Here is a 56,701-nt window from a genome sequence, read left to right on the forward strand (position 1 = left end):
GTCGTGGTCTTGCCAACTCGCGGCCATGACGGCGACTGTGACAAGCAGGCCGGTGTCGGTGATGATGAACCGCTTGCGGCCGTTGACCTTCTTGCCCGCGTCCGTAGCCGCGACTGTCGCGGCCCACGGTGTCGGCGCTTTTGAAACTCTGGGAGTCGATGATGCCCGCCGCCCGGCTCGTCCTCGCGTCCGACCTGGCGGCAGGCCTTGATGCGCAGCTCGGTCAGAGGCGCCTCGGTGACGCTGGCCTGTTCCCCCACTGCTGGAAGTACCACTACACGGTCTGCCAGGGCGGCAGGTCGGTGGGCAGATACCGCCACGGGTAGCCCGAGCGCACCACGTACAAGATGGCGTTGACGATCTCCCTACGCTGATGCTTCTCGGGACGCCCGCCGGTGTTCGGCTCGGGCAGTAAGGGCTCGATCAGCTCCCACTGCGCGTCGGTCAGATCTGAAGGGTAGCGATCAGCGGGCATCCGCCTACCCTGACGACGCTTCAGCGCTCGTCGTCACACCGCCACGCCGAACATGAACGATCTTCTCAAACACGCACTTAGAAAGTGGTCATGAGCATGCCCCACCGCACCGTGCCGATCGACGGACTCGACGTCTTCTACCGCGAGGCCGGCGACCCGTCCGCCCCCACCCTCGTGCTCCTGCACGGCTTCCCCACCTCGCCGGCGGCCTACCAGGAGCTGATGGCCGCGCTGTCCGGCGAGTTCCACCTCGCCGCGCCCGGCTACCCGAGCTTCGGTCACAGCTCCGCCCGACGCCGACGCGTGGGAGTACACCTTCGACCAGCGCGCCGACGTGGTGGACCGACTGCTCGACGCCATCGGCGTCACCAGGTACGCGATCTCCGTGCACGACTACGGCGCACCGGTCGACTTCCGCCTCGCACTGCGCCACCCTGAACGGAGCACCGGCATCGTCAGCCGGAACGGCAACGCCTACGAAAAGGACCTGACCGCGTTCTGGGAGCCGTTCAAGACGGCATGGGCCGACCCACCGCAGGCCAACACCGACGCCCTGCTCGGTTACTACACCCGGGAGGCCACCCATTGGCAGTACATGCACGACGTGCGCGACACCACGCTCGTCAACCCGGACAAGGCGGCCCTGGATCAGGCCGTGGTCGACCGGCCGGCAGCCACGCCATCCAGCTGGCCCTCTTCCTCCACTACGCCACCAACCCGCCGTAGTACCCGCGCCGGCAGGAGTACCTGCGCACCCACCAGCCGCCGCTGCTGGCCGTCTGAGGCCGCCACGACGAGACCTTCGGACCGGACGGGGCGCTGGCCTTCACCCGCGACGCGAAGAACGCCCGCGTTCAACTCCTGGACACCGGCCACTTCGCCCTGGAGACACGTGGCCCGCAGATCGCGGCCCTGGTCCGCGACTTTCTCCGCCGCCTGCCGGATTGGTCCCGCCAAGCTTGGCAGGGCGATCGGATTCGGCGATAACCCGGTTTTCCCGGCGCTGACGGTGATGCCTCCGGCGCCGTTGTGGAGGGCTTACTCACCGGACAGGTCCGGCTGCCGTCCGGTAATAGGGATGAAACCCGCCCGACGCCTCCCTGCTCACGGCGTTTTTGTGAATGGGCCATGCCGCTTCGTCGTTTTCGGCGGCGGCACTGAGCAGGGAAAAGGACCGGGCCGCGAATTCGGACCGGCCATTTGATCACCCTCCCCGGCGACATTACAGTTCCATGACTGTCGGGATATCCGAGCAGTAAGGGAGTCGCCATGCTGGCGTACACAGAGCCGAAAGTTGAGGTCCTGGGGGCGGTTGAGGAGCTGACGCACCTGGGCTTCATCCTGCTCAGTGACAATCCGGCCCACCGCACACTGCTGATCTGATTCCTTCTCGATCCTCTTCCCGGAAAACCGATTTCCGGGAAGAGGATCGAAACGGCTCGGCGCATTCCGGAAAACTGAAGAGGAGAGGTCGCGGCAGTGGCTGTGGTGCTGACAGGAGATTATCCGGGGTGTTACGGCGACGTGCGGCTGGGCCGGCCCGTCACGTACGAGTGCCGCCCCTACGGGGAACGCCTTTCCCGCCCCGGAGGCGTCGCCGTCCAGTGGACCAGGGCCGGCGCGAGCGGCGTGCCGGCGCCACCGGCGGACGGCGCCGGCCGCCATCTCACGCTGTCCGGTGTCCTGCACGGGCCGGTGACCCGGTCGTGGTCGCGGCGCGTCATCGAGGCGCTGGAAGGCGGCCACGACACCGAGCTGGCCGCCGTCCCCGGGCCGCTCGCCGGCTGCCTGGTCACTGCGGACAAGGTCTTCCTGTTCCGCAACGCGGTGGCCCCCGAAGGGCTGCTGTACCGGCGGGAAGGCTCACGCGTGCGCTGGTCGACCGATCCGCTGGACCTGCTCGACGGAACGCCGGATGACCTGGACGAGCAGGCACTGTGGCGCTGCTGCCGGGGCGACGACGTCTTCGTCTACCGGCATCCGCAGCCCGTAGGCCCCGGCGAGCTGGTCGTCATGGACGCCCGCAGCACCACCCGCCGCGTCTTCGACCGCATCACCCCGCTGGAGCTGCCGCGGCGCACGCCCATGGCGGAGTACGCCGACCTGGCCCACCGCATGCTTCTGGACGCGGTCCGCCCCTACGCCGGGCGCGGCAGGATCGGCATCATGCTCAGCGGCGGCCTCGACTCCTCCGCCGTCCTCACCGCACTGGTCGAGGTGGGCGCCGACGTCGTCGCCTACCACATGCACACGGACGACCCGCTCGCCGACGAGTCCGCGTACGCCCGTACCGTCTGCGACCACCTGGGCGTGCCTTTCGTGGCGGTGCCCACGGAGTCGGGCGAGGGTTACCTGTCGCGGGCTCGGCCGTTCCCCCATCCTTTCGTCGGCTTCGCCTACCGCTGGGTCGAGCAGCTCGCCGAACGCGTCCACGAGGACGGCATCACCTTCCTCACCTGGGGCGCCGACGGCGACCTGTGTTTCGGGCCGTACCGCTACGGCCTGCACGACGTGCTCTTCGGCGACATCGCGCCGCACGAGAAGGCGGCGCTGTGCCGCGGCCTGATCGCCTCCCGATGGGAGCTGTCGCGGGTGCTCAGGAGCGTGCGCAGGTCGTCATCGCTGCTGGACGAGTATCTTCCGGTCGGCGCCAACGCCCGCCCGACCGAGTTCACGGCCCCGGCGCCCGGGGTGCCGGACGACAGGTACGACAGCGACTACTCGGCCAAGGAACACACCATGGACCTCATGCTGTGGTGGCCACGGGGCATCCTGCGCTGCTCGCCCCTGGGCGACCGGCAGATCAAGCGGCTCACCGCGCGCATGCCGCACGCCTACCGGCTGCTGGTGCACCAGGGACGGATGATCCCCAAGCCCGTGCTGCGACTCCTGCTGTCCACCCGCCTGCCGGCCACCGTGTGGCGCAGGTACGGGCGGCTCTGGCAGGACTCGCCGCACAAGCGGTACGCCATCGCCCACCCCCACGTGTTCGCCGGCCTGATCGGCACCCCGCAGTCTCAGCTCGTGACCAGGGGCATCGTCGATCGGAGCCGGCTGGCCGCGGTTCTGGCCGAGCCCGCCTCGCTGCGCCGCCACAGCGAGACCCTGATCTGCGCCGCCATGACCGAGTTGTTCCTGCGCGATCACGCCGCCCTGACCAGAGAAGGTGGGACATATGCCGATACTGCGACTGGCTGAGCACGCGGTCTTCGACGACACCGACGACGCGGGCGTCATCCTCGACAACCGGCAGGGGGTGTACCTGAGCCTGAACGGCGTCGCCACGGTCATGCTCAGGGCCGCCCTGCGCCACGAGACGCTCGACGAGCTGATCGCTGAGCTGCAGGGCCGGATCGACGCGCCCGAGACCACCCTCAGGGCCGGGTACGCCAAGCTGGTCTCCCAGCTCGGCGACCAAGCCCTGCTGGCCGGAGCGGAGGAACGGCGATGAAGGACCGCCGGCTGGAATGGGAGTTCTTCCTCGGCGACCTCGACCCGTCCACGCTGCCTCCGCGCACCCCGCCGCGGCTGCGCGGCCACGCCATGGCCCGGACCGCCGCGGCCCTGTGGACCTATAACCGCCACGGCTGGCCGGCGGCCCAGCGGTACCTGCGCGAGCTGGCCCCCGCCCGCGGCTCGGCCCGCATCGCCCGGCTTCCCGAAGCCACCGCGGTCCGACTGGCCCGCCGCGAGGTCCTGTTCTGCCAGATGGTGACGCGCGTGCTCGCCCCCGACGGGCAGTGCCTGCCCCGCTCCTTCGCCCTGGCCGTCCACCTCAACGCGCTCGGGCTGCCCGCCCAGGTCATCGTGGCCAGGGGGCGCACCGTCTCCGTTCCTCGCAACGCCTTCCACTCCTGGACCGAGTTGTACGGCCACGTGCTCAACGACAACCCGGACGTGCAGCTCGGGTACGCCGTGTTGCAACGGGTGCGGTCCGGCCGCCTCGGCGAGGCGCGCCGGCCGGTCCGTACGTGAAGGCGGACGCACCCGTAAGTGTCCTACGGCGGGCAGTTACCTCGCGCCTGCTCCGGGAGCAGCATCGGTGGGCGCGGCACTCGACCCGACGACGATCGCAAGGGAGCGCCCATGAGCATCACCTCGAGAAGATCGGCTCTGGCGGGCCTGGCGGCCGTGCTGCTCTGGGCGGTGCTCCCGTCCGGTGCGGGTGCGCAGAGCGGCGCGGCGTACGGCTGAACTCCGGTCGGCACCGTGGACCCGCAGTGCGGGTGCCCGACGGTAACCCGCACACCTGCCGACTGCGCTTCCACCTCAACACCACCAACGCCGCCGCCACGCAGTACCAGCTCATCACCCCGAACGGCGGCGGCACGCAGAGCGCGAACGTCTCCGGGGGCGCCATCACGCTCGACTTCACCGTCAGCGTCGACCTGACCGGGACCGGGTGGATGTACTGGTCGCTGAAGAACAGCGGCGGCCACCAGTGGGTCTTCACCTCGTGCGAGATCGACGAGCAGACGCCCTGAGCCGGCGGACGGCCTCGTACGCGATCGACCGCTCGCCACGCGGCCGACGACGGGCTCGTACGGCGGCGATCCGCCGGCCGCCGGGCGCTGATCACGGCGGCGTTCACCGCTCACCCGCGCCCGTCACGTCCGCGGCGGCGTCGCGGAGTGCCTCCAGCACGAGCCCGACTCGTGGCAGGCGGGCGTCGCCGGTGCGGGTGTAGGGCCGCCACCGTGCGGCCGACGCGTTCCGCCAGCGGGTGCAGGCTGATCCCCTCGGTGTCGCGGGGCAGGGCCATGCGAGGGGATGAGCACCGTCCCGGCCTCCGCGGCCACCAGGGCGCTCAGCACGGAGCAGTCGTTGGCGGTCACGATCGGGCGCGGCATGAAACCGGCGGCGCCGCAGGCCCGGCGGGTCATCTCGTGGCAGGAGGTGTCGGCACCGGGCATCAGCCAGCGTTCGTGCGCGAAGTCGGCCAGGTGGACGCTGTCCCTGGCTCAGCCCGCGACAAGCGGCCAGGGCGGCGGGCATGGCGAGCAGCACGGGCTCGTCCATGAGGTGGTGCTGCCGGCATCCGGGGCGGCGGCTCGCTCGGCAGCAGGCTGTAGGCGTGGACGATGGCGATGTCGGCCTCCCGTCGGCGCAGCGCCTCGGCGGCCGGGCCGGGCTCGCACTCGCGGACGCGCCGAGGCCGGCCTGCTCGACGGGCGCCGCGCCACGACAGCCTGGCTCCTCGCCGGCGAGCTGGCCCGCCGCTACCCGGGCATCGACGTGCGTCCCGAGCTCCTGGTCGTCACCGACACCGGGGTGACGACGGCGGCCTTCAGCGCCATGTACGACTTCGCGCTGAATCTCATCCGCCGGCACAGCGGCGCCGGCGTGGCCCGTACGACCGCGCGCGTGGCGCTCGTCGACGACGCGCGCTCCTCCCAGGCCCCCTACATCGACGGGCGCCTGCTGCCCCGGCCCGGCAACGCCTTCTCCCAGCAGGTCATGCGCCGACTCGACCAGAACCTCGCCGCCCGCTACGACCTCGCCGCGCTGTCGGCCGCGTTCCAGGTCAGCACCCGTACGCTGCTGCGCCGCTTCGCCGAGGAGACCGGGCAGAGCCCGCTGGCGTACCTGCAGGCGGCGCGGGTCCGCCGTGCCCGCCACCTTCTGGAGACCACTGACCGCACCGTGGCCGGCATCTCGGCCGCCGTCGGATACGCCGATCCCGGCGCGTTCGCCGCGCTGTTCGCCAGGCACACCGGGCGCCGCCCCAGGGATTACCGCGCGGCCTTCCGCCGCACCAGCCCTGGCTGACGCGTCACGTCACGGCCACAGCTCCTGCCGCCCAGGCGGAACCTTCCTTGAAAGGGTCTTTGCCGTGACTTCAGAGAGCCGCCGGGAACCCGTACTGCGTGATCCACAGGCCGGGGATCACCTCGCGCTCACCGCGCGCACCGAACCCCAGCCGTTCGTACAGCGCCCGAGCCGGTACGTTGTCCCGCCCCGTGGACACCACGATCCGGCGCTCCCCCGCCCTGGCCATGACCTCCTTGACCAGGCTCCGGCCGATCCCTCGCCGCAGCACGTCGGGATGGACGATCAGGCGGTTGATGTCCACCTCGGCGGGCGTCTCCTCCCACGCCACCGCACCCGCCAGCCGGTCGCCCTCGATCCTCGCGACCAGCCACGAGAGGGGCTGGCCGCGCAGGTCGTCCAGGCTCTCGTGCAGGGGCGGAATCCGGTCGTCGCCGATGAGCTCGGCCTCGACGGCGTAGGAGGCATGTTGCAGGGCGAGCAACTGCGCGCCAAGCGGATCGTCGGCCGGGGACACTTCGGTGATGAGCATCGCATCAGTATGACGCCGCCTCCGCCCCCAAGCGGGCCGGTAGTCTCGCGACCCTGGTAGCGCCGGCGACTGGCCGGGAACCGCTGAGGGTCGTCGGCCCGGTGTTACTGGAAGCTTCGTTCGAGGCTCCTGCTCCGCCTGCGCCGCGGGACGCGCCTCGGACAGGCGCCGGCGGCTGAGGGTTCCCTACGTCATGCGATCACCTGGTACCCGAACTGCACGACCAGCCCCTCGGCGCCGGAGCTGCCGAGGACGCGTACCTGGAGGCGTTTGGCGGCCGAGGTGCCATCCACCACGTACGGCGAGGTGAGGGTCGTGCTCTGGAAGGTGGTGGTGGCGGCGATCGCCGGTCCTCCGGCGCTGTCGCCGTCGGCGTCCAGCCGCACCTGGCAGGTTCCCGCGCCGAGTTTTCTGCCGACGCGGACGATGCGGAGCCGCTGGCCGTCGGCGTACAGCAGGTTGGACAGGTCGTGCGGGCCGTCGGTGACGGCGCCGTCGATGCGCGCGGTCAGCCAGCCGTCGATCTGCTGGATGCCCTTGTTGCCGGTGGCGCGGGTCTGGGCGGTCTGCTCGCCGGTCAGGGCGTACGGGCCGGCGTGGTTGCCGTTGAGGTCGTTGGCGCTGATGAGGACGTCGGGTGAGGCGCTGACGATGCCGTAGTCCTGCCGGTTGACGCCGTCGCCGACGAAGCCGCCGATGGCGTTGCCGGTGACGACCACGCGGGTCGCCTGCGCGCGGATGTTGATGCCGGCGCCGTGCCGGTAGACCTGGCCGCTGCCCGTGTAGGTGCCGGGTTTCGCGCCCTTCAGGTCGAAGGCCGTGTCGCTGACCACCTGGATCGTCCAGGCGCCGTCCAGGCCGGTGATCCCGGTGACGGTGACGCGGTCGTCGCTCTCCCAGCCGTGCGGGGCGGAGGTGGTGACGCGGACGCCGCCCGAGCCGTTGCCGGTCACGGCGCTGATCCGGCGGGCGAAGTCGGCGTGGGCCATCCGGCCGTTGTTGCCGATGAGGCAGCCGCTCACGGTGGTCCTGGCGGAGGCGACGTCGATGCCGTTGCGGCCGGCGCCGCGGATGACGCAGCCGGTGAAGGTGACTCCGCCGACGAAGCCGGGCCCGACGCGGACGTTGTCGAACTCGCCGTCGGCGGAGATGTAGGTGTTGGCGAACTGGGCCTGCGCCCCGGCTTCCAGCAGGACGGGCACGCCGTGGCCGTTCTCGAAGCCGCCGCCCTCGAAGTAGACGAACTTCGGCAGCGCCTTGCTGCCGGTGGTGTTGCGCATCCAGAGCCCGTGCCGCCCGAACAGGATGGCGGTCGCGATGAACTTGATCGATCCGCCGAGCCCGTCGATGACCACGTTGTCGGTGACCTTGTTGCCGCTGCCCGCGGCGATGCCGCACTGCACGAACTCGACGGGGTCGGCGCGCTGGTCGTCGGCGGCGCCGTTGAGCAGGATGACCTGGTCGCCGGTGAAGGTGTTCCAGACGCAGTTCTGGAACCTGACCGTGTTGCAGGCGCGCAGCACGAGCCCGTTGTGGCCGTCGCGGAAGCGGGCGTTGGTGAAGGCCAGCATGTAGTTGCCGTCCTCCTTGGCCGCCCCGGCCCGCTCGGTGCGGATCATCGCGCCGCCCTTCAGGTCGAGGCCGCGGATCTGCAGGTTGCGGAAGCCGCCGCCGTGCACGCCGGTCAGCAGGAAGCCGTCGGCGGTTCCGGTCTGGAGCAGGATCTGGGTGCCGTGGTCAGGGCTGTCGGTGTGGCCGGCGCCGTCGAAGGTGATGGGCACGCGCTTGACCGAGATCGTCTTCTTGATGAGCACCTTGCCGGGGCCGATCTCGATCGTGCCGCCGGCGGGCAGGGCGTTGACGGCGTTCTGGAGGCGCCGGCTGTCGTCGTCGGCGCCGGTGCCGCGCCATCCGTACCAGGCCAGGTCCACGGTGGTGGCGACGGGCCGCTTCCACCGGCCGGTGGCCACGCCGGCGACGGCGAAGACGGTGCCGTCGTCGTCGGGCTCGGTGCTGGTCTCGTCCCAGTACAGGTCGCCGCCGCCGCGTCCGGGCGTGGCCGTCACGCCGGGCTCGGCCTGGTGGTAGCCGAGCAGGTGGATCTGCTCGCCCGGCTGGCCAGGGGTGTTGCGCAGGTCCTTGACCCCGGCGATCTGCCGGACGTCGCGTTCGGCGGCCTGCGCGGGTGCGGCGCTCAGCGCCATGGCGGCCGCGCCGCCCGCGCCTAACGCCGACAGGATGCGACGGCGGTCTTCGTTGATCTTCATGTGTCAGCCTTTCACCGCGCCGATGAGGATGCCCTTGGCAAAGTGCTTTTGGAGGAACGGGTAGACGATCGCGATGGGGATCAGGCTCAGCACCAGGATCGCCATCTGCATGGACTGGGGAGGGGGCAGGAAGCCGCCCGACAGGTCCGCCGCGTCGACGCCGAGCGCGCTGTTGTCGATGACGTACGTGCGCAGGACGAGCTGCAACGGCCACTTCTCGGTGTCGTTGAGGTAGAGCATGGCGTTGAAGAACGCGTTCCAGTACGCGACCGCGCTGAAGAGCCCGACGACGGCGATGACGGCCTTGGACAGCGGCAGCACGACGCGCAGCAGGATGCGCAGCTCGCCGGCGCCGTCGATGCGGGCCGCGTCGATCAGCTCGCCCGGGATCTCCTGGAAGAAGGCGCGCATGATGATGATCTGGAACCCGCTGGCCAGCCCCGGCAGGATGAGCGACCAGTAGGAGTCCAGCAGGCCGAGCTGCTTGATCGTCAGGTACATCGGGATCATGCCGGGCGCGAACAGCAGCGTGAACAGCACGGTGAGCAGGATCGGGCGGTGCAGCAGCGAGCCCGGCCGGCTCAGCGAGTACGCCAGCAGCGTGACGCAGGTCAGTGAGAGCAGCGTGCCCGCCACGGTGACGCCGATGGAGACGAGCAGCGCCCGGGTGACGACCCCGCCGGCCAGGATGGCCCGGTAGGCGTCGAGGTTGGGCCGATCGGGCCACAGGACGTAGCCGCCGGTGGCGGTGACCTGTGCCTGGTCGGCCAGGCTGGTGGACAGGACGGCGAGGAACGGCAGGATCACCAGGGCGCAGCAGGCGGCCACGACCACGCCCTTGACGGCACGAACGATCATTTGGTGTAGAGCCCTCTCTCGCCCAGCAGGTGCGCGACCTTGTTGGCGCCGAGCACGAGCACCAGCCCGACCAGGCCCTTGACCAGGCCGACCGCGGCGGCCACGCCCCAGTTGCCGCCGACGACGCCGTAGGTGTAGACGTAGGTGTCCAGCACTTCCGACACCTCCGTGCCGACCATGCCCTGTTGCAGGATGATCTGCTCGAACCCGACGGTGAGCACGTCGCCGAGCTTGAGGATGAGCATCAGCACGATCACGCCGCGGATGCCGGGCAGCGTCACGTGCCAGAGCTGGCGGGTCTTGGAGGCGCCGTCCATGGCGCTGGCCTCGTACAGCTCGGGGTCGACGCGGGAGAGCGCGGCCAGGAAGATGATCGTGCCCCAGCCGGCGTCCTTCCAGATGACCTGCGAGGTGATCAGGGCCAGGAACAGGTCGGGGTTGCCGAGGAGCGGCAGCGTGGCCAGGTCGTGCCCGCGCAGGAACGTGTTCAGCAGGCCGGCGTTGCCCAGCATGTGCTGGAAGATCGCGACGACGACCACCCACGACATGAAGTGCGGCAGGTAGAGGATCGACTGGGCCAGCCGCTTGACCCGCGGCCCGGCCAGCGAGTTGAGCAGCAGCGCCAGCGCGATCGGCACGGGGAAGACGAAGACGATCTGCACGAGCGAGATGACGAGCGTGTTGACCAGCGCGTTGAGGAACGCCGGGTCACCGTTGAAGATCACCCGGAAGTTCTCGAAGCCGACCCATGGCGCCTCCCAGATGCCGAGGAAGGGCTGGTAGTCCTTGAAGGCGATCACGTTGCCGAGCATCGGCACGTAGTGGAACAGCAGGATCACGAGCAGGCCCGGCACGCCGAGCAGGAGCAGCAGCCCGTCCCTGCGCAGCCGGGAGAGCTTCGGTGCGGCGCGCCGCGGCGGGGCGGCCGGGCGCGCGGGCGGGGATTTCACGTCGAGTGCCATCGCTCAGTCGCCCTTGGCCAGCGCGGTCTCGTAGTCGCGGCGGATCTGGTCGCCGCCCTGGGCGCGCCACTGTCTGACGACCTCGTCCCAGTGACTGACGGGCTTGCGGCCGGAGACGATGTCCAGCTCGGCCTGATCGATGATCTTGGCGAGGGTGCCGTTCTTGTTGACGGCGGTCTCGGAGTAGAGGGCGGCGGCCGGGTTGCGGACGATCGTGGGCACGACCCGCTCCTGGTAGGCGCGCTGCGCGTGCACCCGTGCGCGGGGCCGGGGGCCGAGCACGTGGGGGGCGTCGGCGATGTACTCCAGGGGGAGCTTGACCTCGGCCTTGCCGAGGCTGGTCGGCTCGGGTGTGCCGTCCTTCATCGTGTAGTGGGTGCCCTCGATGCCGAACTTGCGGAACATGTACTCGCTCGTGCCGAGCGGCGCGCTCAGCCAGTCGCAGATGCGCAGCAGCTTGGCCAGCCGGTCGCGTTCTGCCTTCTTGAACGCGGTGATGGCGAAATATGCCTGGCCCGCGCGGGCAGGGCCCGGCGAGACCACGGCGCCGACGTCCACCTTGTAGGTGTCGGCCAGGATGTCCCAGGCGGCGTAGCCGTCGGCGTTGAGTGCGATGGTGCCGTTGCCGAACAGGTCGCGCAGGTTGAGCTTGCCGCCGATGGCGTCGGGGTGGAACAGGCCGGCCTTGACCATCTCGGCGGTCTTGGCGATGGCCTCCTTGCGGCCCTCGACCTCGTGTTCCGAGGTGAACGTGCCGCCCTGCTCGCGCCACGTGTTCGGCACGCCGAGCATGGTGCCGACGTAGGTGATGACGCCCTTGGCGCTGCCGAACGCCCACCGGTTCCTGGCCGGGTCGGTCAGGCCCTTGGCCAGGGCGAGGAAGTCGTCGTAGCTCTTGGGCTCGCCGCTCAGGCCCCGTTCGGCGATGAGGTCGGAGCGGGCGAACATGATCGTGCCGACGATGGCGCGCGGGATGGGGATGGCGTACACGCCGCCCTGGTAGGCGGTGGCCAGCCACGAGTCGCGCGGGATGTTGGCGAGGAACGGGTAGGTCTTGACGGCGTCGCCGGAGACCAGGTCGCTGAGATCGGCGCACAGGCGGGTGAGGATCTGCGAGCGGTTGGCCAGGGTGGCCGACAACATGAGGATGTCGGGCAGGTCGCCACTGGCGATGACGGTGGACAGCTTGCTCACGTAGTCGGCGGCGGGCGCCATGGTGATGTTCAGCGTGGCGCCGAGCCGGGTGTTCAGCTCCTGCCAGAATCGGTTGGCGCCCGCGCCGGGTGGCACCGGGTTGAACATGTTGGTCAGCACCTTGACCTCGCCCAGCCCTTCGCCGGGCTTGTCGGTGAACGCGGTGACGGGCTCGGCGGGGTAGGAGTAGTAGGCGGCCAGCACGCCCTCGGCGGTGGCCGGCAGGTCGGGTTTGACGAGGCTGGACGGGACGTACGCGGGCATGACCGCCTTGCGCGTCCCGGCCTGCGGGCCCGCCTGGGGTGAGGACGGGCCGCAGGCCGTCAGCAGGCCGCCCGAGGCGGCCAGCAGAGCGGTGCTCCCGGTGAGCTGGAGGAACTGGCGCCTGCTGTGACGCGCGTCAGACATGGCCTTTCCTTTCTGGAAGGGTCCTAGAGGAGCTTGAGGGTGGTGACGGCCCAGGGGCCGAGGTGGACGGGGCCGTCGAGCTCGCCGAGCTCCGTCTCGTCGGCGCGGCACACCACGATCCGGCCGGGGTGGCGCAGGTGTGCCTCACCGCCCCGGCCCGACAGGTCCTGGAGGCGGACGAGCAGCCCGGTGCGGTCGCGTGGCTCGGCGACGGTCGCGGCGGCCCAGTCCGGCAGGCCGAGATCGAGCAGGCTCGCCGCGGGGGCATCGAGCGGGCGGGGCCCGGTGTCGAACTTGTCGAGCCTGGTCACCTCCGACACCATGGGCGCGGCACGGAGCTCGCGGCCCAGCCGGCCGGCGGCCACCGGGTCGAAGGCCCGCAGGGGGCGGAAGGCGTAGCGGAGGGTCAGCGTGCCGTCCTGCTCCGGCGGGGTGTTGGTGGGCCAGTAGTTGTTCATGACCCACGAGTGGAGTGCGCCGCTCGCGGGGGCGAAGCGCTCGGGCCAGGCGCCGCGCACGATGTCCCCGGCGGTGAACAGCGGCGCGTCGGCCGAGGCCCACACCACGGCGCCGGACGGGGAGCTGACGACGACGCCGTACTGGGTGGTGAACCACTCCTGGCACGCGCCCGGAGCGTGGTCGGCGGCGGGGTCGATCCAGCCCTGCTGGCGGTCGTAGCAGAAGCGCGGCTCCTCGTGCGCGAACGGGAAGGTGACGTAGACCGACTCCTTGGCGGGCTCGCGCTCCTTCTCCAGGCGCACGAGCACGTCCACGCGGTCGTCGGCGTCCCTGAGCAGGATGTCCACCTCGACGTGCGGCAGGCTGGGCGCGCTGCCCACCGCCCGCACGCGCCAGCCGTCGTACGTGCGGCGCAGCCCGACGGGGCGCATGGCCGCCGGGAAGACGTCCAGCTCCGGAGGGACGGCGTGCGGGCGGCGGCCGTCCAGGGAGGTGCGGGGCACGGGCGGGTGGTGGTGCGGCTCGCCGGCGTGCCCGGTGACGACGCGGGTGGAAGGGCCGTTGCGGACGTAGCGGACCTGGCCGAGGGGGCCGTCGAGCAGCGGCCGTCCGGTGGGCCGGTGGGTGAGGGCGAGCAGCGCGCCGGTCGCGGGATCGAGCTCGGCCTCCCAGAGGGGGGTGACCAGGCGCGGCGGAACCGGCTGCCAGTCCTGCTCATGGGCGAGCCCGGTGGCGCGGCGGCCGTCCTCCTCGCCCGGCGCGAGCGCGGCCGGGTCGGGCAGCGGGATCGTGCGGTAGCCGAAGGCGGGCACGCCGGCCACCGTCATGCGGTAGCGGCGCAGGCCGGCGCAGTCGGACAACACCTCGGCGGGCAGCGGGGGCGGCGCGGTGGACTCGTACTCGACCTCCACGTCCCGCGTCCAGCTCAGCGGGTTGTGGACGAGCAACGCCGGGCCCCGGGTGGTGACCAGCTCGCCGAGCTGGCTCAGCGCCCTGCGGCCCTCGTCCACGGCGGTGCGCAGGGCGGTGTGCACCTGGTGGCGCTTCCAGTCGAGCTGGTCGCCGACCTGCTCGCCGTGGGGGTGGGCGAGCGCGTGTGACCAGGTCCAGGTGTGCTCGGCGCCGAACAGCGCGCCCTCCCATGCGGCGTCCAGCGCCTCCCGGTGGGGGCGGTAGGCCGGTTCGGTCCGCGCGACCAGGGCGGCCAGCCCCTCGGTGGCGGGCAGCGCGCTCTGTGCCCGCCGGTGCTCGGCGACCACGGTGGCGCCGGTGCCGACGCCGTCCTCCCAGTAGCTGCCGCCGTCGCCGCGCCACACGGGCAGCCGGTCGGCCAGGGGGCGGACCGCGTCCAGGTAGCCGGCCATCGTGGAGACGACGATGCGGGGATGGGCGTAGACGGCGTTCCAGCGGGCGGCGAAGCCGGCGTCGCCGTCGGCGAGGTCCTCGTTGTCGGCGTGGGTGCCGATGATCGCCAGGTCGTGCGGCAGGTAGTCGGGGCGTTCGTAGCGGGCCAGCAGGCGGCACAGGGAGTGGGCGCCGCCTTCGACGGTCTGCGGGTCGCCCACCATGAAGCGGAGCTGCGAGTAGGTGTCGGAGAAGTGCGTGAGCACGCGGGAGCCGTCCACGCCCTCCCACATGACGGGGCTGAGCAGGTGCTGCGTGTCGCTGTCGGCGTTGCCGCCGCGGTGGTGGTTCTCGATGCCGACGAAGCCGTCGATGCCGAGCGCGGCCAGGATCGAGGGCAGGGCCGCGCTGTAGGAGGGCACGTCGGTGAGGTTGGCGTACGTGACGGGCACGCCGTGCTCGTCACGCAGCCGTGCCGCCAGGTAGGCCGCCCGGTAGATCTCCTCCAGCGAGGCCACCCCGGACAGGAAGAGGCTGTGGAAGGCGTTGACCGCGATGCGGCCGTCCCGCAGCGCCTGGAGCACGCGCCCCGCGCTCTTGTCCGAGCGGGTGGCCAGGTACTGGGCCAGCACCAGCGAGCCGTCCACGGAGAAGGCGAAGCCGGGGTCGCGGTCGAGGGCGGCCACCGCGCGGTCGAGGTTGCGGCTGTGCAGCTCCAGCACCTTGCCCTGGGTGTCGGTGTAGCCGACGTCGAGGTGCACGTGCGGGATGAGGTGCAGCGTCCACTTGCGGGCGGGGGTGAGGGTGAACGTCACGGGGTCGCCGCCGTCCACCGTCACCTCGGCCGGGCCGCGCGCCTCGGGGACGGGGAAGCGCACGCGGGCCTGGCCGAAGTCGCGTCCCGGCAGGTCGAAGCCGTGGGTACGGCCGGCGAGGCGGACCCGCGCGCGGCGGGCGGGCAGGGGCACGGTGAGCTCGACCAGCTCGCGGCCGTCGTGCAGGTAGAGCGGCGTGACGCGCAGCTCGGGCCCGGGCGGCGGCGCCGCCGCGGGTTCGAGGGTGATGGAGCGCCAGGTGATGCCGCTGCCGAAGTGGTGCCCGAACTGCTCGCGGTGCCGGGCCGGGCCCGGCTCCGGGATCGTGACGGGTCCGGTGGCGGCCTCGCGGTCCAGGGTGGTGGTGATGGCCAGGACGTGCTCGCCCGGCGGGAGCATGGAGCCGGGGATCGGCACGTCCAGCCGGACCTCGCCGGCGATGGGGCCGTGCCGGTAGACCTCGGCGCGGTCCTCGCGCCGCACCTCGGGGTGGACGAGCCCGCGGTGCGCGCCGTCGATCTCGAGCTCCAGGTCGGGGCAGGGGCCGTGCCCGGCCGTGAACCGCAGCCGCAGCGACCACCGCTCGCGGGACTCGCCCACGTGCAGTGGCAGCTCGATCCGGTGCGGCCGCCGGCCGGCGGCGGCGTCGAGCGGTCCCGGCTGGAACGGCGGGTCGGGGATCATGGCGCCGCCTCCGGGCCGGACGGAAATGCGGCGCGGATCATGGGGCGGGCTCCAGGCCGGACGGAAATGCGGCGCGGATCATGGCGTGGGCTCCAGGTCGGGCAGGGAGAGCACGCTGCCGTGCTCTTCCAGAGCGGCGGCCAGGTCGGGGTAGCGGTAGTCCTGCACGGCCTGCCCGGTGCGCAGGGACTGGGCGGCCAGCTCGCCCGCGGCCTCGCCGAGCATGCCGTAGTTCGGCTCCATGCGGGCCGACAGGCAGGCGACGTGGCTGGCGGAGAAGCAGACGGGCACGGCCACGTTCTCAATCCCTCCGCGGGCGGGGAACAGGCACTCGGCGGGGATCTGGTAGAGGTCGGCCGGCTCGTTGTACTCGGTGCCGCTGGGCGGCCCCTCCCCCACGATCGTGTGCTCCCCCTCCGGGTAGAGCTGGACGATGTGGCAGTCGATGCCGTACTTCCAGCAGCACACCGGCGTCGCCTTCGTGTTGCCGGGTATGCGCAGGTCGTGCTGGGTGAGGACGTACTGGCCGATCATGCGGCGGCCCTCGCGGACGTACAGGGCATGCGGGAAGCCGGCGCCGTACGGGCTGTCGGCGAACTCGTCGGCCGGCAGCCCGAACGCCCGCGTGTCGGCGCGGAACGACTCCGGCAGCGACGGGTCGTTGGCCAGCCAGTAGAGCATGCCCTGGTGCCAGCGCACGTGCTCGGCGATGACCTCCTCGCGCCGGGCCCAGGTGCCGTCCGGGTAGTCCCACGACGCGCCCGGCAGGTCGAAGCCGATGAACAGCGCCTGGTTGGTCTGGTACTTGTCGCCGGGCGGCAGCAGGGCCGTGTGCGTGACGATGTCGGACAGGCCGGTGATGCCGCGCCGGGTGATGAGCTGGCCGAGCAGGCCGTACAGGGCCGGGTCGTACCCGTCGGGCCTGGGGAAGGGCAGCCGGTCGGCCGCCTTGGACAACACGCCGCGGAAGTTGTACGCCTGCGTCCTGGCGTCGCCCTCGCCCGGCGGCTCGGCCGGGGGCGGGCCCACCGGGTAGCCGGCGTTGGGCGCGAACTCGCTGCGGCGCAGCGCCCGGTGCGGCAGCACGCCGGCGAACGGCTCGTCGTAGCGGGAGCGGGGTTCCCGCCCGTACGTGTACGGCACGCCGGCGGCGGCCATGAGGTCGCCCTCGTAGGAGGCGTCGATGAAGAAGCGGGCCCGCCGGCCGAGCACCGCCTGGATGCGGCGGCCCCGCGTCTCGACGTCGGCCGGGCCGTGGATGCGGGCGCCGGTCACCACCTGCGCGCCCGCCTCGGCCAGCAGCCGCAGGGCGACCCGCTCGGCGACCTTGGGCTCGAAGCGGTAGCGGGGCTCGGCGGCGCCGTACTCGTGGCCGATGCCGCCGAAGAAGCGGTCGCGGGTGAGCCCGGCCAGGGCCTCGATGACGTTCGGCGGGTCGCTCTTGACCAGCCCGCCGGCCACGATGCCCCCCACGTGCCCGGTCGGCTCCAGGATCAGGCTGCTCAGGCCGCGCAGGCGCAGCCGCAGCGCGGCCATGATCCCGGCGAGCGTCGCACCGTAGATGACGACGTCGTGCTGCTCCACGGGCGGGCTCATGCGCGCCGCTCGGGCAGGACGTAGGTGGGGGTGGCGTTCTTGCGGGCCTGCGAGGGCCGCATGACGGCGATCTCCTCCGGCCAGGCCACGGGCACGCCGAGAGTGCCGGTGAGCAGCCGCTGCAGGTCCTCGGTCAGGGTCGTGGAGTCGGCCACGGCGTGCGGCTCGGTGCCGCGGCTCAGGCAGAGCGCCGACAGCGCGCCGACGGCCTCGCCGATGCTCCACTCCACCGGGTGCAGCCGGTAGCTGCCGTTGGTGATGTGGGTGGTGCCGATGTTCTTGTTGGCCGGCAGCAGGTTGCGCATCCGGACCGGGACGAGCGCGCCCAGCGGGAGCTGGAAGGGGTAGACCTCCAGGTTGACGTAGTTGATGCCGGCCGTGCTCGGATGCAGGTCGATGTTGTAGTGGCCGACGCCCACCGAGTCGGCGAACCGCTCGGCCCCCGCCCCCTCGGGACGGTCCACGACCGCGATGTGCTGCTCCAGCACCGTGAAGCGGGCCCTGATGCGGCGCGACTCACGGATGTAGGCGGCCTTCGCCATCCCGTCGGCCGTGCCGGTCAGGTCGGGACGCAGCCGCAGCCCCGGATAGCCGTGCCCGCCGTCGGGCCGCGGCGCCTCGGTCTGCATCCAGTGCAGGTACGACAGCGACAGCTCCTTGCACCGCTGCAGCGCCTTCTCGCGGTCGGCGCCGGGGCCGAGCAGCGGCGCCTCCCAGTAGTCGATGTTGGGCCAGTTCACCAGCGTGATGTCGGTGTCGATGAGCGCGCGGTCGAACTGGGTGCGGGCCCGGATGCGGCGGAAGTGCCACAGGTCGGCCAGGCTCACGGCGTCCATGTCGCCTTCGAAGATGCGGTTGACCCGGCCCTTCATGGTGTGGATGTCGATCTTCTCCCAGGAGAGCTGCGGGCCCGGCCAGAAGGGGTCGACGTGGTTCTTCCAGTGGTCGTAGGAGGCCGGCTTGTCGATGACGTGCTCCTCGCCGGGCCGGTACTCCAGCGGGAAGCACCAGGTGATCGCCTGCTGGTCGGTGGGGTCGGCCACCGGGGCGGCGTACGGCTCGCCGGTCTCCTCCTGCGACTCGGCGCCGATGACGTGCTCGGTGCCGGTGAGCTCCAGCAGGTCGCCCAGCTCGGTGGCGTCGGCGACCAGCGGGGCGGTGACCGTGGTCAGCTCGCCGGTGCGGGTACTGCGCAGGGTCACGGAGGTCACCCGGTCACCGTCGGTCCCGGCGGTGACCGGGACGGTGTCGAGCAGCACGGTGATCCGGCCCGCGGAGACGTACGGCATGAGCATCTCTTCCAGGGCCGCCAGCGCGACCCGGGGCTCGACGCAGAGCTTGCTCACGTTGCCGAGGCCGGGGTTGAGCACGTCCTGCGCGGCCACCTCGGGCAGGAGCGGGTAGTTGCGCCGGTAGTAGTCGCGGATGCGATGGCGCAACTCGCGGTAGCCGGAGGACACGTGCGGCGTCTCGATCCACGGGTGCTCGTCCGACGGCACGGCCTGCGCGGTGAGCTGACCGCCCAGCCAGTCCGTCTCCTCGGTCAGCAGCACCCGGTGGCCCAGGCGGGCCGCCGTCAGCGCGGCCGCCACCCCTCCGAGCCCGCCACCTACCACTAACAGGTCAACATTCAGCTCAATCATTGCTAATTTGCCAGCCTTCTCTGCACCAGGTCCGCAGGTTTCGCACATGTTAAGCCGCAGGCGAATCGGGATGTCAACAGCTAATAGAAATGCAAATATCAGCACTGGACATCCTCTCTATTACTGATGCAGAATCGGGGCATGTCGCGATCAAGGGGGAGAGGGCCCAGCCAGGCGGACATCGCACGGGAGGCGGGCGTGTCGCAGTCGACCGTCTCGATGGTGCTGACCGGCTCGGGCGACCTCGGCCGCATCTCGGCCGAGACGCAGCGCAAGGTGCTCAGGGCCGCCCGGCAGCTCAAATACGTCTCGGCGGGCCAGCAACGCGGGGCGGCCGGCGGGCGCCAGGCGCCGCTTCTGCTCGGCGTGCACACCTTCGAGCCGATCTTCCCGACCAGCGCCAGGGACTACTACTTCGAGTTCCTCCAGGGCATCGAGGAGCAGGCCGGGATCGAGGGCTGCAACCTCGTCCTGTTCACCGCGGCCCCGAACGAGGACGGCGTGCGCCGCCTCTACAGCGGCTCGGCGAACGGGCTGCGCCAGGCCAACGGCAGCCTGCTGCTCGGCCACCACACCCACAGGGAGGACCTCACGCGGCTGGCCGCCGACCGGCACCCGTTCGTCTACATCGGCCACCGCGAGGTCCCCGGCACGGAGATCTCCTACGTCGGCGGCGACTACCGGGCCGCCACCGGCCGGATCGTCGACGACCTGGTCGCTCTGGGCCACCGCACCTTCGCCTACCTGGGCGAGGCCAAGCGCGACGAGCCGCAGACCGACCGGTGGGAGGGTTTCCACGCGGCTCTGGAGCGGTTCGGGCTGCCCGTGCCCAAGCCGCTCTTCACCCGCCCCGACGACCTGACCGCCCAGTGGCTGGACCAGGCCGTGCGCGACGGCGCCACCGCCGTCCTGGTCGAGGCGGTCAGCCTGGTCCGGGTGCTGGTCGCCATGGCGAGGCTGCGCGGCCTCGCCATCCCGGGCGACCTGTCGCTGGTGCTGCTCGTGGACGACCCCGCAGGCGAGTCGGGCCTCGACCCGCTCGCCACGCTGCGCATCCCCCGCAACGCCATGGGGCGCCGCGCGGTCAGCCTCCTGACCTCGCAGATCACCGACCCGGTCGGCGAGTACGAGCGGCAGATCCTGCTGCCGTGCACCCACACGCTCGAGGGCACCGTCGCCCCTCCCCGCGTAACGGCGTAGCGTCACCGCTCGGCAAGGCTCCGCGCCCGTACTCGGGGGTCAGGAGCACCGAGCGGCGCGGCGCTCCAGGCGAGAGAGCTCGGGGACCCCGCCCGCCGCCGGCGGCGGGTCCATCCGCGCCACAGCGTCCCTTCACGGGAGGCAGCGCGCCCGCACCAGGTCAGAGCCTTCCAGATTCACGCACGGGGCCCAGCAGGAGCCAGGCGGAGGACAGGATCGCGGCGGCGGCCCACAGGGTGGCGTCCACCCCGGCGAGCTGGCCCAGCACGCCGCCCAGGCCGGCGCCGACCGCGAGCGCGCCGGTGAACAGGAAGCGCATGGTCGCGGTCATCCGGCCAAGGAGGTGCTCGGGGGTGACGCGGGTGCGATAGCTCACCTTCAGGACGTTGCCGGCGCCCGACTTGGACATGGTGAGCGCCCACGCCGCGCCCGCCACCCAGACGGACTCGTCCACGAGGGGCAGCAGCAGGGCGCAGGGCGCGACGGCGCTGCTCCACCAGATGGCCCGGCGCTCGCCCAGCCGGCAGCCCAGCCGCGGTGCGACGGCCGAGCCGAGGAGATAGCCGGCGCCGCCGGCCGCGAGGAACAACCCGAGCACGAGCTCCGGCTGCCCGAACCGGGCGACGAACACGATGGGCAACATGACCTGCACCATCATGGAGGCGCAGTTGCCCAATGACCCCTCGAACGCGATCAGCCGCAGGTGCGGGTGACCGAAGACGAGCCGCAGGCCCTCACCGATCTCGTGCCGCAAGGAGGTGCGCGGGCCCCGGGAGGGCGCCGGCTCGGCGAACCGGATCCGGGCCAGGCAGAAGGCCGACCACAGATAGGAGGCGGCGGTGACGCCCAGCGCCATGGGCGCGCTCACCACCGCGACCAGAAACCCTCCGAGGCTACGACCGGCGACCTGGTTGACCCCGTCGAGGCTGACCAATGCCGAGGTGGCCCGGGTCAGGCGCTCCTTGCCGACGAGGGCGGGCAGGAAGCTCATGGCGGCCACGTCGCCGAAGACCGTGGCGATCCCGGTCACCAGCACGACGACGTACAGCTGCCCCAGCGTGAGCACGCCGCACGCCTGCGCCACGGGCACCGAGACCAGCGACGCGGCGCGGACCAGGTCCGCGGTCACCATGAGAGGACGCTTGCGCAGCCGGTCCACCCACGCGCCCGCGGGCAGGCCGATGACCAGGAAGGCGCAGGTGTTCAGCATCCCGAGCACGCCCGTCTCGAGCGGTGAGGCGGCCAGCACGGCCACACCCGTCAGCGGGACCGCCAGCGAGCTGACGGACACCCCCAGCTTGGCTCCGGCGTCCGCACCGTACAACCATCGAAAATCCTTCGTCATGACCCACGACAGTCGCCGCGCCCGCTCACGAGCGCCACGAATTCAGCCCTGGCTAAACTCAACGGGTGCTGGAGCTGTCGTTCACCGCGGTAGACGTCGCCTACACCCGATTTGCGATCTCCCCGCTCTGGGAGGCCGTCGCCGGGGCACGACTGATCAAGCAGCCGCACCCTCTCTACGGGCCCTGGCTCGACGAGGTACGACCCCGCCTGCACGGCATCCGCTGGGAGCTGTTGGACGCGCTCATCCCGCCACGCGGGCTGCCCGCCTTCCTGGCGCCGCCCCCAGCGGTGGCCGTCCCGGACCTCGACCTCGAGCTCGCCACCCTGCGCGCCACCCCGCCCGAGACCCTCGCCACCGACCTGGCCTGGCTGCCGCCCTCGCCCGCGACCGCCCTGCTGGACGAGGACCCCGATCGCGGGCTGGCCCTGCTGGCCGACCAGATCGCCGCGTTCTGGGAGACGGCGCTGGCACCGTACTGGCCGAAGATCCGCGCCCTGCTCGAAGGAGACCTGCTCTATCGCGCCAGGCAGCTGGCGGACGGCGGCGCGCACCGGCTCCTCAACACTCTCGACCCCACAGTCGAGTGGTCGGAGGACACGCTGCGCGTCCAGCACCGCTACTGCACAGCGCTACGAGCGCTGCGAGGCCGCGGGCTCCTGCTCGTGCCATCGGCCTTCACCTGGCCGAACGTCTGGTCGATCACCACCGCGCCCTGGCAGCCCACCCTGCGCTACGGGACCCGGGGCATCGCCACCCTCTGGGAACGGCGCTCCGCGTCCGTGCCGCAGGCGCTGGCCGCGGCTCTCGGCCGCACCCGCGCGCTGCTGCTCACCGAACTCGCCACCCCCGCATCCACCACCGACCTCAGCGCGCGCCTCGGCCTGACCAAGGGAGGCGTCTCACAACACCTCACCGTGCTGCGTGACGCCGGTTTCGTCAGCGCTCACCGCACGGGCCGCTTCGTCCTGTACGCCCGGACCGGCATCGGCGAAGCGCTCTGCCGGCAGCAGTGACGAACTTCGACTACGGATACTTCTCAGGTTCAAGGGGTCGTCGCAACACTGCTGCTCAGCAGCGAGTCCAGGTGATCGTTGAAGGCCTCGGCAGGGGTCCTCCAGCCGAGGCTCTTGCGGGGGCGGGCGTTGAGCACCGCTGCGACTGCAGCGATGTCGCCGGCGCTCCAGCGGGACAAGCCGGTGCCCTTCGGGAAGTACTGGCGCAGTAGGCCGTTCGTGTTCTCGTCCGTGGCGCGCTGCCAAGGGCTGTGAGGATCGGCGAAGAAGACCGGGACGCCTCGCTCGGTGATGCCGATACGCGCGGCCAGATCACGGACCCGCGCCTCGGGTCGCGGGCGACCTCGATCAGCACTCGGGCATGGTGGGTGAGGAAGGTCCACGTCGGTGGGCGGTCTTCCGCTGTGCTCACAACCTGTACGCCTTCGTCGCCAGATGCGGCGAAGTGCACGGAACGGAGACACCTCGCTGCCTCTGGACCATATGACGAACTGGCTTTCCTGCACCAAAGTTACGTGGTGATCATCGTGGCCGGCGAGCTGGACGTCACCACCTCCCAGGAGCTGGAGACCTACCTCGACCTGGTACGCCGCAGCCTGGACGACCACCTCGTCGTCGACGCCGGCCGCCTGTCCTTCCTGGGCAGCTCCGGCCTGACCGTGCTGCTGGCCGCCGCGATCCTCGCCCAGGCCCGCGGCGCCGCCGTCCACCTCGTCGGGCTGCAACCCCGGGTGGCCCGGAGATCACCGGCGCCATCATCGCTGTCGTCGATCTGCATGCCGACGGGCAGGTCGTGCGGGTCGAGTACGCGACCACCTACCTACAGAAATGGGCGGTTGTTGACGCCAATGGAGCCCGCTGGGGCTGCGGAAACCGACTTCACCATGATCAGCCGCATCACCGTCTTCACATTGTCCCAGGACCTTCCTCGGCCGACAGGAGATACATGAAGATCAGCTTGATATTGGTCGTGCCGCTGGTGGCTGTGGTGCTGGCCGCGTGCGGCACCTCAGCCCCGGCCTCGGCGCCGGCCGATCAGCGGGAGGCGGCCCTGAAGTTCGCCCAGTGGATGCGCGAGCATAGCGTCGACATGGCGGAGAGCGTGAAGTACGCCGCCAGCGTCCTCGCCCGCAAGACTGAAGCATCCGAGGTGCCGCCGGCGCCCGTGGCGCGTGCATGACGAACCGCGGGCGAGAGGGTACCAGGTCAGCGGAACTTGGTGGTCACGGTGGAGGGCGCCGGTGCCTTGACCGACACCTTGCTGCCCCATCCCGTGTAGCGGCTGTCCACAGTGCTGGTGTAGGTCGTCCCGTCCTCGGTCAGCGCGTAGGTGGATCGCACCCGGCTGACCAGACCCGCCGGGGACACAGTGAGCGTGTAGGAGATCTTCATGCCGTCGTGCTCGTTGCCGATCCTGGCGGCGGACACCCAGGCCGAGACCGCCTTGAGCTCCTTGACGGTGATCGAGCCGGAGACGGCGCCGTCCTTGGTCGTGCCGTTCTTGAGCAACCGGGCCAGGGTCTTGGGTTCGGCCGGGTTGATGAACTGTGACCACGAGTCGGGCATGCCGCGGTTCTTTTCCTTGTACCAGGTCTTGCCCTCGGGCAGCAGGCCGGCGATCAGGTCGCCGGAGTAGTAGCCGGTCTTGCCGATGCCGATGACGCGTTGCTGTCTGTCGCCGTCCTTGAGGGTGATGTCGAAGGCGGCGACGTCCTTCTTGCCGAACTGGAAGACACCCTGCAGGTCGCGGGCGCCCCGCTCATCGGTGCCGTCCGTCCAGGTGACGCTGCCGGTGAACCGCACGCCGTGGCCGAGCGCGATCACCGCGTTCAGGGCCTTGATCGGGTTCTTGGGCGCCGCCTGTGCGGGCAGCGCGGGCACGGTCAGCGCGGCCAGTGCCGCCATGGCGAGGAGTGCTTGTTTCATGCCAGGTGATCATGCCGGACAGCGGCGACAACCTGGGGCCCTCGATCGTCGGCGTCCCCGCATCGTTATCCGGATGATGCCGGTCACGCGGCGGAGAGCACCACTGCACTCGACGCGCCGGCCGTCCGGCGCGGCAGGGCGTGGACAGTGTCGAGGGCGGGCGTAGCGCTCCCCCTCCCCCGCCGCAGCCGTGACCATCGGTGCCCTACTGGGCGTCGTAGTACTCGGCGGCGTCGTCCTGGAGACGGACGGCGAACTGGACGAGGTGGTCGGGCAGGGCGTCCGGGGCGAAGGACCCGACCCCCCTCTGCCCGTCGGGCCCTTCGCCGTCTTGGTCTATGCCATGTCCACACTCAACGGATGTAGAGGCTGAGCCCGAGCGAGCCCGACTTGGTCTCGCCCGGGTGGACGATCGTCGTCTGGTACCCCCGGCAGTCGTAGTCGGAGAAGACATAGGCGCGCTGGTCGGTGTTGTTCGTGACCTGGATGAGGTCGTAGCCGTCTTCTTGTTGGAGGCAGCCCTCTGACGGGTCTTCATGCACCTGGACGAAGTTGATGATGAGGGTTCCGGTGGCGGCCTGGGCGGTGGCGGCGAAGGGGAAGCTGAGCAGGGTGGCCGCCGCTACGACACCGAGGGTGTGGACGAGGCGAGACATAAGTTCTCTTTCGGTGGAGGTGAATAGGGGTTAGTGGGGGATTTCCATCAACGACATGTCACTCATCGTAATCTTTAGCTACTTAGAGCTAGCGATTCGGTGACTTATGCCTGCATGCGCTCTGTACGGGGCCGCGGGTGACTAGAAATTGGGCACTCCCGTGGCGGCGTGCAAACGGGCAGGCTCAGCCCCATTCCCAAGGACCCGAGCCCTCGGCATCTTGCCGTCGTCCGCGAGCCCAGGCGGACCGGCCCGAGTACGTCACTGTCCGCGCTCGCCCTCGCCGGTCGGTCGGCGGGAATGGCTCTGCCGGCGTGGCCGGCCGGCACGTGACAGGCGGCGTTCGAGGTTGCCCAGGTACTCGGTGCGCTGTCGCACGTCAGCGGTGTGATCTGCCCGACGAGCACCACGCGGCTCAGGGGCGGAAGGTGGACCGCCGCACGGCGCCCATCTCCGTTGTGGGCGGAGTCCCGGCCACCACGTACGAACCCACCAGAGCTGCCGCTTCGACGGCAGAACGCGAACCCATCCTGCTCCTCGCATGGGTGCCGTCCAGGGCGGGGGCCGGAAAGAGATCGGCCCCCAGGCGGACGGCGCACCAGCGGACGGCGGTCGGAACACCCCTTTGCGAAATAGTCTGCGCGGAGATAATCTTCGCGTAGGCTAACTGGAGGGACAGAACATGTGGGAGTACGAGCACCACGTCGAGACCGCCGCGAGCCCCGAGAGGCTCTGGCGCATCTGGTCGGACATGAACGCCTGGCCCCAGTGGAACGACGGGATCGCCAAGATGGAGGTCGAGGGGCCGTTCGAGGTCGGCACGTCGTTCACGATGACCTCGCCGGAGGGCGAGGCGATCTCGATGCGGCTGGTGGAGATCGTGTCCGGGCGGGTGTTCACCGACGAGATGGACGCGGGTGACTTCCTCGTCACCACCAGGCACCGGCTGGACCCGCTGCCCGGCGGCGGCACCCGGGTGACCTACCGGACCGAGATCACCGGGGCGGCCGCCGACCAGGTCGGGCCCGAGCTGGGGCCGCAGATCACGGCCGACTTCCCCGACGTGCTGGCCGCGCTGGTACGCCGGGCGGAGGGCTGAGGCGTGGCCCTGGAGCCGGGCCGGAGCCCAGGGTTCCTGCTGTGGCACGTAACGCTGCGCTGGCAGCGGGAGATCGCCGCCGTCCTGGCCCCGCTGGACCTCACCCACGTGCAGTTCGTGCTGTTGGCCACCACCTGGTGGCTGAACAGCCACGGACAGAGCCCGAACCAGCTCAGCCTGGCCGGCGCGGCGGGCACCGATGTGAAAATGACCTCACAGGTGCTGCGCAGGCTGGAGGACAAGGGGCTGATCCAGCGTCAGGTGGACAGGTCCGACACCAGGGCCAGGCTGCTGCGGGTCACGGAACGGGGCGGGCAGCTCGCTCAGGAGGCGATCGAGGCGGTCGAGGCGGCCGACCGCGCCTTCTTCGGCTCCACCACCGACTCGGCGCTGATCTCGACCCTGCGCCGTCTTGCCGGGCACGACCCGGACTGACCCGGCGCACGGGTTCCGCCGGCCCTGCCGCGACTCCCCGCGATCCCGGACAGCCTCGAATGGTTCATCTCAGCCCCCAGCACACTCTTGCGCCGGCTCCTTGCGGCCATCCTCATGGAGTCCGGGGCGGGGATGCCGCGACGCCGGCTGGGCCAGCGCCTCCGCGCCCGGCCCCGGCCCAAGGAGGAGGGCCCCAGCCGCCCGCGGCCGTGCTGCTCCACCGCATCGCCGATCCCACAGGTGCGGCTCGACCGGCTGCGCGCCGAAGGAGTCCCGGTCAAGGATGAGGGCACCGCCCGGCTGTCCCCACTTGGCCACGCCCGCCTCAACGTCCTGGGTCGTTACTCCATCGCTGCCCCGGCCGAAGGCCTGCGGCAGCTCGGCGACATCCCGACATCCCCGGCGACGGCGGCGTGGAGGAGGAGGTATAGACCCCAGGGACCCGGCGATCTTGTACGGAGTCGCAGGACGGCGAGTTCGTATGACGCAGCTGCACATGACAACGTCGACGGCGGCCGCGGGCAGCGGGAGGGCCCTGGGGCGCAGCAGAGCTGACGCACACCTCCCAGGCCGACGTGTGCGGTCAAGCACTTTCCTGCGGGGCCAGCCACCGATATCGGTGCCGCCTCCTGGCCGAGCCAGCCGTTCACGCTGGCCTAGCGCTCGCGTCCCTCCCCCTGGTCGGCATCGCGGGCCATCAGCTCATGCATCCAGCTTTCGGCGTCCGCGTGACTCATTCCCGTCTCGCCACGGATGAGCAAGATCGCCCGCTCCGTGTGCCCTGCGTCAACGAGCGCACCGACGCGGTCGGCAAGCTGATCGTCAGGCCATGGGTCGCCGTTCGTACGGATGCGCGCGGCGGCGAGCATGTTGACGACGTGTCGTTCTGCCGCTTCGAACTCGAGACCGGTGTCCTCCTGGATGACCCGGGCCGCGTCCGCCGTCCTGCCCTCGCCAAGGAGAACCAACGCACGAGCCCGCGTCTCCTCCGGAAGCGGCATGGGCAATCCAAATTGCCGCCAGGGCCACTGATCTGGAGCCTGTGCCGGAGACGGAGCCGATCGGCGCCCGAGTCTGGAGAGCACGATGAGCGTCCCTAAGCTCGCGAAGGTCGTGAGCACGGCCAGCCATTCGAGCCAGTCGATGACCCCCATGCCGCGATCGTACCTCTCGGAACGGAAGGCGTGCCGTGTGTCGTTCGGTGTCATCCGACGGCTCAGTCCATCCGGCCAGACGCGCGGCCCGGCGCGTTACGCCTGGCCGGTGCCGCCGGCCTCACCCAAGCCATCCGCCCTATCTCCCGCGACGCCACACCAGCTCGCCATTCTCGGCTTCACATGATCAGAGAACCGGACAAATATCCACTACGGCAAAGCCCCGGTGCGGAGGCGCTTGTGGCGCGCGGTGCCGCAGCTGTGAGCAACCTCGCGGCTGGCATCAGCAGGGTCTGAAGCTGACGTTCATCGTTGACACCTGGGTCTCCGGCCACTATGGAGATCCTCTACGTCGAACCCGAGTCCCCCGCTCGATCGTGAGGCCATGGCGCGCGCCCGCGGCGGATTGTCGGAGCAGATCAAGGGCTTCGTCACCAACGATGGAGTACGTTCGCAGGGAGAGCGGGCTACTCATCGATGGCGTCGGTGTCCCCGAGATCCGCACCAAGACGAGGGGAAGACACGCTCTTGTCGTCGTGCGCGGCTACCACTATAAAGACGACCCTGCGGCCCTACATGCGGGAACGCCGCCCAGTCCTCATCGGTGTTGACAGCGGCGGATGCCCTGATGGAGCAGGCTACCTGCCCGATCTGATCGTCGGCGACTTCGACTCGATCTCCTCCACAGCGATCACATGCGGCGCCGAACTCTTGGTGCATGCCTTTCGCGATGGCCGCGCGCCAGGGCTGTAGCGAGTCAAGGAAGCAGGGGTGGAGGCCGTGCCCTTCCCCGCAGCCGCAATGAGCGAAGACATTGCCCTACGGCCTGGTAGACGCCAAGGGAGCCGACCTCATCGTCGCCGTCGGCACGCATCTGACCCTCGAGGAGTTCCTCGACAAAAACCGTGCCGGAATGGCCAGCACGTTGCTCACCAGACTTCGCGTCGGCAGCAAGACCGACCCGACCTCGTTTCCCGACTCCGGCTCCTACGTCGTGCCTGGCGCCCTCGCCCCGGTGATGATTGATCGACAGCATGACCGCGGAGAGTTGGTGGAACCGAACGTTTGGGTGCAGCACCGCTGAATTCTTTCGAGTAGTGGTCCTGACTCTCTCCTACGAAGCCGCACTGCCCCTGCTCGCCCGGGCCCGCACTGCCCTGGCTGCAGCCGTCGCCGCCGACCGAGCGGCCGGCGCCACCTGGAACGAGATCGCCGCCGTACTGGATGTCAGCCCTCACACCGCCGCACGCCGCTATCGCACCTGACCACGGCGCTCAACCTCACCTCTGTTGGCGTCACGAATCAGAAGGCCGGTCATCTCCATGGCGAGAACGACGGCGGTATCTATGCGCCAGGGACTCGATCGTGAACGCAAGAAGAACGAGCATGACACCCAGGACGAGCCAGTGCTCAACCCACTGAGTGACGACACCCCATCCCCATGCCTTGACGGCCAGGCTTTGCGGGTTGCCCGCGACGATGCCGACGATGTGCGTGAACACGATCCAGGCGGCGGCGACTGCCGTCAGCCAGCTGATCCAGGCGGGGGATCGATCCGCCCCGATAGCGTTGCCCCTGCGTACGTGTGCGCGCGTCGCGCTAAGTAAATTTCGATCTGCCATGAGATCAATATGGCACCTCACCTTTCCGGCAAAAAAGGGGCGGTCGGTGGCGGGTTCGCAGATAAGCTCCAAGCTTGTTCTTCAACCTCCGGATTGTTGTAGGGCTGCGACGGTGCGGCCGCGTTTGACGGTCTTGCCGACGTCGTAGCGTGGCGCGGGCCGTCGGTTGGGGATGCCGGGCGGGCGTCCCGGGCCACGTCTGGAGGGTTTGGGCGCGCTGGCCGGTTGAGCGAGGTCGGTGGGCTCAGGCGCACATTCCGTGAGCCGTCGGTCAGGTAGATCACGGTTCGAGTGTTCTGGCCGGTAGCTGACTTCTTGATCAGCAGCATCGCCGTGTGTCGATCAAGGAGCTGCTGACTGTCTTCTTGCCTCATCTGGCTCATGTGTGCGTTGACCAGGTGTTTCATACTGGCGCATCGGTGCGGATCAAGGCCAGGACCATGGCGATCGGGGCGGACTGTCCCAGCTGTGGGACACCGTCACGGCGCAAGCACAGCCACTACGAGCGATGCCTGATGCGGCAGGCGCACCTTCGCCGAGCAAGTGCCGGGCCTGACCGTCCGCTATGGCCGTCGCAGCGTCGTGGCCGACCAGGCGCTGCGGGGAATTGCGCCGAACGCTGGGCGGCCGTGCCGGTGCGCGCCTGGCCGCACGTCTGGCCGTGGCGGTCAGCCGGATGACGCTGATCCGGCTGATCCGCGCCCTGCCCGAGCCCTCGCTCTAGGCCGGCCCGGCCGCGTTGGGCGTGGACGACTTCGCCCTGACACCCCGGTGTGGAGATCGTGTGCCGCGACCGTGCCGGTGCCTATGCCGACGGCGCCGGCCGTGGAGCATCTGAGGCGATCCAGGTTGCTGATCGCTGGCACATTTAGAGCAATCTCGGCGCGGGCCGTCGAACGGACTGTCGCCACGCACCGCCAGCACCGGCAGGCCATCATCAGCCCCGTCCCGGCGCTGCAGTCCGGTCCCCGCCACGGCGCTCTTACACCACCTCCACCTGACGCCGAACCGCCTCGCACGCCGGAGACCAGGCAAGATCGGGTAGCGCCCCGCACCCGTGAACGGCATGCCGCCATCCACGAGCTGCTTGTCCAGGGCCAGTCCCTCCGTGAGATAGCCCGCCAGCTGGATCTCGGCAGCAACACCGTCCGCCGCTTCGCCCGCGCGACCTCGCCCGAAGAACTGCTCGTCCATGCTGGCACCGGTCAGCAGCCCAAGAGTCTGAAAAGCTTCGACGCCTACCTGCGCCAGCGCTGGGCCGACGGCTGCACCAACGCCGAACAGCTCTACCGCGAACTACGCGCTCGCGGCTGTCGCGGCAGCACGGTGGCCCGCCAGTACATGCGGCCGTGGCGGACCGCTCTTCCTGCCGAGCCGCCACCGCAGCGACCCCCGACGGTGCGGCAGGCCGCCAGCTGGTTCCTGCGCAACCCCGCCAACCTCGGCCCCGGCGAACAGCGCCAGCTCGACGCGCTCTGTGCCGCCGGCTCTCAGCTTGCCGCTCTGCGCGATCATGCCCGTCACTTCGCTGATGTCCGGAATTCGCGAGTGGTGGGGGCGAGCGTGCGGCAGACTCAGCGTTTCAAAGAACTACTCACCGATTTTCCCCAATTTCGATGGTCCTGGATGGGATCGGCCGTTTCCATGCTGAGCAGCCGCACGATCGGCGTCACCTATCCCCTGCTCGCCTACCAGCTCACGCAGTCGGCGGTCTGGGTCGGCTGGGGATGTTCGCCTCTACCGCGCCGGCCCTGCTCACGCACATCCCGGCCGGCACGGTCATCGACCGGTTCGGGCCGCTGCGGGTGATGGTGTTCGGCGAGGTCGTGCGGGGTGGGCTCGTCGCCGGGCTCTGTGCGCTGCTGTTCCTGCAGACCTTGACGATCGAGCATCTCGTGCTCGCCGCGCTGGTCGAGGGGGCGCTGTCGGTGATCTCGTCAGTCGCCGAGATCACCTCATCCCGACCACGGTGAAGCCGGACAAGGTGGAGACGGCGTTCGCCTTGCACGAGGGATCGGCCCAGGGCATGGTGCTGGCGGGCCGGCCCCTGGCCGGATTGCTGTTCGGAATAGGGCCGCCATTCTCCTTCGTCGCCAATGCCGCCCTGTTCTTCTATGCCGCGTTCCTGCTGCGCCGCCTCCCTACCGACATCGCCACCGCTGGAAGGCCACACGGAAAACTCCTGGTGGAGGTCAGGACCGGCCTGGCCGAGCTGTGGAAGGACCGCTTCCTGCGGTCCGCGACGCTGGTCACCGCGTTCATCAATCTCTTGGTGCAGGGCCTGATCGTGGTCTTCCTCACGCAGGCGATCGACGAGCGCCTGCCCACCGTCCTCGTGGGTACCGTGCTCGCGATGTCCGGCGTCGGCGGCATCGTCGGCGCCCTGATGTCGCCCCGGCGGCAACGCATCTGGCAGCGGCTCAAGGAGGCGGCCTCCCGGCGGCCCTGGCTCGCCACCGTGAACCGGCGGCAGGACTGCTCCATCATGCTGGTCCACCTGTGGTCGTGCACCCTCGCCCTCGCGCTGCCCCTGCTCTTCGCCACGATGCCGCTGTCGTTCGCACTCTCCCTGCTGGCGATCGGGCTGACCGGCGGGCTGAGCAATGTCACCATGCGCACCGCGCTCAGCCGGGTGCCGGCCGACCGGAGGGCGCGCGTGGCCGGCGTCTCCCGTCTCGGCACCTACAGCGCGGTCGTCGTCGGCCCGCTGCTGACGAGCCTCCTCATCCAGCGGGTCGAGCCCCTTCGTCGCGCTGCTCACCCTGTGCGCGCCCGCGGCAGCGCTGGCCGCGGTCATGACCACCGTCCCGATGCTGCGCGGCACGCTGACCTTGGTCGTGGGCCTCAGCGTCGCCCGGTCACCGCGGCGCGGCCATGACCTTATTGATCACGGTTCACACGGCCAGGGCCGCTAACAGCCGTGGCGCCCGGGCTCACCCGCCCCGTAGGTGAGCACGGAGGCGAGGGCCGGCCCGGGTGCGGCGCGCCGCCCGGCGGCGGGCCCGGCCATCATGTCCCCAGGCACTGACAACGCGGGCGGGGGCACGGACCCGTTCGAGCAGTGCCTTCACGAGGCCTCCGTGGCCAGGTCCTCGGCGAACGCGCGAAGCCGGGCGTACTGGGCGGCGAGCGCATGCTCGTCCGTCCCCAGCGGGTCCTTGAAGAAGAAGCCGAGGTCGGCCAGGACGCCGTGCCGGCCGCGCTCGTGCGCGCGGGCCACCAGCCGGGCCAGGTCCAGGACGAGAGGCGCGGCGAGCGCCGAGTCGCAGCCCTGCCAGGTGAACTGGAGGCTCATGCGCACGCCGAGGAAGCCCTCGAAGGTCACGTGGTCCCAGGCGGTCTTCCACTCTCCGAGATCCTCGACGTAGTCGATGTGCGTCTCTCCTTCGACGGGTGTGCCGAGGATCCCGGTGACGGCACGGTCCTTGGAGAGCGTCTTGCTCGCCCGGGCCGCCGGGTCGGCGAGGGTGGCGCCGTCTCCCCCGCCGAGCAGGTTGAGCCCGGACCACGAGCGGACCCGCAGCGACCGTTGCGCGAACATGGGGGCGAGGGCGCTTTTGACCAGGGTCTCGCCGGTCTTCGCGTCGCGCCCGGCGTACGGCACGGCGCGCAGCTCGGCGAGCTCGGCGAGGGCCGGCAGAGTGGGCCCGGGCGACGGGGTGAACTCCACGTAGCCGCAGCCGGCGCGGAACGCCGCGTAGGCGTAGAGGGAGCTCGTCGGCAGCACGTCGTCGCCCGCGTCGAGCCGCTCCTCGAGGTCGGCGAGGCTCTGGAACTCCGGGCGCGGGGTGGCGGGGGGCTCGGTGGAGGAGACGTTGACGACGACCACCCGGTCGAGCCGGTGCCGGTCGCGGAAGCCGGCGATGTCGCCGGCCAGGCGGGCCGCGGCTGCCGCCTGGGTGTCGCCGCCGGGAGCATGGCCCGGCCTGATCTCCGCGTCGGCGGCGTCGAGATCCTGGCCGAGCAGTCCTGGCAGGCCCGCCGGCACGACGCCCGCCTTGCTGAGCTGTTCGGCGCGCTTCCGCAGGGGGATTTCGGTGATGTCGTGGCCGCCGAAGAGCAGGCCGGCGATGGGAACCAGACCTCCGGGAAAGTCCGGGGACTCGGTGACGCACGCCTGGGCGGGTAAGACGCCCGCCTTGACCGCGGCGGCACCGATGGTCGCGGTGGTCGCCACGGATCCGCGTGCTCCGATGAACCAGACACCGACCTTGCGCATGGGAGCTCCTGTTCATCCGCCCGTATACCGGCAAGTGGGGGCATACCGGTAGGGGATTACGCGGATCGTAGAAGCGCTTTTATCGATGGTCAAGCATAAGTCCGTCGGCTTCCGCCCTAACTGGCGCCGGTCAGGCCGACAACGCCTGGTCCACGGCCTCCGGCGACAACATGTGTTCGATGATCATCACTGCTGCGCCGACCACCCCCGCCCGGTCGCCGAGGTCGCTGACCCGGATGCTCAGGTGCTGGGTGGCCAGGGGCAGGGACCTGCTGTAGATCACCTCTCGAAGCCCGGCGAGCAGGTGCTCGCCCGCCCCGGCGAGGTCGCCGCCGATCAGGATCATGGCGGGGTTGAAGAAGTTGACGATGGAGGCCAGGACGACCCCGACCTCCCGGCCCGCCTGCCGGACCAGCCGGATGGCCTCGGTGTTGCCGGCGCGCACCAGGCGTACGACGTCGCGGCTGTCGGCGGCCTCCTGGCCCGCCGCACGCAGGCGTGCGGCCAGCGCCGCGCCGCCCGCCACGGCTTCCAGGCAGCCGATGTTGCCGCAGCGGCACACGACGTTCTCCTCGGACGAGGGCACCCGGATGTGGCCGATGTCGCCCGCCGCGCCCTGTGCGCCGCGGTGCAGGCTGCGGCCGCTGATGATGCCGCAGCCGATGCCGGTGCCGATCTTGACGTAGACCAGGTGCTCGGCTCCGGATCGCCCGGCCCAGTATTCGCCGAGCGCCATCATGTTGACGTCGTTGTCGACCAGGACGGGGACGCCGAGCCGGGCGCCGAGCCAGTCGGGCACCGGGAAACCGTCCCAGCCGGGCATGATCGGCGGGTTGACCGGCTTGCCGGTGTCATGCTCCACCGGGCCCGGCAGGCCCACGCCGACTCCGCACACGTCGGTGAGACGGCGGTCGCACTCGGCGAGCAGCTCGCGGAAGGTGTCCACGAGCCAGGTCAGCACGGTCTCAGGGCCGCGGGCGATGGGCATCTCCGCTTCCCGCTCGGCCAGCGTCGTGGCCGCCAGGTCGGTCACGGCGAGCCTGGCGTGCGTCGCGCCCAGATCGGCCGCGAGCACGATGCGTGCGCTGCTGTTGAAGGTGAACGCCGTCGCCGGGCGGCCGCCGGAGGAGATCACGTCGTCGGCCGGCACCACCCAGCGCTGACCCAGCAAGGCGTCGAGGCGGAGGGACACCGTCGACCGCGCCAGGCCGGTGAGCTCGACCAGCTCGGCACGGGTGCGTGCGCGCCCGTCACGGAGGAGGGCGAGCAGCGCCCCAGCTCCCACCGCCGGGCTGCTTGTGCCGGTCAGCACGCTCTCAGTCAACAGCGCTCCCTTTCGTCGAGATGCACGCTTCCTATGATCCCTCATGGGTCATTATGCCATTTACGCTTCAACTTTTGCTTGACCATCGTCATAAGTGCGCTCTAGCATCCCGCAATATGGAGGACATAAGCCGGAAACCGGATGATGCTCCGCGTGTAGGGATCATCGGCACCGGTTTCATGGGCCGGGTGCATGCCCGCGCCGCGCGCATGGCGGGAGCAACGATCGCGGGGGTGGCCGGGTCGCGCTTGGAGAAGGCGCAGCAGGCCGGCCTGGGTGCTGCCAAAGCCTTCGCCTCTGCCGATGAGCTCATCGAGTCGGGCGAGATCGATCTGGTGCACATCTGCGCCCCCAATCATCTTCACGCCCCGTTCGCGCTCAAGGCGCTGTCCGCCGGACTGGCGGTGATCTGCGAGAAGCCGCTCGCGACGGACGCGGCGAGCGCCGCCCTCATGGCGGAGCGGGCGGCCGAAGCGGGGCTGGTCGCGACGGTGCCGTTCGTGTACCGCTTCCACGCCATGGTCAGGGAGGCGCGGCAGCGGATCGCCCGCGGCGACGTCGGCAGGATCAGCCTGATCCAGGGCAGCTACTTGCAGGATTGGCTGCTGCGCCCGGACGACGACAACTGGCGGGTGGACGCGGAGCTGGGCGGGCCGAGCCGGACGTTCGCCGACATCGGCTCCCACTGGTGCGACCTGGCGGAGTTCGTCACGGCCGACCGCATCACCGGCGTCTGCGCGCAGGTCGCCGTCGTTCAGCCGGCGCGCGGGAGCACGTCGCCCGTCGTGACGGAGGACGTGGCGACCGTCCAGTTCCGCACCGCCTCCGGCGCCGTCGGCACGCTGGCCACGAGCCAGGTCTCCCCAGGCCGCAAGAACCGCCTGTTCCTCGAGGTCTCGGGCACCGAGGCGAGCCTCGCGTTCGACCAGGAACAACCCGAGCTGCTCTGGGTCGGCGACCGCGGCGGATCCCGGACGCTCATGCGCGACCCCACGATCCTGTCCGCGGCGGCCCGGCCGTATTCGCCGCTGCCCGCCGGTCACCCTCAGGGCTACCACGACTGCTTCGACGCCTTCGTCGCCGACACCTACGCCGCGCTCCGTGGCGAGCACCGTGACGGGCTGCCGGTGTTCGCGGACGGCGCCCGGGCCGCCGCCATCTGCGAGGCCGTCCTGACCTCGGCGCGGACCGGGAGGTGGACCGAGTGCTGAGCATGCGCGGTATCGGCAAGAGCTTCCTGGGCGTACGGGTGCTGTCCGGCGTCGACCTGGACGTGGCGGCCGGCGAGGTGCACGCCGTCGTCGGCGAGAACGGCGCCGGCAAGTCCACCCTCATGAAGATCATCTGCGGGGTGCACGCGCCGGACGAGGGCACGATCGAGATCGACGGGCGGCCCGTCTCCTTCGGCCATCCCCTCGACGCGCAGCGCTCCGGCATCGCGATCATCTACCAGGAGTTCAACCTGCTGCCCGAGCGCACCGTCGCCGAGAACGTCTTCCTCGGCCGCGAGCCGGTCCGGCGCGGGCTGGTCGACCGGACCGCCATGGACGCGGCGACCGCCCGGCTGCTCGACGAGCTGGGCGAGAGCTCCTTCGGCCCGCGTGACGCCGTCAAGCGCCTGTCGGTGGCCCAGCAGCAGGTCGTGGAGATCGTCAAGGCGCTGTCGGTGAACGCCAGGCTCGTCGTCATGGACGAGCCCAGCGCGGCGCTCGCCGAGCACGAGGTCGAGCTGCTCTACCGGCTCATCGGACGGCTGCGGGAGCGCGGGGTCGCCGTCGTGTACATCTCCCACCGATTACGCGAGGTGTTCGACCTCGCCGACCGGGTCACCGTGCTCAAGGACGGCGCGCGCGTCACCACGGTCCCGATCGGCGAGGTGTCGTCCGACGAGCTGATCCGCCTGATGGTCGGCCGCGATCTCGGCACCTACTTTCCGGCACGGTCGTCGGCGACCGGCGAGGTACGGCTCAGCCTGCGCGGCGCCGGCAACCACAAGCTGCGCGACATCGACCTGGAGCTGCGTGCCGGGGAGATCGTCGGCATCGCCGGCCTGCAGGGGTCCGGCCGGTCGGAACTGGCCAAGGCGATCTTCGGCGCGGAGCCGTTCACGACGGGCGAGATGACACCGTCGCGTCCCCGCTCGGTGCGGGAAGGCGTGGCCCTCGGCATCGGTCTCGTCACCGAGGACCGCAAGGCCGAAGGGCTCGCGCTGCGCCAGTCCGTGCGGGACAACGCCCTGCTCGTCGCGCGTGCGCTGGGCGCCAAGGGCCGTGACGGCGTCGGCGGCCTGCTCGAACGGGTGCGCCTGTCGCCTCCGCGCCAGGAGCAGGAGGTGCGCTACCTGTCCGGCGGCAACCAGCAGAAGGTCGTGCTGGCGAAATGGATGACGATGGCGCCGCGGGTGCTGCTGTTCGACGAGCCGACCCGGGGCGTGGACGTCGGGGCCAAGGCCGCGATCCACGACCTGATGCGCGAGCTGGCCGACGACGGCATGGCCATCATGATGATCTCGTCCGAGCTGCCCGAACTGATCGGCATGAGCGACCGCGTCGTCGTCCTGCGGGACGGCCGGATCGCGGGCACGCTGCCGGCCGGCCCTTCGGAAGAGGCCATCATGCGCCTGGCCGCGGGAGAGGTGACCTGAATGGACACCCTCTCACGCGGTCGCCGTCCCGCCCTCGGCGGCGAGGCACGAGGCGGCCTGGCGGCCCGGTTACGTGAGCCCACGTCCGTGGTGTTCCTCGCGCTCTTCGGCCTGATCGCCGTCGGCTGGGTCCTCGTCGCCCTGGACGGCGGCCAGTTCCTGACCACGGAGAGCATCGTCGGGATCCAGCAGCGTTCGGCGGCCCTGGGCATCGTGGCGATCGGTCAGACGCTGGCGATCCTGGCCGGCTCGCTGGATCTGTCGGTCGCCTACCTGATCAGCCTGACCTCGCTGGTCGCGGCCGAGATCATGGCGGGCCAGGACGGCAACATCCTGCCCGCGGTCGCCGCCGTGCTGGCCGTCAGCGCCCTGGTGGGACTGGTCAACGGGCTCGTCATCACCCGGCTCCACGTGCACGCCTTCATCGCCACCCTCGGCGTCGCCCTGATCATCAGGGGCATCGTGGACCACCTGTACGACGGCCCGGCAGGCAAGGTGCCCGAGTCGTTCCAGTTGCTGGGATACTCCCGGATCGGGCCGATCCCCGTCTCCGCCCTGCTCTGGGCGGGCGTGGCCGTCGTGGCCTGGTTCCTGCTGAGCCGGACCCGGCTGGGCTACCGCGTCTACGCCGTCGGCGGGAACGAGGAGGTCGCCCGGCTGTCCGGGATCCGCACCAGCCGGGTCATCGTGCTCACGCACGTGCTCTGCTCCATCTGCGCCGGCGTCGCGGGCCTGCTGCTGGCCAGCCGGCTCGGCGCCGGGGCGCCCACGGTGGGCACCGACGGCGGCTACGACCTGGAGTCCATCGCCGCGGTCGTGCTCGGCGGCACCGCGCTGGCCGGCGGCAAGGGCGGCGTCGCCGGGACGGTCGGCGGCGTCCTGCTGCTGGCCGTCCTGGACACCATCTTCAACCAGCTCGAGGTCAACTCCTTCGTCAAGGACGTGGTCCGCGGCGTGGTCATCGTCATCGCGGTGGCCGTCTACGCCCGGCGTATCAAGGGACGGTCGGCATGAAGCGGGCACTTCCCATCCTCGTGGTCCTCGTGGTGCTGCTGGCCGCGATCGCCATCGTCAATCCGCACTTCCTGGAGCCCGCCGGGTTCCTGGCGTTCCTCAAGCGGGCCGCGCCGCTGGTGATCCTGGCCGCCGGGCAGTACTTCGTCATCGTCTCCGGCGAGTTCGACCTGTCAGTCGGGTCGCTGGTGACGGCCGAAGTGGTGATCGCCGCGCGGCTCATCGACGGCGACGAGTCCGCCACCTGGCCGGTGCTCGCGCTGCTGATCGTCATCGGGCTGCTCGTGGGGCTGGTCAACGGGGTGGTCACCACCAAGCTGCGGGTGCCGTCGTTCATCGTGACGCTCGGCATGCTGCTCGTGCTGTCCGGAGCGGTGTTCCTGTGGACCGGCGGCGCGCCGCGCGGCGCGCTGTCGGAAGGCTTCCGGACGTTCGGCCGCGGCGCGCTCGGGCCGGTGCCGTGGTCGGTGCTGATCCTGCTGGCCGTGGGCGCGGCGGCGATCTGGCTCATGCGCGCCGACTTCGGCAAGACGCTGATGGCCACCGGCGACAACGAGCGCGCCGCCGCGCTGTCCGGGGTGCGGGTCGACCGGGCCAAGATCTTCGCGTTCGTGCTGTCCGGGCTGGCGGCGGCCGTCGCGGCGATCCTGCTGGGCGGGTTCGCCGGGGTGTCGGCGCAGGTGGGGCAGGGGCTGGAGTTCTCCGCCATCACCGCGGTCGTCCTGGGCGGCGTGGCGCTGGGCGGCGGGCGCGGCTCCGTGCTCGCCGCCATGGCCGGCGCCTTCACGCTGGAGGCGCTGTTCACCCTGCTCAACCTGTACGGGATCTCCGGGGCGCTGGAGTTCACCGTGCAGGGCGTCATCATCATCGCCGCGGTCGCGGCGGGAGCCGTCCGACTTCCCTGGAAGTTCACCCCCCGAAGAGGAGACGCCCATGCCGCCTCGTAAGGCCGCAGTCGCCGCGTTCGCCGTTCTCGCCCTCGCCGCCTGCACCACGGACAAGCCGGCGGCCACGACTCAATCCGCCGCGTCCGCCCCGAGCGCCAGCGAGAGCGCCCAGGGGTCGGGCACCGGCGCGCAGTCGAAGTTCTTCGTGCAGGCGGACTTCGACGCGCAGCTCGCCATGCGCTCCCAGACCCCCGAAGGGCCGGCGAACAAGCCGTGGGAGCAGGCCATCGCGCCGAAGATGATCGACACGGCGAAATACAAGAAGGACGGGCCGTACCACCTGTGTTTCTCCAACGCGGCGGTCAACAACCCGTGGCGGCAGGTCGGCTGGAAGACGATGCAGGCCGAGGTGGGCCTGCACAAGGAGATCAGCAAGTTCACCGCGCTGGATGCCGAGGGCAAGGACGACAAGCAGATCTCCGACATCGCCGAGCTGCAGGCCAAGGGCTGCGACGCGTTGATCGTCTCGCCGAACACCACCGCGACGCTCACTCCGGCCGTGACGGCGGCGTGTGAGAAGGTGCCCGTGATCGTGTTCGACCGGGGGGTGCAGACCGACTGCCCGGTGACGTTCATCAAGCCCATCGGTGGCTACGCCTTCGGCGCTGATGCCGCCGAATTCCTGGTGGAGAAGGTGCCGGCCGGGGGGAAGGTGCTGGCGCTGCGCATCCTGCCCGGCGTGGACGTGCTGGAGACCCGCTGGTCGGCGGCCAAGGTGGTCTTCGACAAGAGCAAGGTCCAGGTGGTCGGGGTGGAGTTCTCCGACGGTGACGCCGCCAAGACCAAGAGCATCGTCAGCGACTACATCCAGCGCTACGGCAAGATCGACGGCGTCTGGATGGACGCGGGCGCCACGGCGGTGGCGGCGATCGAGGCGTTCGAGGACGCGGGTCTGCCGGTGCCGCCGATCAACGGCGAGGATCAGCAGGACTTCCTGCAGAAGTGGAAGGACGCCGGTCTGACCGCGGTCGCGCCGACCTATCCGACCTACCAGTGGCGCACGCCGGTGATCGCCGCGCTGAAGATCCTCAAGGGTGAGCAGGTGCCCCAGACGTGGAACCTGCCGCAGCCGAAGGTCACCGGCGAGAACCTGGCGACCTACCTGAAGCCGAACATGCCGCCGCTGCACTACGCGCTGTGCGGCTGCGAGGACCTGCCCGGCTTCCCCGAGGCGTGGGGCGGCAAGAAGGGCTGACCGGCTCCTCGCGCGAGAGCCGGCCGCGAAGAGCCGGCCGGCTCCTTCCGCCCCTGCGACGACGAAGAGGGATGCCATTGTTCTCCATCGGAGTGAACACCTGGGTCTGGGTCTCCCCGCTGACCGACGACGACCTGGCGCGGCTCGCCCCCCGCATCGCCGGGTGGGGCTTCGACGTCATCGAGCTGCCCGTCGAGCAGCCCGGCGACTGGAGCCCGGACAAGGCCGCGGCGCTGCTGGCCGAGCACGGGCTGGCCGCGTCCGTGGTGCTGGTCATGCCACCGGGCCGCGAGCTCGTGGCCGCCTCCCCGCAGACCGTCCGCGACACCCAGGACTACCTGCGGCACTGTGTCGACGTGGCGGTGACCGTCGGCTCCCCGGTGATCGCCGGGCCGGCGTACGCGTCGGTCGGCCGCACCTGGCGGCTGTCACCGGACGAGCGCCGCCAGGCCTACGCCGAGCTGCGCGAGAACGTGCGGCCCGTCCTGGACCACGCGGCCGAGCGCGGGATCACGCTCGCGGTCGAGCCGCTCAACCGGTACGAGACCAGCCTCATCAACACCGTCGAACAAGCACTGGAGGCGCTGCCCGACGACTGCCACCTCGCACTTGACACCTACCACCTGAACATCGAGGAGAAGGACCCCGCCCAGGCGGCCCGGACGGCGGCCGGCCGGATCGGGCACGTGCAGGTGTGCGGCACCGACCGCGGCACACCGGGCGCCGACCGCTTCGACTGGCCCGGCTTCACCCAGGCGCTGCACGAGGCCGGCTACCAGGGGCCGCTCGTCATCGAGTCCTTCACCGCCCACAACCAAAGCATCGCCACCGCCGCCTCCATCTGGCGGCCCCTCGCAGCAAGCCAGGACGCGCTGGCCACCGACGGCCTCACCTACCTGCGCACCCTCTGACACCGCTCACCCGTCCGGCCCCGGGCCACCTGACGCTCGCTCGCGTGCGCCCCCAGCGGCGCGCCTTCCCAGCGGCGTTCCTTCACACCTCGTTCCGAGGTGTCGCCACACCCTCCAGGAGATTCGCCATGCGACGATTTCTCACTGCCCTCTTACTCCCCGCCTTGTTACTGGCGCTGACGCCGGCTCCCGCCCACGCGACCGGCGCCCTCCACGGTTTCCGCGCCCTGCTGTTCACCAAGGCCGCGGGGTACGTGCACGACTCCATCCCGGCCGGCATCCAGATGGTGAACGAGCTGGCCGCCACCCATGACTTCGAGGTGGTGCAGAGCGCCGACTCCTCGGTGTTCAACGACACCGACCTGGCCACGTTCGACGTCCTGATCATGCTGCAGAACTCCGGCATGGTGTGGGAGAACGACGCCCAGCGGCAGGCGCTGCAGAAGTTCGTCCGGTCGGGCAAGGGCGTCGTGGCCATCCACAACGCGCTCGACATGGGCATCGAGAACGAGTTCCCCTGGTGGGACGAGCTGGTCAACGGCGGCGCGCACATGCCGGCGCACTCTCCCGGCACCCTCCAAGGGCTGGCCAAGGTCGTCGACCGCGTGCACCCCTCCACCAAGAACCTCCCCCAGCGGTGGCGGCGCGCGGAGGAGTGGTACAACTTCGCGCCGAACCCGCGCGGCAACGTGCACGTCCTGGTCGCCGCGGACGAGACGACCTACAACCCCGGATCCTCCGCCATGGGTCCTGACCACCCGATCTCCTGGTGCCGCCAGGCCGAGGGCGCCCGGGTGTGGGCCACCGCCATGGGGCACGAGCCGGCCGCCTACGCCGAGCCGGAGTTCCGCGAGCACGTCCTCGGCGGCGTCGAGTGGGCGGCCGGCGCCCAGCCGGGCGACTGCGGCGGCACCGTGTGGAGCAGCTTCGAGAAGGTCGCCCTGGACGACAACACCAGCAATCCGATGGAGCTGGACGTCGCCCCCGACGGGCGGGTGTTCTACGTGCAGCGCCAGGGCGAGGTGAAGATCTACAAGCCCGACACCCACATGACCGTCACGGCCGCCACCCTCAACGTCTACACCGGCGGCGAGGACGGCCTGGTCGGCATGGAACTCGACCCGAAGTTCGCCCAGAACGGGTGGATCTATGTCTACTGGTCGCCTGCCGACAGCGCCCAGGACGTCAACCGGCTGTCCCGGTTCACCGTGCAGGGCGACACCATCGATCTGAGCACCGAGAAGAAGATCATCGAGGTTCCCGCCTATCGCGCCCGGACGTATCCCGAGCCCGGCCACACCGGCGGCGCGGTCGAGTTCGGCCCTGACGGCAGCCTCTACCTGGGCGTCGGCGACGACGTCCCGCCCAACCTGTCGCCCGACTGGCAGGGTTACGCGCCGCTCGACTGGCGGCCCGGCCAGCACATGCTGGACGCCGCCCGCACCGCGGGCAACACCAACGACCTGCGCGGCAAGATCCTGCGGATCAAGCCGAAGGGCGACGGCGGCTACGACATCCCGGAGGGCAACCTCTTCCCGCCGGGTACCGCGAAGACCCGGCCCGAGATCTATGCCATGGGCTTCCGCAACCCCTTCCGGTTCACCGTGGACGCCAAGACGGGTTACCTGCACATGGCCGACTACGGCCCGGACCGGGGCGCCCCGCCACCGACCGCGGCCCCGAGGGCCTGGTGGAGTACAACGTCATCAAGAAGCCGGGCAACTTCGGCTGGCCGTTCTGCCACGGCGACAACCAGGCGTACGCGCCGTACAACCCGGACACCAAGGAGGTCGGCGCCAAGTTCGACTGCGCCGCCCCGGTCAACGAGTCGCCGAACAACACCGGCCTCACCGAGCTGCCGCCGATCGAGAAGCCGGTCATGTGGTACGGCTACGGCACCTCCCCGGCCTTCCCCGAGCTCGGCTCGGGCGGCGCGGCGCCGATGAGCGGCCCCGTCTACCGCTACGACGCCGCCAACCCCTCGAAGACCAAGTTCCCCGCCTACTTCGACGGCGTGAACTTCTTCTACGAGTGGGCGCGCCACTACGTCAAGGAGATCCACCTCGACTCCGACGACCAGGTCCTCAAGATCAACGACTTCCTGGGGACCACGCCCTTCCTCAAGCCGATGGACATGACCTTCGGCCCGGACGGCTCCATGTACCTGCTGGAGTGGGGCACCGACTTCGGCGGCGGCAACAACGACTCCGGCCTCTACCGGATCGACTACGCGGCCGGCGCCCGCTCGCCGGTGGCCAAGGCCACCTCCTCGCGGGTCGACGGCGTCACCCCGCTGACCGTCGAGTTCGACGCCTCCGGCAGCTACGACCCCGACGGCGACTCCCTCACCTACGCCTGGGACTTCGACGGCGACGGCACCGTCGACTCCACCCAGGTCAAGGCCACCCACGTGTACGAGACCACCGGCCGGTTCACCGCCCAGCTCAAGGTGACCGACAGCACCGGCAAGGAGGGCTTCGCCAACATCGAGATCACCGCCGGCAACAGCCGGCCGACGGTGACCATCGAGACCCCGCTGAACGGCACGCCGATCCAGTTCGGCCAGGACGTCCCGTACAAGATCAAGGTCACCGACCCCGAGGACGGCGAGATCGACTGCGCCAAGGTCTTCCTCAACCCGGCGCTCGGCCACGACGACCACGAGCACGAGACCGTGGAGATCCCCGGTTGCGAGGGTGTGGTCAACACCGGCGACCTCGGCGGCCACCCCGACGGCGCGAACCTGTTCTACGTCCTCAACGCCCACTACACCGACGGCTCGCGGGAAATGCCGCTCACCGGCCGCGCCAAGGCGGTCCTGCAGCCGATGCGCAAGCAGGCCGAGTTCTTCAACGCCCAGGCCGGCGTGCGGGTCATCGACGAGCCGGGCGCCGAGAGCGGCAAGCGCATCGGCGACATCAGCAACAACGACTGGATCTCGTTCACCCCGATGAACCTGCACGCCGTCAAGGGCGTGAACTACCGGCTGTCCAGCCCCACCGGCGGCGGGCTGATCGAGCTGCGCGCCGAGTCCCCCACCGGCCGGCTCCTGGCCAGCAGCTCCGTCCCCAGCACGGGGGGCTGGAACAACTACCAGCAGACCCAGACCGTCCCGGTGGCGGCGGACGCGACCACCTCGACGCTCTACGTGGTGTTCAAGAACTCCGCCAACAACGCCTTCGACCTGGACGCCGTCCAGTTCGTGGGCGAGGCCCCGCCTCCGGCGATCGAGCCGGGCGTCTACACGGTCACCGCCCAGCACAGCGGCAAGAACGTGACCACGGAGAACGCGTCGACCGCGGACAACGCCAAGCTCGTCCAGATGGGCGGCACCGAAGACCCCATCCAGCGGTGGGAGCTGATGACCGCGCCCGGCGGCTACCAGCTCAAGAACGCCGGCAGCGGCAAGTGTGCCGACGTTCCGGGCGGCACGGCCACGCCCGGCACCCAGCTGGTCCAGTGGACCTGCCACGCCGACGGCAGCGCGGACGCTCCCAACCAGTACTTCACCGTGGTCCCGACCGGCGGCGGCGAAGGGCTCTTCCAGATCGTCTCCGCCAAGACCGGGCTGTGCGTCGACATCAACGGGGTCTCCCAGGCCGACGGCGCCGCGGTGATCCAGTGGAACTGCTCGGCCGCGCCGAACCAGACGTTCCGCTTCACCAAGGCCGGCGGCGGCCCGGCCGACCAGACCGCGCCGACCACCACGGCGAAGCAGAGCCCGGCCGAGCCGAACGGCAAGGACGGCTGGTACAGCGCCGCTCCCGTCGAGGTCACCCTGACCGCGGCGGACGAGGAGAACGGCAGCGGCGTGGCCGCCACCGAGTACCGCCTCGACGGCGGAGCCTGGAGCGCGTACAGCATGCCGCTCACGGTGAGCGGTGACGGGGCCCACACCCTGGAGTACCGCTCGCGGGACGGCGCGGGCAACGTCGAGCAGACCCGCTCGCTCACCCTCAAGATCGACACGACCGCTCCGCGGACCACCGCCTCGTTCGCCCCGCCGGGCGAGAGCGGATGGAGCAAGGACTCGGTCCCGGTCGAGCTGGCCGCGCAGGACGCCCACTCCGGCGTCAAGCTCATCGAGTACGCGCTCGACGGCGGCGAGTGGACGGCGTACGCGGGAACGCCCGTGGTGGTCAACGGCGACGGTGAGCACGAACTGCGCTACCGCACGACCGACACGGCGGGCAACCGTGAGGAGGAGAAGGCGGCGGTGCTGAAGATCGACGGCACCAAGCCCATCCTGCTCGTGTCGGGCGTGGCCGACGGCGAGGTGTACGGCGACTCCCAGGACGTGGTGATCACCTGGGAGGCGGTGGACGCCACCTCGGGCGTCCGCACCACGACCGGCACCCTCGACGGCGCCCCGCACACCTCGGGATCGGTGCTGCCGCTGTTCACCCAGACGCTGGCCGCGCACACGGTCGCGGTGACGTCAACGGACAACGCCGGCAACGCCGTGACCACGTCGGTGCGGTTCAACGTCACCACCTCGCTGCGGGACATGCAGAACCTGCTCGATCGGTTCCGGGCCACCAGCTGGCTGCCGGCGGCCGCACACGACAAGCTGACCAGGAAACTGACCCAGGTCCGCAAGGCCGAGGCCTCAGGCAAGGACGACCGAGCGGTGCGGCTCCTCGGCGAGTTCAAGAAGCTCGTCGCGGACGGGAAGCTCGTCCCGCGCGCCGACGTACGCCAGGTGCTCACCCGCGACGCCGACAAGATGATCTCGGTCATCGGCGGCTGACCACCGAACACCCTCAAAGGCCGCTGCCCCGCTCCGAGCGGGGCAGCGGCACCGGCGTGCTGTCACGCGCGGCGCCGGCCGGGCAGCGTTCGTACGGGCCCGTCATGGACCGCGCAACTCCATGGTGTCGGCGCGCTGTGCGGCGGCGAGGTGCTCCTTCAGCGGCAGAGCGGTGTCCCCGGCCGTCGTCCGTGGCAGGGAGATGCCCTCGGCGAGAGCCCGGCGGACGGCGAGGAAGTCGGCGGGGCTGTTGACGCACTCGGCGGCGACCAGCCGTGAGCCGCGGTAGCGCAGCGCCGTGTGCTGTCCCGGGCGCCGGCCGGGACGGAGGACGACCTCGTCGTCCGGGCGGGCCAGCCCGGCGATCTGCAGCTTGAGCCTTCCCTGGTCGGACCAGAACCAGGGGACGCCGCGGTAGGGGCGGTCCAGGCCGGCCAGCGTGGCGGCGGCCGAGGTGGCCTGCTCGACGGCGTTGTCGACGCTCTCCAGCCGCAGCCGTGAAGCGTCGTGCGACCAGGGGGACGGGTCGGGCGGGTTCGCGCAGTCGCCTATGGCGATGGTGCGGCCGTCGGAGGCCAGGGAGCGGGCGTCCACGACGATGCCGTCGTCGCAGCGCAGCCCGGCGGCGCGGGCCAGCTCGTCGCGGGGCCGGGCGCCCACGCCGACCACGACGAGGTCCGCGGGCAGTTCCGCGCCGTCGTCCAGCTCCACCGCGGCGACCGCCCCGTCCGTGCCGCGCAGGCGGACGGGGCGCAGTCCGGTGCGGACCTGTATGCCGGCGGCGCGGTGCGCGGTCGCGACGATGTCGGCCGTGGCCGTGCTGACGACGCGGTTCATCAGGGCGGGCGCGGCTTCGACCACGGTCGCCGGAATGCCGGCCGCGGCGGCGGTGGCGGCCACCTCCAGGCCGATGAAGCCGCCGCCGATGACGACCACGGCGGTGGCGGTGGCCAGGCGCCCGGCGAGGGCCTGTGCGTCGCGGACGTCGCGGAGCGACAGCACGCCGTCGAGGCCCGCGCCCTCGATCGGCAGGCGGCGGGGGCGCGCGCCGGTGGCCAGCACCAGCCGGTCGAACCTCCAGCGGTGGCCGGTGGCGGAGGTGGCCGTGCCCGTGCCGTCGCCGGCGAGGTCGATCCGGTCGATGTGCTCCCCGGTCACCAGGTCGATGCGTTTGTCCGCGTAGAAGGCGGCGCTGCGCAGCGCGAGGGAGGCGAGCGGGGCCTCGCCTTTGAGGAACGCCTTCGACAGCGGGGGCCGGGCGTAGGGGGCGTGCGGTTCCTGGCCGACGAGGGTGATGGGGCCTTCCCAGCCCAGGTCCCGGGCGCTGCCGGCGAGCTGCACGCCGGCCTGGCCGGCGCCCACGATGAGCAGGTTCACAGCTGGGCTTCCGGGACGGTCACGTGGACCTCCTGGCCGTCGCGCAGGATGAGCTGGCAGGACAGGCGGGAGTTGTCCTGGCGTTCGGTGGCGGCGCAGTCGAGCATCTCGTCCTCGTCGTCGCCGACGGGGGCGAAGTCGTCGGCGTTCTCCTCGGCCAGGAAGACGTGGCAGGTCGCGCACGACAGCGAGCCGCCGCACTGCCCGACGATGCCGGAGACGCCGTTGCGGACGGCGGTCTGCATGACCGAGTCACCGGCGGCCGCTTCGATCACGTCCTGGCGGCCGTCGGGCTGGGTGTAGAACACTTTCGGCAAGGTGCTGTTCCTCGCGTTCACCAGGTGACGGGCAGGTCGGTCATCGGCTGGGTCAGCACGTCGTGGCGGACCACGGGCTCGCCCGCCAGCCGCAGTCGTGGCAGCCGCTTGAAGATCTCGGCCAGGCCGACCTGCAGCTCCATGCGGGCCAGCGGCGCGCCGAGGCAGTGGTGCATGCCGTAGCTGAGCATCAGGTGCGGGTTGTCGGTCCTGGTGATGTCGAAGCGGCCCGGGTCCGGTACGACGTCGGGGTCGTGGTTGGCGGCGCCCGGGTCCATGCTGACCGCTTCCCCGGCGGCTATCAGCTGCCCGTCGATGACCACGTCCTCCGTCGCGACGAACGGCACCAGGCCGCCTCCGCCTCCTACGGGGCCGCCCATCATGAAGCCGCCGTGGCGCAGCACCTCTTCGGCGGCCGTGGGTGCCAGGCCGTCCGGGTCGGTCAGGAACAGCTCCCGCTGCTCGTCGGAGCGCAGCAGCGACAACACGCCGGTGGTCAGGAAGTTGGCGGTGTTGTCGAAGCCCCCGACGATGAGCAGGAACGCGATGGGCAGGATCTCGGCGTCGGTGAGCGTCTCGTCGCGCTCGTGGGCGTGGGCCAGGGAGCTGAGCAGGTCGTCGCGGGGTTCGGCCCGCCGCTTGGCGATCAGGTCGGTCATGTACGCGGCCAGCTCGCCCATGTCGGCGGCGATCTCCTGCTCGGACTTCCCGGCCACCGACAGGGTGGAGGAGCTCCACCGCTCGAACTTCTCCCGGTCCGACGAGGGCACGCCCAGCAGCGAGCTGAGCATCTCGATGGGCAGCGGCACCGCGTACTCGGCGACGAGGTTGCGCACGCCGCCCCGCGCGATCATGCCGTCGATCAGCTCGCCTGCGAAGGCGACCGCCGAGTCGCGCATGTCGCGCACGCGCCGCGGCGAGATCGCCTTCTGCACCAGCTTGCGCAGCCTGGTGTGCTGGGGCGGGTCCTCGAACTGCAGCGTCGTGCGCAGGAAGTCGGGGAAGGGCACGAAGAACGGCACCTCCCGCTCCCCCGTGCGGAACGGCTCGCGCACGAAGCGCCGGTCGCTGAGCATCTGCCGGGCCGCCCGGTTGCGGTGCACGATCCAGACGTCGCCGCCGTACGGCATGGTGACCTTGGTCATGGGGCGGTCGGCCATGAGGCGCCGCAGGTGTTCCACGGCCTCGGCCGGGGGCCGGGGCGCGAAGGGGAACTCGATGGGGGTGGTGGTCATCATCTCTCCGTCGAGGTCAGGGTGATGGTTTCCGGTCGCGCCTGCGGGGTGAGGGCCATGATGTCGCCGAACCGTTCGGCCACCGTCTCGATGGTCAGGCCGGGCTCGTGGATGCCCTCGGTGGTGACGACGGCGAGCCGGTTGACGGTGCCGCCTGCGGCGTTGAAGACCTCGCCGCTCACCCGGCAGGAGGGGTGGGTGAGGTAGGCGGCCACGGGGGCCACGTGCTCGGGCAGGAGCTGGGTGCGCAGGTACTGCATGACGTCGGGGGACAGCGAGTCGGCCGAGTTCTCGGCCATGCGGGTGCCGGCTCCGGGCGCCAGGGCGTTGACCAGCACGCCGTGCGGGGCGCCCTCGATGGCGAGGTTGCGGGTGAGGGCGAAGACGGCCCCCTTGGAGCTGCCGTAGTGGGTCATCAGCGGGTTGCCGAGCATCGCGGCGGAGACCGTGTTGACCACCCGGCCGGTGCCGGAGGCGATCAGGTGCGGCCAGGCGGCGCGGCAGAGGTACAGCGAGCCGAAGAAGTGCACGTCGAGGTGGCGCCGGTACTCCTCGATCGGGATCTCGTCGAAGTGCCCGGTCCGGACGATGCCGGCGTTGTTGACCACCGCGTCGAGCCGGCCGTACGCGGCCAGGGCGGCTTCGACCACGGCGGCGGCGCCGTCCTCGGTGGCGACGTCGGCGCGGCAGGCGACGGCTCGCCCGCCGGCGGCGCGGATCTCGGCGGCGACGCCGGCGGCCGGGTCGTCGCCGTCGATGCCGGAGCCGTCCACGCGGGCGCCGAGGTCGGCGACGACGACGGCGGCGCCGCGGGCGGCCAGCAGCAGGGCGTGCGCCCGGCCGATGCCGCGCCCCGCGCCGGTCACGACGACGACGCGGTCATGGAAGGAAAGCAGGTCCACAGTGGATCCCTTCTCGGTCATGGGCGGTTCGCCCCGCCGCTCGCCCGGACCGGGACCTGCCAGATGGTGCCGCGGCGGTTGCGCCGGGACTCCTCCCAGTCCATGACGTCCAGGCCGGCGCAGATGTACAGGGTGCGCCGGTCGGCGCCGCCGAGCACGCAGGCGGGCGGCAGGGCCGCGGCGGGGTCGAAGGGCACCACGTCGGTGATGGCGCCGCCGTCGGCGAAGCGCGCGACGGCCACCCCGGGCATTCCTGCCCAGACCCCGCCGTCGTCGTCCAGGCAGATGCCGTCCGGCAAGGAGGGCGTCTCGGCGAAGACGCGCCGGCCGGTCAGGCGGCCGTACTTGTCGCGGTCCAGCACGGTGATGCGGTTGGCGAACGCCTCGGCGGTCAGCACCCGGCTGCCGTCGGCGGTGATCGCGATGCCGTTCGCGCCGGACATGCCGCCCAGGTCGGTCAGGGCGTGTGCGGTGCCGGCGCGCTCCACGACCAGCAGCGGCGAGTCGCGCGGCTCCTCCCCCTGGAACAGCTCGAAGCCGAGCTGGGTGACGTAGGCGCGGCCGTCGCCGTCCACGACCATGTCGTTGATCGGCCCGCTCGCCAGCCCCCGCAGGTCGGCGTGGACGGTGACCTGCTCGCCGTCGAAGGCCAGGACGAGCCGCTCGTGCATGGAGGTGACGATCAGCCTGCCGTCGGGCAGCCAGCCGAACCCGCCGGGGATGACCTCGGTGCCGTTGACCGACGTGCGCCGCGACAGGTCCAGGACGGTGTGCGGGGTGCCGTCGTCGTCCAGGCGGACGATGCGGTGCGCGTACATGTCGCTGAACCACAGCGCGCCGTCGTGCCAGCGCGGGCATTCGGCCCAGGTGTAGCCGCTCGACAGCTGTTCGGCGGCCAGCACGCGGGCGTCTGCGAACGGATCGGCCACGGGTTCTCCTACGTCAGAAGGGCAGCGGGTGGGCGAACTTGGCGCGCAGCAGCGCGCCGATCTCGGCGACGGCGAGCCGGCCTCGGGCGAGGTGGTCCGACTGGGCGAGGAAGCCGTGGTAGGTGCCGGGGTAGCGGGTGTGGGTGGTCTGGACGCCGGCCTCGCGCAGCCGGCGGGCGTAGCGCTCGCCCCAGTCCCTGATCGGGTCGCACGCGGCCGTCACCACGATGGCCGGCGGCAGCCCGCTCAGGTCGGCGGCGTAGGCGGGGATGCGGTAGGGGCTGTCCGGGTGGCCCTGCCCGGCGTCGGCGTTCTCGTTGAGGAACAGGACGTCGTCCCGGCTGAGGATCGGCGCCCGCGCGTACCGCGCCATCGACCGGGCGGCCAGGTCCCGGTCGAGGCCGGGGTAGGCGAGCACCTGGCAGCTGATCGCCGGTCCGCCCCGGTCCCGCGCGGCCAGGGCGACCGCCGCCGCGAGGGTGCCGCCCGCGCTGTCGCCGGCGACGGCCAGCCTGTCCGGGTCGATGTGCAGGTCGGCGGCGTGTTCGGCGGTCCAGACGGTGGCGGTGTAGGCGTCGTCGAACTGGGCGGGGGGCGGCGACTCGGGCGCGAGGTGGTATCCGACCGACACCACCGTGGCGCCGCTGTGCCGGGCCAGGTGCCTGGCCAGCGGCTCGAAGGAGTGGTTGGAGCCCAGGCACATACCGCCGCCGTGGAAGTAGACGAGCACCGGTGCGCGCTCGTCGAGGGTGGGGCGGTGGACGCGCAGCGGGATCTCCCCCCACGGCCCGTCGATCAGATGGTCCTGGGTGACGGCCATGACGGGCAGGTCCGCGGGCAGCGGCATCGTCTCCATGGCGTGGCGGATCGCGGCCAGGCCGCGCTCGCGCATGGGCGGCACGCCGGCCAGGGCGGCGGCGATGGCGGCGGCGTCCGGGTCCAGCTCGGCGGGCGAGGTCATGAGGCGGGGACGGTGAACTCGCCCTGCGGCAGGCGCGGGGCGCGGCGGCGGGTCAGGGTGTCGGCGCGCTCGGCCATGGCGTCGGCGACGAAGGGCTGCGACAGCAGGTAGAACTCGTCCGCGGCGGCCTGGTCGAAGAACACCCGGGCGGCGTCGATGGGGTCCATCGCCTGGGCCTTGATCCGCAGCATGGCCGCGCGGTGGTCCTCGGCGGCGGCGACGTCTCCGTCCTCGACGGCGCCGGCGGACTCGAAGATGTTCGAGGCCACGGCGCCGGGCAGAACCGCCTGGACGTGGACGTGGTGTCCGTGCCCGGCGAGCTCGACCTCCTGGCGCAGGCATTCGGTGAGCGCCAGGACGGCGTGCTTGCTCATGATGTACGGCGCCTGCAGCGGGGCGGCGCCGACCCCGCCGATGGACGACAGGTTCCACACCCACGAGCGGCCGGGCTCGGCCATCATGCGCGGCAGGAACGCCTTGATGCCGTGGAAGACGCCGCTGATGTTGATCGACACCAGGCGCTCCCAGTTGGCGACGGGGGTGTCCCACAGGTAGCCGAACTGTTCGACGCCGGCGTTGTTGACCAGGAGCCTGACCGGACCGGCGTCCCGGAAGGCGGTCGCGGCCAGGCGCTCGACGGCGTCGGGGTCGCGCACGTCGCAGACGACGTCGAGGGCTCGGCCGCCGTGCCGCTCCAGTTCGGCGCGCAGAGCGGCGATCGCGGCGGCGTCGACGTCGGCGAGCACGACCGTCATGCCGACCTCGCGGGCGGCGTACCGGGCCAGGCCGGCGCCGATGCCCGCACCGGCGCCGGTGATGACGGCGACGCCGCCGCCGAACAGGTCCTTGGGCGTGCTCATCGCAGGCTCCCTTCACGCTCGGCGACGATCTCGCGGATGGCGCGCACCACGGGCTCGAAGGTGCTGCCGGGTCCCGCGCTCACCGGGGCGTCCATGTTGTTGTGGCAGATCGCGACCGCGAGCCGGTCGCGCAGGTCGGCCCAGGCGACGGAGCCGCCCGCGCCGGGGCTGTAGATGACGGAGCGGTGATCGCCCACGAGCGGGTCGGAGGCGCCCGGCTCGCCGCCGAGCCAGAACCCGTTCGCGCCGAACCACACCGGGATGGTCAGCACCCGGTCGGGGGCGTGCGGGTCCGTGCGTGGGCGGGTGAACGTGGCGACCCGGCCGGGCGACAACAGGCGGACGCCGTCGAGCTGCCCGCCTTCGGCGAGCATCGCGAAGATCCTGGCCACCGCGTTCGCGGTGGCGATCGCGCCGGCCCCGGGATCCACGGCCTGCTGCATGACCGGCTGGTTGTGCACGTCGGAGCCGGGGAAGACGGCCTGTGGGCTGATGTCGTGCTCGTCGGTGATCGCGAACGTGTTGCCGCCGTACAGGGTGGCCACGCGTGCGAGGTCGTCATCGGGGACGCCGAGGTGGAAGTCGGTGACGCCGAGCGGCGCGCAGATCTCCTCGGCGACGAAGACGTCGAAGGGCCGGTGCGCCGGATCGGTGCGGCGTACGACCTCACCGACGATCCAGCCCCAGACCAGGACGTGGTAGGCGCTGGTCGTGCCCGGCTCGTACAGCGGGGTGAAGGCGGCGATCCGGTCCGTCATCCACTCCCAGTCGGCCAGCAGCTCCGGGGTGACGCCTGCGGGCATCTGCGGGATGCCCGCCCGGTGCGACAGGGCCTGCTCGACCGTGATGGCCTGCTTGCCGCCCGCGGCGAACTCCGGCCAGTACCGGGCGATCGGCGCGTGCAGGTCGACCAGGCCGCGCTCGGCCTGCAGGTGGAGCGCGGTCGCGGTGACGCCCTTGGTCACGGAGAACACCGGGAACAGGGTGCGCTCGTCGACGGGCGCGCCGGTGGCGGTGTCGGTGACTCCGGCGACCGCGTCGGCGATCAGCTCACCGCGGTGGTAGGCGGCCACGGCGATGCCGATCTCCCCCAGGTCAAGCGCGCGATCAAGAGCCTCGCCGAGGCGAGGATCGGTGGTGGTCATGTGCTGTCCCCCTGCGGTGAGCGGCGTCGCTTGCGGGCTGGTGACCCGACGCTAGGGCGGAGGCGGCGCCGTTGCGGGACGGTGTTCCGGTGAGTGGACGGCTTGTGCGTCTCAGGTCGTCACCTCGCGGCGTGCCAGCAGCCAGCGGCCGTCCCCGCCGCGGGTGAGCTCGTCGCGATAGGAGCCGACGGCGACGATCGCCGCGGGCGGGCCGGCGGACACGAGCAGGAAGGACGACAGCGCCGTGGCGCGGTCGCCGGTGGCGTGCACCTCCAGGTTGGTGATCACGTGCCGGTTGCCCGAGCCGGGGCCGGCGTGCCCGAGCTCGCGCATCCGGGTCAGCCCGGCGACGGTCTGCTCGCGTCCGCGCCAGCGCGCGCCGGCCATCGCCCACTCGACGTCGTCGGTGAGCAGGGCGCCGAGGTCGTGCGGGGTTCCTTCGTCGGCCAGGCGGGCGAACGTGTGCAGGAGGTTGGCGATGTCGGAGGTCATGGAGAGGTACTGTCCTCTTGATCCCCGTCGTCTTGAGGGCGGACGTCCACTGAGCGGACGCTTCGGCGCGGGCGGCGACCGGCGTCGGGCAGGGTGGGAGGCGTACTCGTCCCCGACGTTGCGGAGGCCGCTCGTGCGAGCAGACAGCGAGGACCTGTCGGTCACGGTGGAGAACGGGATCGGGCTTCTGGAGCTGCGCCGGCCACCCGCCAACTACTTCGACGAGCAGCTCATCGGGCTGCTCGTGGACGCCGCCCGCGACCTGGACGGCAGCGCGGACTGCCGGGTGCTCGTCCTGGCCTCCGAGGGCAGGCACTTCTGCGCCGGCGCCGACTTCGGGACGGGCGGCGCCTTCGACGGCGACCGGGCCGCCGTGGCGCGGCGCCTGTACCGGCGGGCGGCGCCGTTGTTCGAGATCCGGACCCCGATCATCGCCGCGGTCCAGGGCGCCGCCGTGGGCGGAGGGCTGGGGCTGGCCTGCGCGGCCGACTTCCGGGTCGCCGATGAGCACACCCGGTTCGTCGCGAACTTCGCGATGCTGGGCTTTCATCAGGGGTTCGGGCTGAGCGTGACGCTGCCGGAGATCGTCGGCCGGCAGGCGGCGGCCGACATGCTGCTGAGCGGCCGGCCGGTGCGCGGCCAGGAGGCACATCGCATCGGCCTGGCCGATCGGCTGGCCGAGCCCGGCCGGCAGCGCGAGCAGGCGCTGGCCTGGGCCCGCGAGCTGGCGTCGGCGGCCCCGCTGGCGGTGCGGTCGATCCGCTCGACGTTGCGGGCCGGTCTGGCGCGCCGGGTCGCCGAGGCGCTGGAGCACGAGCTGGCCGAGCAGGCGCGGCTGTGGGCGACCGCGGACTGCGCCGAGGGCATCGCGGCGAGCCTGGAGCGCCGGCCACCGGTGTTCCGCGGGGAGTGACCACGCTGGGGTGCGGGCCGCCCCGCACCCCTCGGGTGGCGATCAGCCGGTGAACACGTAGTCGCGCGGCTCCGGCGCGCGCAGCATGGCCCAGTAGTCGACCAGCCGCCACGGGCAGGCCACCCAGGCGCGTCCGGCCTTGTTGCGGTAGTACCCGTTCGCCGTGCCGCCGTGTTTCCAGACGGTCTTGTCCAGCTCCTCGTCGACGCGCCGGTTGTAGTCCTCGGTCGCCTCCCGCGTCGGCTCCATCGCGGTGTGGCCGTTCTCGACGAGGTACTGCAGGCTCTCCACGATGTAGTGGACGTGCTCCTCGCTGGTGACGTTGTGGCCGCCGCCGTGGTTGGGCGCGGCGTTCGGGCCCGCCGTGACGAAGAAGTTGGGAAAGCCCGGCACGGTGATGCCGAGGTACGCTCTCGGGTTCTCCTCGGCCCATTCCTCGGCCAGCCTGATGCCGCCGCGGCCGACGACGTCGAGGAAGCCGAGGTATTCGAGCCTGAAGCCGGTGGCCCAGATGATGACGTCGGCGGCGATGAACTCGCCCTCCGTCGTCACCACGCCGTCCGGGCGGATCCGCCGCAACGAGCCGCGGTGCAGCGACACGTTGTCGCGCTTGACGGCTTCGAAGAAGCCGGGGTCCTTGACGATCCGCTTGGCGAACGGCGGGAAGTCCGGCGTCAGCATCTCCTTCAGATCGGGACGGTCGGGGAAGGACCGGTCGAGGTAGTCCAGGCAGACCCGCATCACCATGTCGTTGGCCGGGGACGAGGAGACGTGCGTGGCGTACCACTCCTCGTCGATGCGCGGGATGGAATAGCCCTTGTCGGCGGCCCACCAGTAGGTCTTGACGCGGAACCACTGGTGGAAATAAGGGATGTGCTCCAGCGCCCACCTCATGCCCTCGGGCACGTCGGCGGCGACCTTGCGCTCGGGGATGACCCAGTGCGGCTGGCGCATCACGACGTCCAGAGACTTCACCTGCCCGGCGATCGCGGCCACCACCTGGACCGACGTGCAGCCGGTGCCCAGGACGACCACCCGTTTTCCGCTGAGGTCCACGTCATGGCGCCACTCGGCGGTGTGCATCGTCTCACCGTCGAAGGTGTCGAT

50 protein-coding genes and 4 pseudogenes (1 of these 54 cut by a window edge) are annotated in these 56,701 nt (G+C 71.0%); 25 read left to right on the forward strand and 29 right to left on the reverse strand.

What is annotated here, in order from left to right; translation table 11 throughout:
- Positions 1-191 (reverse strand): annotated as a pseudogene (locus KIS93_RS69470) (transposase); the annotation flags it as partial.
- 86 nt (positions 192-277) lie between these two features.
- Positions 278-469: pseudogene (locus KIS93_RS60500) on the reverse strand (transposase); the annotation flags it as partial.
- Positions 470-809: 340 nt separating this feature from the next.
- On the opposite strand from KIS93_RS60500, the gene KIS93_RS60505 reads away from it, so the two are divergent.
- From KIS93_RS60505 to KIS93_RS60525, 5 genes are all read left to right on the forward strand, one after another.
- A complete protein-coding gene (locus tag KIS93_RS60505) occupies positions 810-1,679 on the forward strand; it encodes an alpha/beta hydrolase (RefSeq protein ID WP_230466147.1) in 870 nt (289 codons plus the stop codon).
- A 275-nt stretch (positions 1,680-1,954) separates the two neighbouring features.
- Complete coding sequence (locus tag KIS93_RS60510) at positions 1,955-3,673, forward strand: asparagine synthase-related protein (protein WP_155127042.1); 1,719 nt, start codon at positions 1,955-1,957, stop codon at positions 3,671-3,673.
- Positions 3,651-3,926 carry a PqqD family protein gene (locus KIS93_RS60515; protein WP_080038499.1) on the forward strand — a complete coding sequence of 92 codons (276 nt, stop codon included), beginning with the start codon at positions 3,651-3,653 and terminating at the stop codon, positions 3,924-3,926. Before KIS93_RS60510 ends, KIS93_RS60515 begins: the two co-directional genes overlap by 23 nt.
- On the forward strand, positions 3,923-4,450 hold the full coding sequence (locus KIS93_RS60520) for a lasso peptide biosynthesis B2 protein (RefSeq protein ID WP_080038498.1): 528 nt from the start codon (positions 3,923-3,925) through the stop codon (positions 4,448-4,450). The genes KIS93_RS60515 and KIS93_RS60520 overlap by 4 nt, the downstream gene beginning before the upstream one ends.
- 251 nt (positions 4,451-4,701) lie before the next feature.
- A complete protein-coding gene (locus KIS93_RS60525; RefSeq protein WP_155127039.1) occupies positions 4,702-4,959 on the forward strand; it encodes a hypothetical protein in 258 nt (85 codons plus the stop codon).
- A 123-nt stretch (positions 4,960-5,082) separates the two neighbouring features.
- Here KIS93_RS60525 and KIS93_RS69475 read toward each other — a convergent pair whose 3' ends face one another.
- Positions 5,083-5,388: a type 2 periplasmic-binding domain-containing protein gene (locus KIS93_RS69475; protein ID WP_080038496.1), complete on the reverse strand. Its 306-nt coding sequence runs from the start codon at positions 5,386-5,388 to the stop codon at positions 5,083-5,085.
- On the opposite strand from KIS93_RS69475, the gene KIS93_RS67055 reads away from it, so the two are divergent.
- Positions 5,324-6,244: a GlxA family transcriptional regulator gene (locus KIS93_RS67055; RefSeq protein ID WP_420895899.1), complete on the forward strand. Its 921-nt coding sequence runs from the start codon at positions 5,324-5,326 to the stop codon at positions 6,242-6,244. The two genes, KIS93_RS69475 and KIS93_RS67055, sit on opposite strands and share 65 nt — an antisense overlap.
- Before the next feature lie 70 nt (positions 6,245-6,314).
- Here KIS93_RS67055 and KIS93_RS60540 read toward each other — a convergent pair whose 3' ends face one another.
- From KIS93_RS60540 to KIS93_RS60575, 8 genes are all read right to left on the reverse strand, one after another.
- Positions 6,315-6,776: a GNAT family N-acetyltransferase gene (locus tag KIS93_RS60540; RefSeq protein ID WP_080038494.1), complete on the reverse strand. Its 462-nt coding sequence runs from the start codon at positions 6,774-6,776 to the stop codon at positions 6,315-6,317.
- Positions 6,777-6,967: 191 nt separating this feature from the next.
- Positions 6,968-9,043, reverse strand: coding sequence for a hypothetical protein (locus KIS93_RS60545; protein ID WP_080038493.1), 2,076 nt, complete (start codon positions 9,041-9,043; stop codon positions 6,968-6,970).
- A 3-nt stretch (positions 9,044-9,046) separates the two neighbouring features.
- Positions 9,047-9,901 carry a carbohydrate ABC transporter permease gene (locus tag KIS93_RS60550; RefSeq protein WP_080038492.1) on the reverse strand — a complete coding sequence of 285 codons (855 nt, stop codon included), beginning with the start codon at positions 9,899-9,901 and terminating at the stop codon, positions 9,047-9,049.
- Positions 9,898-10,863 carry an ABC transporter permease gene (locus KIS93_RS60555; protein WP_080038491.1) on the reverse strand — a complete coding sequence of 322 codons (966 nt, stop codon included), beginning with the start codon at positions 10,861-10,863 and terminating at the stop codon, positions 9,898-9,900. The genes KIS93_RS60550 and KIS93_RS60555 overlap by 4 nt, the downstream gene beginning before the upstream one ends.
- Before the next feature lie 3 nt (positions 10,864-10,866).
- Positions 10,867-12,465: an extracellular solute-binding protein gene (locus KIS93_RS60560; protein ID WP_080038490.1), complete on the reverse strand. Its 1,599-nt coding sequence runs from the start codon at positions 12,463-12,465 to the stop codon at positions 10,867-10,869.
- A 23-nt stretch (positions 12,466-12,488) separates the two neighbouring features.
- Positions 12,489-15,767 carry a glycoside hydrolase family 38 N-terminal domain-containing protein gene (locus KIS93_RS60565; RefSeq protein WP_080038489.1) on the reverse strand — a complete coding sequence of 1,093 codons (3,279 nt, stop codon included), beginning with the start codon at positions 15,765-15,767 and terminating at the stop codon, positions 12,489-12,491.
- 78 nt (positions 15,768-15,845) lie between these two features.
- A complete protein-coding gene (locus KIS93_RS60570; RefSeq protein ID WP_080038488.1) occupies positions 15,846-17,363 on the reverse strand; it encodes an FAD-dependent oxidoreductase in 1,518 nt (505 codons plus the stop codon).
- Positions 17,360-19,006: an FAD-dependent oxidoreductase gene (locus KIS93_RS60575; RefSeq protein WP_080038487.1), complete on the reverse strand. Its 1,647-nt coding sequence runs from the start codon at positions 19,004-19,006 to the stop codon at positions 17,360-17,362. Before KIS93_RS60575 ends, KIS93_RS60570 begins: the two co-directional genes overlap by 4 nt.
- Positions 19,007-19,147: 141 nt before the next feature.
- Here KIS93_RS60575 and KIS93_RS60580 point away from each other — a divergent pair, with 141 nt between their 5' ends.
- On the forward strand, positions 19,148-20,206 hold the full coding sequence (locus tag KIS93_RS60580) for a LacI family DNA-binding transcriptional regulator (protein WP_268966951.1): 1,059 nt from the start codon (positions 19,148-19,150) through the stop codon (positions 20,204-20,206).
- 160 nt (positions 20,207-20,366) lie between these two features.
- On the opposite strand, the gene KIS93_RS60585 is transcribed toward KIS93_RS60580, so the two are convergent.
- Entirely contained in the window at positions 20,367-21,551 is a 1,185-nt protein-coding gene (locus KIS93_RS60585; RefSeq protein WP_080038485.1) for an MFS transporter, read from the reverse strand.
- A gap of 65 nt (positions 21,552-21,616) precedes the next feature.
- On the opposite strand from KIS93_RS60585, the gene KIS93_RS60590 reads away from it, so the two are divergent.
- Entirely contained in the window at positions 21,617-22,567 is a 951-nt protein-coding gene (locus KIS93_RS60590) for an ArsR/SmtB family transcription factor (protein WP_080038484.1), read from the forward strand.
- Between the two features lie 29 nt (positions 22,568-22,596).
- Here the strand turns inward: KIS93_RS60590 and KIS93_RS60595 are convergent.
- A pseudogene (locus KIS93_RS60595) lies at positions 22,597-22,854 on the reverse strand (transposase); the annotation flags it as partial.
- A 228-nt stretch (positions 22,855-23,082) separates the two neighbouring features.
- On the opposite strand from KIS93_RS60595, the gene KIS93_RS60600 reads away from it, so the two are divergent.
- Together KIS93_RS60600 and KIS93_RS60605 are read left to right on the forward strand one after the other, a co-directional pair.
- The gene (locus KIS93_RS60600) at positions 23,083-23,517 is read left to right on the forward strand and encodes an STAS domain-containing protein (protein WP_196223986.1); all 435 of its coding nucleotides are present in this window, start codon (positions 23,083-23,085) and stop codon (positions 23,515-23,517) included.
- Positions 23,514-23,747 (forward strand): hypothetical protein, encoded by a 234-nt coding sequence (locus KIS93_RS60605; RefSeq protein ID WP_080038483.1) that lies wholly within the window; start codon positions 23,514-23,516, stop codon positions 23,745-23,747. The genes KIS93_RS60600 and KIS93_RS60605 overlap by 4 nt, the downstream gene beginning before the upstream one ends.
- Before the next feature lie 26 nt (positions 23,748-23,773).
- Here the strand turns inward: KIS93_RS60605 and KIS93_RS60610 are convergent, their stop codons facing one another.
- Positions 23,774-24,493, reverse strand: a complete 720-nt coding sequence (locus KIS93_RS60610; RefSeq protein ID WP_155127033.1) for a hypothetical protein — start codon at positions 24,491-24,493, stop codon at positions 23,774-23,776.
- A gap of 353 nt (positions 24,494-24,846) precedes the next feature.
- A complete protein-coding gene (locus KIS93_RS60615) occupies positions 24,847-25,149 on the reverse strand; it encodes a hypothetical protein (protein ID WP_080038481.1) in 303 nt (100 codons plus the stop codon).
- A 682-nt stretch (positions 25,150-25,831) separates the two neighbouring features.
- Between KIS93_RS60615 and KIS93_RS60620 the strand changes: the two genes are divergently transcribed.
- Together KIS93_RS60620 and KIS93_RS60625 are read left to right on the forward strand one after the other, a co-directional pair.
- On the forward strand, positions 25,832-26,248 hold the full coding sequence (locus tag KIS93_RS60620) for an SRPBCC family protein (RefSeq protein WP_080038480.1): 417 nt from the start codon (positions 25,832-25,834) through the stop codon (positions 26,246-26,248).
- A gap of 3 nt (positions 26,249-26,251) precedes the next feature.
- Complete coding sequence (locus tag KIS93_RS60625) at positions 26,252-26,683, forward strand: MarR family winged helix-turn-helix transcriptional regulator (protein ID WP_080038479.1); 432 nt, start codon at positions 26,252-26,254, stop codon at positions 26,681-26,683.
- A 656-nt stretch (positions 26,684-27,339) separates the two neighbouring features.
- Here KIS93_RS60625 and KIS93_RS60630 read toward each other — a convergent pair.
- Positions 27,340-27,837: a hypothetical protein gene (locus KIS93_RS60630; RefSeq protein WP_080038478.1), complete on the reverse strand. Its 498-nt coding sequence runs from the start codon at positions 27,835-27,837 to the stop codon at positions 27,340-27,342.
- Between the two features lie 382 nt (positions 27,838-28,219).
- On the opposite strand from KIS93_RS60630, the pseudogene steA reads away from it, so the two are divergent.
- Positions 28,220-28,792, forward strand: a pseudogene (gene steA, locus KIS93_RS67060) (putative cytokinetic ring protein SteA); the annotation flags it as partial.
- A 340-nt stretch (positions 28,793-29,132) separates the two neighbouring features.
- On the opposite strand, the gene KIS93_RS60645 reads toward steA, so the two are convergent.
- Positions 29,133-29,459 carry a hypothetical protein gene (locus KIS93_RS60645; protein WP_155127028.1) on the reverse strand — a complete coding sequence of 109 codons (327 nt, stop codon included), beginning with the start codon at positions 29,457-29,459 and terminating at the stop codon, positions 29,133-29,135.
- An 849-nt stretch (positions 29,460-30,308) separates the two neighbouring features.
- On the opposite strand from KIS93_RS60645, the gene KIS93_RS60650 reads away from it, so the two are divergent.
- From KIS93_RS60650 to KIS93_RS60660, 3 genes are read left to right on the forward strand one after another with little or no spacing between them, the layout of a single operon-like run.
- Positions 30,309-31,268: a hypothetical protein gene (locus KIS93_RS60650; RefSeq protein ID WP_155127025.1), complete on the forward strand. Its 960-nt coding sequence runs from the start codon at positions 30,309-30,311 to the stop codon at positions 31,266-31,268.
- Positions 31,268-31,432, forward strand: coding sequence for a hypothetical protein (locus KIS93_RS60655; RefSeq protein WP_186405147.1), 165 nt, complete (start codon positions 31,268-31,270; stop codon positions 31,430-31,432). Before KIS93_RS60650 ends, KIS93_RS60655 begins: the two co-directional genes overlap by 1 nt.
- The gene (locus tag KIS93_RS60660; protein ID WP_155127022.1) at positions 31,429-32,337 is read left to right on the forward strand and encodes an MFS transporter; all 909 of its coding nucleotides are present in this window, start codon (positions 31,429-31,431) and stop codon (positions 32,335-32,337) included. The genes KIS93_RS60655 and KIS93_RS60660 overlap by 4 nt, the downstream gene beginning before the upstream one ends.
- A 189-nt stretch (positions 32,338-32,526) precedes the next feature.
- On the opposite strand, the gene KIS93_RS60665 is transcribed toward KIS93_RS60660, so the two are convergent.
- Complete coding sequence (locus KIS93_RS60665; RefSeq protein ID WP_080038475.1) at positions 32,527-33,678, reverse strand: inositol-3-phosphate synthase; 1,152 nt, start codon at positions 33,676-33,678, stop codon at positions 32,527-32,529.
- Positions 33,679-33,808: 130 nt separating this feature from the next.
- Positions 33,809-35,002, reverse strand: coding sequence for an ROK family protein (locus KIS93_RS60670; protein ID WP_230466145.1), 1,194 nt, complete (start codon positions 35,000-35,002; stop codon positions 33,809-33,811).
- 116 nt (positions 35,003-35,118) lie between these two features.
- Between KIS93_RS60670 and KIS93_RS60675 the strand changes: the two genes are divergently transcribed.
- From KIS93_RS60675 to KIS93_RS67065, 8 genes are all read left to right on the forward strand, one after another.
- The gene (locus KIS93_RS60675; RefSeq protein ID WP_080038473.1) at positions 35,119-36,213 is read left to right on the forward strand and encodes a Gfo/Idh/MocA family protein; all 1,095 of its coding nucleotides are present in this window, start codon (positions 35,119-35,121) and stop codon (positions 36,211-36,213) included.
- Between the two features lie 2 nt (positions 36,214-36,215).
- Positions 36,216-37,646 carry a sugar ABC transporter ATP-binding protein gene (locus KIS93_RS60680; RefSeq protein WP_080046709.1) on the forward strand — a complete coding sequence of 477 codons (1,431 nt, stop codon included), beginning with the start codon at positions 36,216-36,218 and terminating at the stop codon, positions 37,644-37,646.
- Entirely contained in the window at positions 37,647-38,660 is a 1,014-nt protein-coding gene (locus KIS93_RS60685; protein WP_080038472.1) for an ABC transporter permease, read from the forward strand. It begins immediately after the preceding gene.
- Positions 38,657-39,607: an ABC transporter permease gene (locus tag KIS93_RS60690; protein ID WP_080038471.1), complete on the forward strand. Its 951-nt coding sequence runs from the start codon at positions 38,657-38,659 to the stop codon at positions 39,605-39,607. Before KIS93_RS60685 ends, KIS93_RS60690 begins: the two co-directional genes overlap by 4 nt.
- Complete coding sequence (locus KIS93_RS60695) at positions 39,594-40,802, forward strand: ABC transporter substrate-binding protein (RefSeq protein WP_080038470.1); 1,209 nt, start codon at positions 39,594-39,596, stop codon at positions 40,800-40,802. The genes KIS93_RS60690 and KIS93_RS60695 overlap by 14 nt, the downstream gene beginning before the upstream one ends.
- A gap of 77 nt (positions 40,803-40,879) precedes the next feature.
- Complete coding sequence (locus KIS93_RS60700) at positions 40,880-41,713, forward strand: sugar phosphate isomerase/epimerase family protein (RefSeq protein WP_155127020.1); 834 nt, start codon at positions 40,880-40,882, stop codon at positions 41,711-41,713.
- 128 nt (positions 41,714-41,841) lie between these two features.
- Entirely contained in the window at positions 41,842-43,659 is a 1,818-nt protein-coding gene (locus KIS93_RS64185; RefSeq protein WP_222108152.1) for a ThuA domain-containing protein, read from the forward strand.
- 212 nt (positions 43,660-43,871) lie between these two features.
- Positions 43,872-46,463, forward strand: coding sequence for an OmpL47-type beta-barrel domain-containing protein (locus KIS93_RS67065; RefSeq protein WP_246005568.1), 2,592 nt, complete (start codon positions 43,872-43,874; stop codon positions 46,461-46,463).
- 102 nt (positions 46,464-46,565) lie between these two features.
- On the opposite strand, the gene KIS93_RS60710 is transcribed toward KIS93_RS67065, so the two are convergent.
- From KIS93_RS60710 to KIS93_RS60750, 9 genes are all read right to left on the reverse strand, one after another.
- Positions 46,566-47,840 (reverse strand): NAD(P)/FAD-dependent oxidoreductase, encoded by a 1,275-nt coding sequence (locus KIS93_RS60710; RefSeq protein ID WP_155127018.1) that lies wholly within the window; start codon positions 47,838-47,840, stop codon positions 46,566-46,568.
- Positions 47,837-48,148, reverse strand: a complete 312-nt coding sequence (locus tag KIS93_RS60715; RefSeq protein ID WP_230466476.1) for a 2Fe-2S iron-sulfur cluster-binding protein — start codon at positions 48,146-48,148, stop codon at positions 47,837-47,839. Before KIS93_RS60715 ends, KIS93_RS60710 begins: the two co-directional genes overlap by 4 nt.
- Before the next feature lie 26 nt (positions 48,149-48,174).
- Positions 48,175-49,395 carry a cytochrome P450 gene (locus KIS93_RS60720; RefSeq protein WP_222108153.1) on the reverse strand — a complete coding sequence of 407 codons (1,221 nt, stop codon included), beginning with the start codon at positions 49,393-49,395 and terminating at the stop codon, positions 48,175-48,177.
- Positions 49,392-50,294, reverse strand: coding sequence for an SDR family NAD(P)-dependent oxidoreductase (locus KIS93_RS60725; RefSeq protein WP_222108154.1), 903 nt, complete (start codon positions 50,292-50,294; stop codon positions 49,392-49,394). The genes KIS93_RS60720 and KIS93_RS60725 overlap by 4 nt, the downstream gene beginning before the upstream one ends.
- Positions 50,295-50,311: 17 nt before the next feature.
- Positions 50,312-51,223, reverse strand: coding sequence for an SMP-30/gluconolactonase/LRE family protein (locus KIS93_RS60730; RefSeq protein ID WP_080038465.1), 912 nt, complete (start codon positions 51,221-51,223; stop codon positions 50,312-50,314).
- Between the two features lie 13 nt (positions 51,224-51,236).
- Positions 51,237-52,184 (reverse strand): alpha/beta hydrolase, encoded by a 948-nt coding sequence (locus KIS93_RS60735; RefSeq protein WP_080038464.1) that lies wholly within the window; start codon positions 52,182-52,184, stop codon positions 51,237-51,239.
- Positions 52,181-53,044: an SDR family NAD(P)-dependent oxidoreductase gene (locus KIS93_RS60740; RefSeq protein WP_080038463.1), complete on the reverse strand. Its 864-nt coding sequence runs from the start codon at positions 53,042-53,044 to the stop codon at positions 52,181-52,183. Before KIS93_RS60740 ends, KIS93_RS60735 begins: the two co-directional genes overlap by 4 nt.
- Positions 53,041-54,189, reverse strand: coding sequence for a serine hydrolase domain-containing protein (locus KIS93_RS60745; RefSeq protein WP_080038462.1), 1,149 nt, complete (start codon positions 54,187-54,189; stop codon positions 53,041-53,043). Before KIS93_RS60745 ends, KIS93_RS60740 begins: the two co-directional genes overlap by 4 nt.
- A 111-nt stretch (positions 54,190-54,300) precedes the next feature.
- Complete coding sequence (locus KIS93_RS60750) at positions 54,301-54,681, reverse strand: nuclear transport factor 2 family protein (RefSeq protein ID WP_080038461.1); 381 nt, start codon at positions 54,679-54,681, stop codon at positions 54,301-54,303.
- A gap of 133 nt (positions 54,682-54,814) precedes the next feature.
- On the opposite strand from KIS93_RS60750, the gene KIS93_RS60755 reads away from it, so the two are divergent.
- Positions 54,815-55,594, forward strand: a complete 780-nt coding sequence (locus KIS93_RS60755) for an enoyl-CoA hydratase/isomerase family protein (protein WP_230466143.1) — start codon at positions 54,815-54,817, stop codon at positions 55,592-55,594.
- A 42-nt stretch (positions 55,595-55,636) separates the two neighbouring features.
- On the opposite strand, the gene KIS93_RS60760 is transcribed toward KIS93_RS60755, so the two are convergent.
- Positions 55,637-56,701, reverse strand: the 3' portion of a protein-coding gene (locus tag KIS93_RS60760; RefSeq protein WP_080038460.1) for a flavin-containing monooxygenase. 876 nt of this gene lie beyond the right edge of the window; the window shows 1,065 of its 1,941 coding nt (coding positions 877-1,941); the start codon falls outside the window, past its right edge — the gene reads right to left on this strand; its stop codon occupies positions 55,637-55,639.

The organism is [Actinomadura] parvosata subsp. kistnae (genome assembly GCF_900323885.1).
Classification (GTDB): domain Bacteria; phylum Actinomycetota; class Actinomycetes; order Streptosporangiales; family Streptosporangiaceae; genus Nonomuraea; species Nonomuraea composti.

Excerpts from the sequence above, each read along its gene's own strand:
- KIS93_RS60515 (WP_080038499.1), top strand. The coding sequence starts at position 3,651 with ATGCCGATACTGCGACTGGCTGAGCACGCGGTCTTCGACGACACCGAC.
- KIS93_RS60520 (WP_080038498.1), top strand. The coding sequence starts at position 3,923 with ATGAAGGACCGCCGGCTGGAATGGGAGTTCTTCCTCGGCGACCTCGAC.
- KIS93_RS67055 (WP_420895899.1), top strand. The coding sequence starts at position 5,324 with ATGAAACCGGCGGCGCCGCAGGCCCGGCGGGTCATCTCGTGGCAGGAG.
- KIS93_RS69475 (WP_080038496.1), bottom strand. The coding sequence starts at position 5,388 with ATGCCCGGTGCCGACACCTCCTGCCACGAGATGACCCGCCGGGCCTGC.
- KIS93_RS60540 (WP_080038494.1), bottom strand. The coding sequence starts at position 6,776 with ATGCTCATCACCGAAGTGTCCCCGGCCGACGATCCGCTTGGCGCGCAG.
- KIS93_RS60545 (WP_080038493.1), bottom strand. The coding sequence starts at position 9,043 with ATGAAGATCAACGAAGACCGCCGTCGCATCCTGTCGGCGTTAGGCGCG.
- KIS93_RS60550 (WP_080038492.1), bottom strand. The coding sequence starts at position 9,901 with ATGATCGTTCGTGCCGTCAAGGGCGTGGTCGTGGCCGCCTGCTGCGCC.
- KIS93_RS60555 (WP_080038491.1), bottom strand. The coding sequence starts at position 10,863 with ATGGCACTCGACGTGAAATCCCCGCCCGCGCGCCCGGCCGCCCCGCCG.
- KIS93_RS60560 (WP_080038490.1), bottom strand. The coding sequence starts at position 12,465 with ATGTCTGACGCGCGTCACAGCAGGCGCCAGTTCCTCCAGCTCACCGGG.
- KIS93_RS60565 (WP_080038489.1), bottom strand. The coding sequence starts at position 15,767 with ATGATCCCCGACCCGCCGTTCCAGCCGGGACCGCTCGACGCCGCCGCC.
- KIS93_RS60570 (WP_080038488.1), bottom strand. The coding sequence starts at position 17,363 with ATGAGCCCGCCCGTGGAGCAGCACGACGTCGTCATCTACGGTGCGACG.
- KIS93_RS60575 (WP_080038487.1), bottom strand. The coding sequence starts at position 19,006 with ATGATTGAGCTGAATGTTGACCTGTTAGTGGTAGGTGGCGGGCTCGGA.
- KIS93_RS60580 (WP_268966951.1), top strand. The coding sequence starts at position 19,148 with ATGTCGCGATCAAGGGGGAGAGGGCCCAGCCAGGCGGACATCGCACGG.
- KIS93_RS60585 (WP_080038485.1), bottom strand. The coding sequence starts at position 21,551 with ATGACGAAGGATTTTCGATGGTTGTACGGTGCGGACGCCGGAGCCAAG.
- KIS93_RS60605 (WP_080038483.1), top strand. The coding sequence starts at position 23,514 with ATGAAGATCAGCTTGATATTGGTCGTGCCGCTGGTGGCTGTGGTGCTG.
- KIS93_RS60610 (WP_155127033.1), bottom strand. The coding sequence starts at position 24,493 with ATGAAACAAGCACTCCTCGCCATGGCGGCACTGGCCGCGCTGACCGTG.
- KIS93_RS60615 (WP_080038481.1), bottom strand. The coding sequence starts at position 25,149 with ATGTCTCGCCTCGTCCACACCCTCGGTGTCGTAGCGGCGGCCACCCTG.
- KIS93_RS60620 (WP_080038480.1), top strand. The coding sequence starts at position 25,832 with ATGTGGGAGTACGAGCACCACGTCGAGACCGCCGCGAGCCCCGAGAGG.
- KIS93_RS60630 (WP_080038478.1), bottom strand. The coding sequence starts at position 27,837 with ATGGGGGTCATCGACTGGCTCGAATGGCTGGCCGTGCTCACGACCTTC.
- KIS93_RS60645 (WP_155127028.1), bottom strand. The coding sequence starts at position 29,459 with ATGGCAGATCGAAATTTACTTAGCGCGACGCGCGCACACGTACGCAGG.
- KIS93_RS60655 (WP_186405147.1), top strand. The coding sequence starts at position 31,268 with ATGGTGTTCGGCGAGGTCGTGCGGGGTGGGCTCGTCGCCGGGCTCTGT.
- KIS93_RS60665 (WP_080038475.1), bottom strand. The coding sequence starts at position 33,678 with ATGCGCAAGGTCGGTGTCTGGTTCATCGGAGCACGCGGATCCGTGGCG.
- KIS93_RS60675 (WP_080038473.1), top strand. The coding sequence starts at position 35,119 with ATGGAGGACATAAGCCGGAAACCGGATGATGCTCCGCGTGTAGGGATC.
- KIS93_RS60680 (WP_080046709.1), top strand. The coding sequence starts at position 36,216 with ATGCGCGGTATCGGCAAGAGCTTCCTGGGCGTACGGGTGCTGTCCGGC.
- KIS93_RS60685 (WP_080038472.1), top strand. The coding sequence starts at position 37,647 with ATGGACACCCTCTCACGCGGTCGCCGTCCCGCCCTCGGCGGCGAGGCA.
- KIS93_RS60690 (WP_080038471.1), top strand. The coding sequence starts at position 38,657 with ATGAAGCGGGCACTTCCCATCCTCGTGGTCCTCGTGGTGCTGCTGGCC.
- KIS93_RS60695 (WP_080038470.1), top strand. The coding sequence starts at position 39,594 with ATGCCGCCTCGTAAGGCCGCAGTCGCCGCGTTCGCCGTTCTCGCCCTC.
- KIS93_RS64185 (WP_222108152.1), top strand. The coding sequence starts at position 41,842 with ATGCGACGATTTCTCACTGCCCTCTTACTCCCCGCCTTGTTACTGGCG.
- KIS93_RS67065 (WP_246005568.1), top strand. The coding sequence starts at position 43,872 with ATGTACCTGCTGGAGTGGGGCACCGACTTCGGCGGCGGCAACAACGAC.
- KIS93_RS60720 (WP_222108153.1), bottom strand. The coding sequence starts at position 49,395 with ATGATGACCACCACCCCCATCGAGTTCCCCTTCGCGCCCCGGCCCCCG.
- KIS93_RS60735 (WP_080038464.1), bottom strand. The coding sequence starts at position 52,184 with ATGACCTCGCCCGCCGAGCTGGACCCGGACGCCGCCGCCATCGCCGCC.
- KIS93_RS60740 (WP_080038463.1), bottom strand. The coding sequence starts at position 53,044 with ATGAGCACGCCCAAGGACCTGTTCGGCGGCGGCGTCGCCGTCATCACC.
- KIS93_RS60745 (WP_080038462.1), bottom strand. The coding sequence starts at position 54,189 with ATGACCACCACCGATCCTCGCCTCGGCGAGGCTCTTGATCGCGCGCTT.
- KIS93_RS60750 (WP_080038461.1), bottom strand. The coding sequence starts at position 54,681 with ATGACCTCCGACATCGCCAACCTCCTGCACACGTTCGCCCGCCTGGCC.